This is a genomic window from Streptomyces sp. NBC_00203 (genome assembly GCF_045206325.1).
Lineage (GTDB): Bacteria > Actinomycetota > Actinomycetes > Streptomycetales > Streptomycetaceae > Streptomyces > Streptomyces lutosisoli.
In genome coordinates, this window is the sequence record NZ_CP108126.1 from 4525961 (window position 1) to 4583631 (window position 57671).

24 protein-coding genes and 1 pseudogene (2 of these 25 running past the window's edge) are annotated in these 57671 nt (G+C 72.3%); 4 read left to right on the plus strand and 21 right to left on the minus strand.

Going from position 1 to position 57671, the window contains the following annotated elements; all coding sequences use genetic code 11:
* Positions 1 to 278: the 5' portion of a TetR/AcrR family transcriptional regulator gene (locus OG975_RS20325; protein ID WP_406330710.1), read on the minus strand. It extends 367 nt beyond the left edge of the window; the window shows 278 of its 645 coding nt (coding positions 1-278); its start codon is at positions 276 to 278; its stop codon lies off the left edge, out of view.
* A 345-nt stretch (positions 279 to 623) separates the two neighbouring features.
* On the opposite strand from OG975_RS20325, the gene OG975_RS20330 reads away from it, so the two are divergent.
* Complete coding sequence (locus tag OG975_RS20330) at positions 624 to 1907, plus strand: M6 family metalloprotease domain-containing protein (protein WP_406330711.1); 1284 nt, start codon at positions 624 to 626, stop codon at positions 1905 to 1907.
* An 83-nt stretch (positions 1908 to 1990) separates the two neighbouring features.
* A complete protein-coding gene (locus tag OG975_RS20335; protein ID WP_406330712.1) occupies positions 1991 to 3691 on the plus strand; it encodes an IclR family transcriptional regulator C-terminal domain-containing protein in 1701 nt (566 codons plus the stop codon).
* A 197-nt stretch (positions 3692 to 3888) separates the two neighbouring features.
* Here the strand turns inward: OG975_RS20335 and OG975_RS20340 are convergent, their stop codons facing one another.
* Positions 3889 to 4962: a ScbA/BarX family gamma-butyrolactone biosynthesis protein gene (locus OG975_RS20340; protein ID WP_406330713.1), complete on the minus strand. Its 1074-nt coding sequence runs from the start codon at positions 4960 to 4962 to the stop codon at positions 3889 to 3891.
* A gap of 286 nt (positions 4963 to 5248) precedes the next feature.
* On the opposite strand from OG975_RS20340, the pseudogene OG975_RS20345 reads away from it, so the two are divergent.
* Positions 5249 to 5878 (plus strand): annotated as a pseudogene (locus tag OG975_RS20345) (ScbR family autoregulator-binding transcription factor); the annotation flags it as partial.
* 808 nt (positions 5879 to 6686) lie between these two features.
* On the plus strand, positions 6687 to 7304 hold the full coding sequence (locus OG975_RS20350; RefSeq protein WP_406330714.1) for a ScbR family autoregulator-binding transcription factor: 618 nt from the start codon (positions 6687 to 6689) through the stop codon (positions 7302 to 7304).
* Between the two features lie 28 nt (positions 7305 to 7332).
* Here OG975_RS20350 and OG975_RS20355 read toward each other — a convergent pair whose 3' ends face one another.
* The 19 genes from OG975_RS20355 to OG975_RS20445 form a co-directional block, all read right to left on the minus strand.
* Complete coding sequence (locus OG975_RS20355; RefSeq protein WP_406330715.1) at positions 7333 to 8736, minus strand: YcaO-like family protein; 1404 nt, start codon at positions 8734 to 8736, stop codon at positions 7333 to 7335.
* Positions 8736 to 8948, minus strand: a complete 213-nt coding sequence (locus OG975_RS20360) for a hypothetical protein (RefSeq protein WP_406330716.1) — start codon at positions 8946 to 8948, stop codon at positions 8736 to 8738. The genes OG975_RS20355 and OG975_RS20360 overlap by 1 nt, the downstream gene beginning before the upstream one ends.
* Positions 8945 to 10348: an MFS transporter gene (locus OG975_RS20365; RefSeq protein ID WP_406330717.1), complete on the minus strand. Its 1404-nt coding sequence runs from the start codon at positions 10346 to 10348 to the stop codon at positions 8945 to 8947. Before OG975_RS20365 ends, OG975_RS20360 begins: the two co-directional genes overlap by 4 nt.
* A 213-nt stretch (positions 10349 to 10561) precedes the next feature.
* Complete coding sequence (locus OG975_RS20370) at positions 10562 to 12010, minus strand: DHA2 family efflux MFS transporter permease subunit (protein WP_406330718.1); 1449 nt, start codon at positions 12008 to 12010, stop codon at positions 10562 to 10564.
* 50 nt (positions 12011 to 12060) lie between these two features.
* A complete protein-coding gene (locus tag OG975_RS20375) occupies positions 12061 to 12840 on the minus strand; it encodes a thioesterase II family protein (protein ID WP_406330719.1) in 780 nt (259 codons plus the stop codon).
* Positions 12837 to 12998, minus strand: a complete 162-nt coding sequence (locus OG975_RS20380) for a hypothetical protein (protein ID WP_406330720.1) — start codon at positions 12996 to 12998, stop codon at positions 12837 to 12839. Before OG975_RS20380 ends, OG975_RS20375 begins: the two co-directional genes overlap by 4 nt.
* Positions 12995 to 19111 carry an acyltransferase domain-containing protein gene (locus tag OG975_RS20385; protein WP_406330721.1) on the minus strand — a complete coding sequence of 2039 codons (6117 nt, stop codon included), beginning with the start codon at positions 19109 to 19111 and terminating at the stop codon, positions 12995 to 12997. The genes OG975_RS20380 and OG975_RS20385 overlap by 4 nt, the downstream gene beginning before the upstream one ends.
* A gap of 156 nt (positions 19112 to 19267) precedes the next feature.
* On the minus strand, positions 19268 to 27958 hold the full coding sequence (locus OG975_RS20390; protein WP_406330722.1) for a type I polyketide synthase: 8691 nt from the start codon (positions 27956 to 27958) through the stop codon (positions 19268 to 19270).
* Positions 27959 to 28003: 45 nt separating this feature from the next.
* Positions 28004 to 33664, minus strand: coding sequence for an SDR family NAD(P)-dependent oxidoreductase (locus OG975_RS20395; RefSeq protein WP_406336371.1), 5661 nt, complete (start codon positions 33662 to 33664; stop codon positions 28004 to 28006).
* A gap of 56 nt (positions 33665 to 33720) precedes the next feature.
* A complete protein-coding gene (locus tag OG975_RS20400; RefSeq protein WP_406330723.1) occupies positions 33721 to 46857 on the minus strand; it encodes a type I polyketide synthase in 13137 nt (4378 codons plus the stop codon).
* Between the two features lie 217 nt (positions 46858 to 47074).
* Entirely contained in the window at positions 47075 to 48913 is a 1839-nt protein-coding gene (locus OG975_RS20405; RefSeq protein ID WP_406330725.1) for an acyl-CoA dehydrogenase, read from the minus strand.
* 242 nt (positions 48914 to 49155) lie between these two features.
* A complete protein-coding gene (gene lpdA / locus OG975_RS20410; RefSeq protein ID WP_406330726.1) occupies positions 49156 to 50559 on the minus strand; it encodes a dihydrolipoyl dehydrogenase in 1404 nt (467 codons plus the stop codon).
* A 149-nt stretch (positions 50560 to 50708) separates the two neighbouring features.
* Positions 50709 to 51686, minus strand: a complete 978-nt coding sequence (locus OG975_RS20415; protein WP_406330727.1) for a Gfo/Idh/MocA family protein — start codon at positions 51684 to 51686, stop codon at positions 50709 to 50711.
* Positions 51686 to 53077 carry an NDP-hexose 2,3-dehydratase family protein gene (locus OG975_RS20420; protein ID WP_406330728.1) on the minus strand — a complete coding sequence of 464 codons (1392 nt, stop codon included), beginning with the start codon at positions 53075 to 53077 and terminating at the stop codon, positions 51686 to 51688. The genes OG975_RS20415 and OG975_RS20420 overlap by 1 nt, the downstream gene beginning before the upstream one ends.
* Positions 53074 to 54378: a lipopolysaccharide biosynthesis protein RfbH gene (gene rfbH / locus OG975_RS20425; RefSeq protein WP_406330730.1), complete on the minus strand. Its 1305-nt coding sequence runs from the start codon at positions 54376 to 54378 to the stop codon at positions 53074 to 53076. The genes OG975_RS20420 and rfbH overlap by 4 nt, the downstream gene beginning before the upstream one ends.
* Before the next feature lie 49 nt (positions 54379 to 54427).
* Positions 54428 to 55357, minus strand: coding sequence for an NAD-dependent epimerase/dehydratase family protein (locus OG975_RS20430; protein WP_406330731.1), 930 nt, complete (start codon positions 55355 to 55357; stop codon positions 54428 to 54430).
* Entirely contained in the window at positions 55354 to 56343 is a 990-nt protein-coding gene (gene rfbB / locus OG975_RS20435) for a dTDP-glucose 4,6-dehydratase (protein ID WP_327429430.1), read from the minus strand. The genes OG975_RS20430 and rfbB overlap by 4 nt, the downstream gene beginning before the upstream one ends.
* Entirely contained in the window at positions 56340 to 57407 is a 1068-nt protein-coding gene (locus OG975_RS20440; RefSeq protein WP_406330732.1) for a glucose-1-phosphate thymidylyltransferase, read from the minus strand. Before OG975_RS20440 ends, rfbB begins: the two co-directional genes overlap by 4 nt.
* Positions 57408 to 57571: 164 nt before the next feature.
* Positions 57572 to 57671 carry the 3' portion of a hypothetical protein gene (locus tag OG975_RS20445; protein WP_406330733.1) on the minus strand. The gene runs 44 nt beyond the window's last position, so the window shows 100 of its 144 coding nt (coding positions 45-144); its start codon lies beyond the right edge, outside the window; the stop codon is at positions 57572 to 57574.

A 57671-nucleotide genomic window follows, 5' to 3' on the forward strand; every position in this document is an offset into this window, starting at 1 on the left:
AAGGCGTCGCCGCCCTCGACGAGCGCCGTCTCGACCCACTCCGAGGTGCGGTCCATCACCGAGCAGACGACCTCCCGTGCCAGGGCGTCGCGGTCGGCGAAGTTGCGGTACACCGTGGCGTTGCCGACCCCGGCCCGGCGGGCGATCTCGTCGAACGGCACCTCGGGGCCGAACTCGACGAACATCTCGCGGGCCGCGGCGACGATCCGCTCCCTGTTGCGCAGGGCATCGGCGCGCGGCCGGACCACTCGGCGCTGTACGGGGGTGGCGGTCTCCACGGTGGACTCCTCGGAAGAGAAGGGGATCGCGATCCGGGGATTCGCTCCCCGTTTCGCTCGGACACAGGGCTAAACGGGGAAACGGTCCCCGGTTATTTCCCGACCCCGACAAGATTCCATGTGACCTGCGCCACATCCTCGCCGCACTCACTCCGCACCTGCATCGCACTCGCTCCGCACCCACTCCGCACCCGCGCCACATACCCATCCGGACGCCTCAGAGGCCCCCGGGCGAGAAACCCACGATCGGGCTCCTCCAGCGCGCGCCCGCCGCGCCGTCGACACAGGGTGATCGAAAGGGTGCAGCCGGAGACCGGCGGCTGCCGTGGAGCGAAGGGTCCCCGCATGCCGCCTGAGCGACGCCTCCGCCACCGGATAGGCACGCGCCGCGTGGCCGCGCTCGCCGCGGTGACCCTTCTGACGCTGGCGGTCAGTACCTCCGCCGGTACGGGACACCTCACGGCGGGCTCCACGGCGGCGGGTTCCATCGCGCTGGCCCGCTCCACGGCGCTCGGCCCCTGCATGATCACCGGCCCGCTGGGCGTGCAGATGGGGGAAGGCGTCCCGACCTCGTCCGGCTACGCCCGCTCCACCGGCACCGTCCGGGCCCTCACCCTGATGGTCGACTTCTCCGACGCGCCCGGGAAGGGCAGCGCGCTCGACCGCTACCGCGAGTTCTTCCCGCAGACCCAGCGATGGTTCCGCACCGGCTCGTACGGCCGTCTCGACTACCGCCCCGAGACCCCCGTCCGGCACTGGCTGCGGATGCCCAAGCCCTTCAAGGCGTACGGCATAGAGCGCGGCGCGCCCTTCGACCCCGGGTACCGCGATCTGGTCCAGGACATCGTGACCGCGGCCGACCCGAACGTCGACTTCCGCTCGTACGACATCCTGAACGTCCTGGTGACGCCGAACGCCGGGCCCTCCGCGCTGGACACCGTGCTGTCCGTGACCTTCGCCGGCAACACGGAGGCGCCGGTCGCCGACGGTGTCCCGGTCGCCAACGCGTCCTTCGTCTACAGCCGCCAGGACGACGGCTCCGGCTCCTACTCCGACACCGGCTACCGGGTGCTCCCGCACGAGAACGGCCACACCTTCGGCCTGCCCGACCTCTACACCCAGGACGGCGGGGGCGCGGTCGGCCACTGGGACATCATGAGCGAGGACTGGGGGGCCGACAACGATCTGCTCGGCTGGCACAAGTGGAAGCTCGGCTGGCTCGACGACTCGCAGGTCAGCTGCGCGGCGGCGCCCGGTACCAAGGAGTACACGCTCACCCCGCTGGCCCGGCGCGGCGGCAACAAGCTCGTCTTCGTGCCCACCAGCTCCAAGACCGGTTTCGCCCTCGAACTGCGCACCCGCGGGGGCAACGACTCCGCGATCTGCCGCCCCGGCATCCTCATCTACAAGGTCGACGCGGGCGTGGACACCGGGAACGGGCCCATCACCGTGTACGACTCCACGCGCGACAGCGGCGGCTGCACCCGCTCCCCCAATGTGCACGCGGAACTCTCCGACGCGCCCTTCGCGCCCGGCGAGTCCTTCAAGGATCCCAAGACGGGCGTCACGGTGCAGGTCGCCGGGGCGGACCTCGCCGGGAACTACCGGGTGTACGTGACGCGCCGCTGAGGCCCCGAGGGCGCACCGCTGACCTGCTGGAGCGCCCCGGCAAGCACTACGGTGTCTCTTCTGTGAGCCGCAACGGAGAGCCCATGCCATCGAACGTCGTGCCCGCCGAGGCCGTCACCCCCCTCATCCGCGGTATCGCCGTACTGCGGCGGCTGACCGAGGCCGACGGGGTGTCCAGCCTGAGCGGTCTCGAACGGGCCACCGGGCTCGCACGTTCCACCGTCGACCGGATCATGGCGACCCTCGCGCGCATGGGATACGTACGCCTCGACGGCCGGGACGCCGTACTGGCCCCCCGTCTGATGGAACTCGGCAACACCTACCTCGCCGCCCTGCGGCTCCCCCGTCTCCTGGACGCGCACGCCGACGCGCTCGCCGACGAACTGGACGAGTCGGTGTCCCTGGCCGTCGGCGACCGGGACGGCATCCGTTTCATCCACCAGGCGACCCGCCGCCGCGCCATGTCCCTGAGCTTCCGCATCGGCGACCTGCTGCCCGCCGAACGCACAGCGCCCGGCTTCCTGTTCGCCACCGAGTGGGGGGAGGAGGAGTGGACGCGCTGGCGCGAGCGCCGGGCGGCCGATCCGGAGGACCGCAGGTTTCCCGCCGTACCGGCCCGCAGCCGGCCCTTCGTCGACGATTCCCGGCGCGGCGAGGAGGAACCGGGCTCCGCACCGGCCCCCGTATCCCCGCCTGCCGAACCCCCCACTGTCGGCGACGACTTCGAGCAGCGTACGGCCGAGGTCCTGGAGGCCGGGTGGGCGCTGGACGACCAGCTCATCGAGCCGGGCCTGGTCGCGATCGCCCTGCCCGTGCGGGAGGCGGGACGGATCGCGTGTGTGGTGAGCGTGGTGAGCCACACCAGCCGGCACACCGCGGCCGACCTGCGGGACACGCTGCTGCCACGGCTGCGGTCGGCCGTGGCCGCGATGGAGCGGGAGCTGCGGGAGGCGCCGCCCGCCGCACCGGGTGCCGCGTCCGGGCTCGCGACCTGGACCGGCGCCTCCAAGCAGGAACTGGGCCGGGAGTTCGTCGAGTCGCTGGCCCGCGGGCTGACCGTGATCACCGCCTTCGGCGAGGGCCGCGCCGAGCTGACCCTCACGGACGTCGCCCAGGCCACGGGGCTCGCCCGCGCGACCGCCCGGCGTGCCCTGATCACCCTGGAACACCTCGGATACGTCACCACGCACGACCGCGTCTTCCGGCTCACGCCGCGCGTCCTGGGCCTCGGCTTCCCGCCGCTGTCGCGGACCACGCTCGCCGCGATCGCGGACCCTCACCTCACCGAACTCTCCCACCGGCTGCACGACTCGGTGTCGCTCGCGGTCCTGGCCGGCGACGAGATCCAGTACACCGGCCGCGTCGCCACCAGCCGCGTCATGAGCGTCAACATCACCGTCGGCACCCGGCTGCCCGCGTACGCGACCTCGCTGGGCCGCGTGATACTGGCGGACCTGCCGGAGCCCCGGCTTCCCGACCTGCTCCCGCTGACCCCGCACACCCTCACCGACCCGGAGAAGCTCAGGGCCGAACTGGACCGCGTACGGGAAGCCGGATACGCCCTGGTCGACGAGGAGCTGGAGGAGGGGCTGCGGTCCATCGCCGTACCGGTGCGCGGCCGCGGCGGGCGGGTCGTGGCCGCGGTGAACGTCGCCATGCACAGCAGCCGCCGCACGATCGAGGAGTGCGTGCGCGAGGTACTGCCGGAACTGCATGCCACGGCGGGACGGATCGAGGCGGATCTGCGGGTGGCGGGCCGCTTCCGGCGCGTACCCCTCAGCTGAGCTGAACGCTGAGCTGAACCGCGGCGCCCTTCCGCCCGGAGCGACCACGGCCCGCCCGGGCCGGCAGCCAGGTGCGGCTGCCGGCCCAGGGCGCGCGTGGTGCCGGGTTCGCCGTCCTCACCGGCCGGGGTGCACGGTGCCGCCGGGCCGACGAACCCCGTACTGCCGAATCAGGACGCGACCGGTGTGACGGCCGGTCACACGGTGGCGAAGGCGGCCGGGGCCGAGGTCCCGTTCGCTCCGGAGTCCGCGGCGGAGTCCGCCTCGGCCGGGCGCACCATCAGCATCCCGCGCGCGGCCACCTCGTCGTCCTGGGTGAGGGTCACCCGGGTGGGGATACGGCCGTCCGGCAGCGGGCGGCGGCGTTCGGCGGTGATGTGGCAGGGGCGGTCGAGCTCGACGTAGCGGCAGAACTCCGCGTTCATGGAGGGCACGATGATGTGCTCGTACCCTGCCGCCAGCTGCGCGGCCTGCCGCATCGCCTCGATGGCGCCGCGGCCGGGCAGGTGGTCGCTCTGGCTGTCGAAGATGACGGGGTGGCTCCGGTCGGCCCGCAGCAGCCAGCTGCCCGGGGTGCCGGACGGGGCGACGAGCACGTCCTGGGCCCGGGTGCGCCCGACCAGCACCGGCGAGATGGGCGCGGGCAGCGGGGCCGGGTCGGCGGACTCGGGGCGGGCCGGGCGCAGCCTGCTGTACGCCGCCTGGCTCACGCAGCTCGCGGAGGCGGCGCCGTGGCCGACGCGTACGGCGCCCCGGTAGAGCTCCACCTCGAAGCGGAAGGACGACAGCCGCTTGCCCCGCATCTTCACGTCGTCGAACCGCACGACTGCGGTCGCCGGGGAGAGCGGCACACCGGCCCCGAGGATGTCCTCGGGCACTTCGTAGCGCAGGTCCCAGAGAAGGAAGTGCAGATCGGTCGGGGCGTCGTACGCCATGTGCGAGACGACGGCGCCCGCCTGACGGATCGTCTCCGCCATCAGCATCGGGTTCTCCCGGCTGCCCGCCACCGGGCTGAACAGGGCGTGGGCGCGGGGCCAGCGGGCCGCCATCCGGTACGAGCCGTCGGCGCAGGCCTGGAAGTGCGTGAGCAGGACGTCGGTGTCGTCGGCCCGGTGGACGAACTCCCGCGGTATCCGGGCGCCGTCGGCCGCTTCGGCGGCGTGCGACGGGCGGGTGAGCGTGGTGCGGCCGGTGGCTCCGACGGAGCTCATGGCAGCGGTGGCGGCCATGGAGTTGTCGGCCTTGATCGGGGTGGAAACGAGCACGGTCATCTGTGATCCCCCTACACGAGTAGCCCGTGTGGCTCTCGGGAGCGAGTGTGCCAAAAAAACAGGCTGGGCGGTTTCTTTTTACTCGGAATCCCGGACGCGTCCAGGTGATCTACGTCACCCGCTCCCCGGACAGGGCCCTACGGAATGCATCATTCCGCCCATCGCTCCTCCACTTGAGCTGGAGAAACAAACCGGTGGGTCGGGTAGAGTGGCGAAGACACGCTCTGTTAGACGGCGGTTCGGCGTGGCGCCGCCCGGCACGAACGCACGTCCCGGAGGGGAAGACATGGCCAAGCAGGCTCGCGCGGTGCAGACCCGGCGCTCGATCGTGGAAGCGGCGGCGCGCGTATTCGCCGACCACGGCTACGAGCGCGCGGCCATCTCGGAGATCCTCCGCAGGGCGAACGTCACCAAGGGCGCCCTGTACTTCCACTTCACCTCGAAGGAATCACTCGCCCAGGCGATCATGGACGAGCAGACCGGCCTGGTGAGCGTGTCGGACCTCGGCACACCCCTCCAGTCGGTCGTCGACATCACGCACCAGTTCGCCTACGCCCTGCGCCACGACCCGCTCGCCCGCGCCGGTACGCGGCTGTCCATCGAGGGCGTGTTCTTCAACGGCACGCATCCGTGGGGCGACTGGTTCGAACTCATCGCCCAGCTGCTGGCCGAGGGGAAGGAGCGGGGCGAGGTGCTCCCCCAGGTCGAGCCGCGGGAGACCGCCGAGTTCGTCGTGGCCTCCTTCACCGGCGTCCAGCTGGTGTCCGAGGCCATCACACAGCGGGCCGATCTGCGCGAGCGGGTCGCCGTGATGTGGCGTCACATCCTGCCGTCCATCGCCCACCCGGGCACGATCGCCCGCATCCGCCCCGAGGGAGTCATCGATCCGGCGGCGGCCCTGTCGGCGACCGCCGAGTCCCCGGCCGGGGTCGGGGTGGGCGGCAGCACCGACTGAGCGCTCCGCCGGACATGCGGTCGGACATGCGGTTCGTTCGCCGCGGGCCGGCACCCCTCGCGGGGCACGGTTCCGCATCCGACTTCACCGGGTGCGCGGGTCTCATGGCCACCGCCGGACCCTGATCCGCGACGGGCCTCGACCTCTACGGCGGGACAGTGCCCCTCTGGACAGCGGGATCCGGCGTGACGCGGCGAGGCCGACCCCGGAAGCGGCCCGCGGACTCGCCGAGCCTGCCGAGCCCGTCGAGCCCGTCGAACTTACCTAACTCACCGAACTCGCCAAGCCCGCAGGCCTCTTCGGCTTCTCCGGCCTCTCCGGCCGCTCCCCCCTTCGGCAGTCCCCACGCGGTGCCGTGCGCCGGCATGCCCGGCCGGAGCGGACCGCCGGGCGGCGCCGAACCCGTCCCGGTCGGCGGCGTGCGGTTGCCTCCGGTGGGCGCGCGACCGGCCGGTACGGCGAACGCGCGGGCGCCCACCCGCATCCCCGCCATCCGTGTCCCCGCCACCCGCGTGCTCCCCACCCTGGCGCTCAAAAACCGGACGAGCGGTTTCTTTTCACCATCGAATCAATGAAGAACAACCGCTTACCCTGGGTGGATCTTGGCCGGGATGTGCAGGTTGTCGCGGTGAAGTGGAGACAGTCTTCCCCCACTCCGCCCCATTGACAAACCGAGGGGTTGGTTTCTAGCGTCGTGGGCGTCGGCTGGCGACAGGATCTAGACAGGATCAAGAGGGCACGTGGCGATGAGCGTCTGGGTGGTTGCGACGTGGTGAAGCAGGAGCGGTCCGAGCGCACCAGGGGCAACCTGATACGAGCGGCCGCCACGGTGTTCGACCAGGTCGGATACGAACGCGCCACCCTCATGGTGATCAGCGACCTCGCCACCGTCACCAAGGGCGCACTGTCCTTCCACTTCGCGGCCAAGTCCGATCTCGCCCGCGCCGTCCAGGCCGAGGCCTGCGCCGCCTCCGGCGGTGTCCTCGCGGAGCTGGCCGAGCGCGAGGGCGCGGCCTTCGAGATCGTCGTCGAGATGGTCCAGGCGCTCGTGCGGCTCCTGGAGAACGACGTGGTCGTCCGCGCGGGGACCCGGCTCGCGGGGGAGCTCGAAACCCCGGACGACCCTTCTCTGCACTGCCAGTTGAACTGGCTGGGCGCGTTGTTCCGGACCCTGCGGCGGGCCAGGGTGGACGGGTCCCTGCTTCCCAGCGTCGAGGTCCGGGCCGCCGCCGCCGTGATGATGTCGCTCGTGGTCGGGGCCTCCGCGATGACGCGCACCCACTCCGAACTCGCCTTCGGTGATGGACCGTTCGGGAAGCGGGACAGTGCGCAGCAATGGCTGGGACGGATGCTTCGAGTGGTGCGGCCGGCGTTGTCCGGGCGGTGACCGGCGTGAGCGGCACCGCCCGGCACACTCAGGAATGCGGCATCGGGAAGGTGTTGAGCTCCTCCTCGCGCAGCGGTGTGCGCCGCCGGCCGAGCCGGACCGCGGTGTCCTGCATACGCCTGCGGCCGAGCGGCAGATAGGCGGCGGGGGCGACCCCGGCCGTCCCCGGGACGACGACCCGCAGCACCCGCATGCCCGCCGCGGCCGCCTCCGGGGTGGTGAGATCCACGGTCACGACGTCGTACCCGGCGGCGGCGACCCGGCCGACCAGCGCCGACGCGTCGTACCGCGGGCGGTGCGCCGACTCGGTCCAGTGGCCCTCGGGCAGGTCCCAGGCCCAGGGGGCCGCGCGGTCGGCGGCCCGGCGGTCCAGATACAGCTGTTGCTGGCAGATCTGCTCGACGGCGTCCGAGCCGTCGGCGCGGTAGTCGTCCAGGTAACGGCGGTCGCCGCGCCATGACTTGAGCGGTGAGGGCCGGCCCGGGGTGGCCAGACTCGTCGCCGGGTCGTCCAGGACCCGGCAGGTGATCTGCAGGGTGTGCGCCTCGGCGAGCGCCTTGGCCGCGGCCTCCTCCTCGTCCGCGCGGGCGGCACAACCGTAGGTGAGCCACCCCTCGGCGACGCTGCGCACCCCGGCGGCGATCACCGGAAGCCCGAACTCGTTGTCGATACGGACCAGCCGGGTCTCGAAGGCGTGCTCGGCGCCTTCTCCCAGGGCGCGCAGCCGGTCCGTCGGCGGGAGGGCGGGCAGTGGTGTGGCGTTGGCCCACCACACGGCGACGGCGTCACGTTCGATGACCTCTTCGAGGCCGGAGAGCAACGCGAAGTCCTCGGTGGGGCCGGCGGCGATGCCGCCGATCACGGGGAAGGCGTAGAAGGGTTCCGGGTGCGGGCGCGGCATCTGTGCCCACGCCGTGTAGACCATGAACGCGGGCACCAGGACCGGTTCGCCGTCGACGGCGCTGCGGCCCTCGACCCAGTGTGCGGGAGAGTCGCGCAGGAAGGGCTGGAACGGAAAGCCCGCGGTGGCGTACTGGCGGTCCGAGTGGAGCACCAGCGTCCGCGGGTCGAGGGCCCGCAGTCCGCGCCGGGTGAGCTGCTCGTAGGAGCCGTGGACCGTCCGGGCGGGAGGGCAGGTGCCGCAGAAGCGTTCGACGGCCTCGCCCTCGGCGGAGCGGACGGCCTGTTCCGGGTCCTCCCAGGAGGTGCCGAAGGACTGCCGTTCGGTCTGCCACGGCAGGCGTTCGGTGACGTCCCGCAGCTCGGACACGGCCAGGTGCAGCCGGGGCGGGGTGCCGCCGTAGCCGGTGAACACCTGTGTTCCGGTGACGACGGCGGACGTTCCGGTGGCGACTGCGGGCAATGGGCCGGAGCCCGGCTCCGGACGGTGGTTTCCGTCCGGAGCGGGCTTCGGGTGCTGAGTGGTCTGCATTACGCGGCGTACGCCGAGACACAGGTGTTGGGCGCGAACGCCGGGGCACAGGTGTTCGGGGCGAACGCCGACACACAGGTGTTGGGCGCGAAGGCCGCGACACAGGTGTTCGGGGCGAACGCCGGGGCACACGTGTTGGGCGTGAACGCCGAGACACAGGTGTTCGGGGCGAAGGCCGCGACGCAGGTGTTGGGGGTGATCCGCTCGCTCATGTGGAGCTCCTCTCGGTGGTGGTGTCCCGTCCGGGAAGGGACGGGGACGGCCGGCGCGACCCGTTGTCGCGTCGGCGCCTCCGCACAGCGGACGCCGTGCGGAAGTTCTCGGGGTGCGGGGCGCTGCCGCGCGCCGTGCGCAGGATCAGGGCACAGCCGACGCCGGCCGCGACGCCCGCCGCCGCGCACAGCGACCACAGGGCGCCCGGGCCCGCGTGGGCGAGCACCCAGGTACCGCCGGCAGGGCCGATGAACGCGGCGGCGGACCAGGCGGTCCCGTACGCGCCCTGGTAGCGGCCGCGCCGGTGGACCGGGGCCAGTTCGGCGGAGACGGCGCCCGCCAGCGGGGCGTAGAGCATTTCGCCGGCCGTCCAGACGACCACCGTGCCCACGAGCGGCAGCGTGCCCGCCGCCAGGCCGGTGAGCCCGAAGCCGACGCCCACGAGGACGCCTCCGGCGAGCAGTACCGCCGCCCGCGAACGGCCGGAGACCAGCCTGGTGATGGGCAGTTGCAGCAGGACGACGAGCAGCGCGTTCAGCGCCATCAGCAGGCTGAACGTGGCCGCGCTGTGGCCGTGCCCGGTGACGACGACGGGCAGGGCCGCGGCCTTCTGCTCGTAGACGGCGGCGAAGACCAGCGTGAGCAGGACGAACAGCAGGAACGGGGCGTCCTTGCGCAGCGGCACGTGGGTGTGGGCCTCCGCCTCCGCCTCCGCGGTGTCCCGCTGTGCTCGGTCCGCCGGGGCCGAGTCCGAGTCCGGAGCCGAGTCCGGAGCCGGGGCAGGGGCCGGGTGCTCAGGCCGGGTCTCGGGGACCTTCGCCAGGACGACCGCGCCGCACAGCAGGGTGGTCGCGGCGTCGGCGAGGAAGAGTTGGGTGTAGCCGTGCTCCACCATCAGACCGGCGAGGACGGCGGAGACCGCGGTGCCGGTGTTGACGGCCCAGTAGTTGTAGGCGAAGGCGCGCGGCCGGTCGGCGGACGGGACCAGGTCGGCGAGCGACGCCTGGGCGGCCGGCCGCACCGAGGCGGCCCCGAGTCCCGCGGCGAACGCCGCCGCGCTCACCGCCCCCTGGGCCGTGCTGAGCCCGAGCAGAACCATGCTCAGGGCGGTAAGACAGTGGCCGGCGAACATCGTCAGCCGGCGCCCGATCCGGTCGGCGAGGATTCCGCCGGCCGCCGAACCCGCAATTGCCCCGGCGCCGAGCAGCGAGACCACGAAACCCGCGTACGACACGGAATAGCCGCGGGCGTCGGTCAGCGAGAGGGCGAGAATCGGACCCGTGAATGCGCCCAGCCAGTTGACGAGAATGCTCGTCCAGATCCACCAGTACGCGCTGGGCAGGCCCAGCGGGCCGACGGGCGGGCGGCTGGACGCGGTCGGCTCCGTCGATTCGTCCATGCCGTCCTCCGTATTCGGTGTCGGTTTTATGGTTCGGGGCCGGAAAGGATCCTCTTTCCGGCCGCATTGATCCGTCAATGAATCCGATGACAGAAATTCGTCAATCAACTTCAAGGAATTGCGGTTAATTGCGGTCACGGAAAAGGAATTACAGGTGTGCGTCAGAATTTCCACAAGCCCGTGCGCCACGGCGGCGCACGGGCCGGGGAAGGTTCACTCCCCCACCAGGACCTCCGCCTTGGCGGACTGCTCGGCGGACTGCACGGCGGCGGGCGGCTGCGCGGGCGCCGTCTTCTTCGGGCGCGGGATACCGAGCGCCAGCAGGGCGCCGACGGCGAGTACGGCGACACCGACCCACAGCCCCGGCGTCATGCCCTCGGTGAACCGCTCCGGCGAGGTGTAGTCGCCGTTCGCGGCGAAGATGCTGGTGACCGCGGCGATGCCGAGGGCGCCGCCCAGTTCGCGCACGGTGGTGTTGGCGCCGGACGCCTTGCCGACCTGCTGCGGCGGCACGGAGCCCATCACCACGGTCGCCGTCGGTGCGAAGACCAGGCCCATGCCCGCGCCGGCGAGCACGAACGGAGCGACGAACTCCCAGTCCGAGGCGCTCACATCGGCGACCGCGGCGAACCACGCCAGACCGATGCCGGAGACGGCGAGGCCCGCCGCCATCAGCGGTCCGCCGCCCACCTTGGGCGCGAGCTTGCCCGCGAACGGGGCGATCAGCATCGGCATGACGGCCCACGGCAGCGTCCACAGACCGGCCACGAACGCCGAGTGGTCCCGGGCCACCTGGAGATACTGGGCGATCAGGAAGATCGGGCCGAACAGACCGAAGAAGACGGCGAGCGAGACCAGGTTGGCCAGCGAGAACGCCCTGATGCGGTAGAGGCCGAGCGGGAGCAGCGGAGCGTCCGTACGGCGCTCCCAGGCGAGGAACGCGAGCAGCAGGACGGCCGCGCCGGCGAAGGCGGCCAGGACACCGCCCGAAGTCCAGCCGTCCTCACCGGCGTTGACGATCGCCCACACCAGGGCGAGCACACCGCCGCCCGCGAGCACCAGGCCCGGCACGTCGAGCCGGGTGGCAACGCCCTGGCTCTCGCCGAGGACCTTGAGCGCCAGCGGGACGGCGACGAGGCCGACGGGGATGTTGAGAAGGAAGATGAAGTGCCAGTCGAGGCCGGTGGTGATCGCACCGCCGACCAGCGGGGCGAGGGCGACGGCCAGACTGCTGATGGCGCTCCACAGGCCGATGGCCAGGCCGCGCTTCTCCTGCGGCACGGCGACGGTGAGCAGGGTGAGCGACAGCGGCAGCACGGCGGAGGCGCTGATGCCCTGCAAAGCGCGGAAAAGGATGAGCAGTTCGGTCGAGTTCGACAGACCGCAGCCGACCGAGGCGAGCGTGAAGGCGACGGTGCCGGTGAGGAAGACCCGGCGGCGGCCGAACCGGTCACCGAGCCCGGCGGCGGTCAGCAGCAGCCCGGCGAAGCCGAGGACATAGGCGTTGGTGACCCACTGGAGATTCTCCAGGGAGCTGCCGAGGTCGCTGCGGATGGAGGCGAGGGCGTTGGTCACGACCAGGTTGTCCAGCGCCACCATGAACATCGGCAGCGACACGGCAAGGACGGTCAGCCCGAAGGACGGGCGTGCTCGGGTGGTCAACGAGGGCTCCTTACAAGGATGCGAGGGACGAAGGGGTTTGGTGAGAGAAGTCAGGAGGGGTCACGAGAGTCGGGGGCGAAGGCGTCGAGGTCCTCGGCCAGGGCTGCGGCGACCTGCTGACGCGCGGAGTCGACGAAGAAGTGGCCGCCCGCGAAGGTGCGCTGCCGGAAGGTCCCGGAGGTGAGGTCCGCCCAGCGCTCCGCGTCGAGGGCGCCGGCCTGCGGGTCGGCGTCGCCGACGTAGGCGCTGACGGGGCAGCGCAGCGGCAGGCCTGGCCGGTGCCGGTAGGTCTCCAGGGCGGTGTAGTCGGCGCGCAGCGCCGGCAGGATCATGGCCTGGATCTCGGGGTCGTCGAGGAGTTCGGCGCTGGTGCCGTCCAGCTGCCTGAGCTCGTCGATGATCCCGGCGTCGGAGCGCAGGCTGACGTCGCGCGGGCGGGGCTCCGCGGCGCTGCGGGCGCCCGAGACGACCAGCCCGAGCGGCCCGGCGCCGCCGTCCCGCTCCAGGCGGCGGGCCGTCTCGTACGCGACGAGGGCACCCATGCTGTGGCCGAACAGCACCACAGGTCCCGCGACTTGGCGGAGCAGGGTGGCGGCGATGTCGTCGGCCAGCGCGTCCACGCTGGTGTACGGCAGTTCCGTACGGCGGTCCTGGCGGCCCGGGTACTGCAGACTCAGCACTCCGGCGCGGCGGGACAGGGCGGTGGCGAGCGGCCGGTAGGCGCTGGCGCCGCCGCCGGCGTGCGGGAAGCAGACGAGGGTGAGGCCGTGGTCGGGCGCGGGACTGTACTCGCGCACCCACAGCCCGCGTTCGGCGGTGGTCGCCGTCATGCGGTCCTGCCTTTCGGGGACGGGTCGTCGGGACGGGTCGTCGGGACTGCTCGTTCGGGGATCGCCGGGCGCCGGGGCCCGGCGGCGGTCATGCCGGTGCCGGTGCGCGGCCGGTCGTCTGTCATGCCGGTGCCGGTGCGCGGTCGGTCGTCTGTCATGCCGAAGCCGGTGCTGTCGCGCGGTCTGTCGTCGGGCGGGTCTGCCCGAGCCAGGCCGTGACCGCCTCGGCAGTCGTGGCGGCGTGTGCGTCGAGCATCGAGAAGTGGTCGCCGGGCACTTCGATCCGATAGGTGGTGAACTCCCAGCCGGGCCGCCCCCCTTCGGGCGCCGAGGTGTCGGCAGGCACCCCGGGCACCGGGTCGGCGGCCCGCAGCAGCAGGCTCGGGGTGTCGTGGGCGGTGGGCCGCCAGTCGCTGTGGATGCCGATGTAGCGGCCCATCGCGGTCAGCCGCCGGTCGTCCAGGGGGACGAAGAGGTCGTCGGCGTTCACCAGCATCTGGGAGGTCATCAACGGCAGGCTGTAGCGGTCGGCGCTGCGCGAGTAGGTGTCGAGCAGGATCACCCCGGCCGCGGGCCGCCCCATCTCCTCCAGTTCCTGGGCCACTTGGTGGGCGATCCAGCCGCCGGAGGAACGGCCGAGCAGCACGACGGGCGCGCCGCCGGACTCTTCGAGCAGCGCCTCGGCCTGGGCACGGGCGAGCGCCTTGCGGTCGGCGGGCAGCTGCTCGCCGTCGAGGTAGCCGGGGTGCGGAAGGACCGTGACGTCGCAGACGCCCTGGAGGGCGGCCGCGAAGCGCAGGTACTCGTGCGGCCCGGAGATGGCGCTGAGCGAGGGGAAGCAGTAGACGGCCGGTCCCGAGGTGCCCCGCGCGAGCCGCACGGGGCTCGGCCGGCGGGAGATGCCCTCCGGCATCGCGAAGCCCGGTTCGAGACGGGCGGCGGCCGTCAGGAGCTGAACGGCCTCGGTGGGCCTGCCCAGTTCGCAGCCCTGCCGGAAGAGCCGTACGAGGGTGCCTTCGGTCGCCGCGCCCTGCGGTCCCGGCACCTGCCCGCCGTCGGCGAGGGACTCGGCCAGGTGCCGGGCGAGCAGGGTGGCCGTCGGGTGGTCGAAGACCAGGGTGACGGGCAGCGCGAGGGCGGTGGCCTCGTTGAGGCGCGTGCGCAGCTGGGTGGCGGTGATGGACTCGATGCCCAGCTCGACGAACGACCGGTCGGGGTCGACCGCGTCGGGCGAGGCGTGGCCGAGGACGGCCGCGGTGGTGGCCCGTACGAGAGGGAGGAGTTCGCTCTCCCGCTCGGCGGGGGTGAGACCGGCGAGCCGGGCGCGCAGGGCGTCGCTGCCACCGGGCGCGGTGTTGACGGCACGGCGCGCACCGGGCCTGACCAGGGAGCGCAGCAGGGCCGGTACGGCGGTGCCGGGCTCGCGCACGGCGGCCGGGTCGGGCCGTACGAAGGCGACGGTGCGTGCCGTGTCGGCGGTCGCGTCGAGGAGCCTGAGCGCCTCGGTGGGCGACGCGGGCCGCAGCCCGCCGAAGGCTTCGGCGGTGGGCGACCAGCCGAGCACCGCGGCCGGAAGTCCGGCGGCCCGGCGCCGGGCGGCGAGGGCGTCGAGGTGCGCGGCGAGTGCTGCGGTGTCCATGTCCTGGCCGGCACCGAGAAGGTCGCCCGCGCCCGGAATCAGCAGGAACACCGCGGTGTCGGTGGACCGGGCCGCCTCGTCCAGATGCCGGGCGGCGGCCAGTTCGGCGGCCAGATCGGGATGCGTCCCGCCGCCCGCCAGGTGCACCACCCCGGTCAGCGGGTGCCCCGCCGCCGGGGACGCGCACAGCTCGGTGGTGGCGCTGCGGTCGGTGAGATCCGCGGCGCACACCCGGGCGTCGGCGCCGAGACGGTCCAACTCGGCCTGGAGTTCCGCCACTTCGTGCCGAGGTACGGCGACGGTCAGATGACGTGCCCCTCGTACCGCCGTCAGGTGGTGGGCGAGAACGGCGGTGCGCGGGTCGCCCGCCGCCGCGGTGAGCAGGATCGTGCCGGCGGCCGTGAGGTCACCGGTGGACTCGGTGAACTCGGTGGCTTGCTGTCGTACCAGCCGGCGGACGCGCAGGTCTCCCGCCCGCAGGGCGAGGTCGGGCTCGCCGGTGGCGACGGCGGCGGCGAGAACGCCCCGCGGATCACCGCCGTACGGATCGCCGTCCGTGGCGCCGTCCCTGGCGCCGTCCCTGGCGCCGTCCGTGTCCAGGAGCGTGGCCCGGCCCGGGTGCGCCTGCTGCCACGCCCGGACCAGGCCGCGGACCGCCGCGACCGCCAGGTCCGGTACCTCGTCGCCCTCGACGACGCGTTCGCCGCCCCGGCTGACGAGGACCAGCGAGGAGTCACTGAGGCGCGCGTCGGAGCTCCAGGCGTCCAGGAGGGCGCGGACGCCGGTGACGGCCGTTGCCGTGTCCTCGCCGGGGGCCGGCAGGTCGACGCGTACGTACGACGGCACGGCGACGCCCGCGTGCAGGGCGTCGGAGAGCGCGGTGAGGTCGGGGTAGCGGCCACCGGACGGGAGGGACGGGAGACCGATGACCGCCCAGTCGCCGTCCCCCTCCTCCTTCACCGCCTCCGCCGACTCGATCTCGTGCCACTCGACGCCGAACAGGGCGTCGGGCAGCGGCAGTCGTGACACATAGGCCGTGGGGTCGACGGGTGCGAGGTGCACGGTGCCCGTGAGGACCGGGTGTCCGGCCGCGTCCACGGAGGTCACGGTCGCCGCGTGCGCGCCGGTGCGGGCGACCCTGGTGCGCAGCACCTTCGCCCCGGTGGCGTGCAGGGTCAGCGCGGTCCAGGCCGAGGGCAGCAGCAGGCCGTCGCTGTCCTCGGCGAGGTCTGCGAGGTCGGCGAGAAGCGGTTGCAGCGCCGCGTCGAGCAGCGCCGGATGCAGGGCGAAGCCGCCGTCCGCATCGTGCTGGCCATCCGGCAGTGTGGTCTGCGCGTACAGCTCGTCGCCGTGCCGCCACACCTCGTCGAGCAGTGTGAAAGCCGGGCCGTGCCCGAGGCCGCGTGCCGCGAGCAGGCCGTACACCGTCTCCGGGTCGACGGGTTCGGCGTCGCGCGGCGGCCATACGGCGGGCGGCGCCGGCTGCTCCGCCTCGGGCCGGGCGCCGGTGAGGGTGCCGGTGGCGTGCAGCGTCCAGTCCGTACCGTCCGGTGCGTCCTCGGCCCTGCTGTGCACGGTGAACCCACGGGCGCCGTCGCCGTCGCCGTCGCCCTCGCTCAGGACGAGGCGCAGCTGGGCGGCGCCCTGTCCGGGCACGAGCAGGGGTGCGTGCAGGGCCAGTTCGGCCAGGTGCGGTACGCCGCCGCGCTCTCCGACGCCGAGGGCGAGTTCGGCGAGTACGGCGTCGCCGGGTGCGGGCACGCCGTGCACCGTGCGGTCGGCGGCCCAGGGGTGGCTGCGCAGGGACAGGCGCCCGGTGAACAGCAGGTCCCCGCTGCCCGGCAGGCCGACCGCGGCCGCCGCGAGGGGATGCCCCACGGCACTGAGGCCGGCGGCGGCCACGTCACCGCTGCCGATGCCGGACTCCAGCCAGAAGTGCTGCCGCTGGAAGGCGTACGTGGGCAGCGGCACCCGGTGTGCCCCGTCGGTGGGGGCGGCCGCCATCCAGTCGACGGAGCCGCCGCGCACGTACAGCTCGGCGACGGAGGAGAGGAACTTCTCCGGGCCGCCATGGTGGCGGCGGAGCGTCTCCCCGGCGAAGGCGCCGTGCGTGCCGGCTGTCTCGATGGTCTCCTGGACGCCGGGCAGCAGGACCGGGTGGGGGCTGATCTCGACGAAGCGGCGATGGCCGTCGGCGAGCAGCTCACGCAGAGTCCGTTCGAACCGCACGGTGTTGCGCAGGTTGCGGTACCAGTAGCCGGCGTCGAAGGCGGGCCGGATCTCGCCGTCCACGCTCGTGTGGAACGGGACGCTCGGGGTGAGCGGCCGTACAGGGGCGAGGAGTTCGGCGAGGCGCTCCTCGATCGCCTCGACATGCGGGGAGTGCGAGGCGTAGTCGACGGGGACGCGGCGGGCGCGTACACCGTCGGCCTCGTACGCGGCCAGCAGCTCGTCCAGCGCGAGCGCACCGCCCGCGATCACCGTGGACCGCGGCCCGTTGACCGCGGCCACCGACACATCCGCGTACCCCGCGATGCGCTCCTCGACCTCGGCCACCGGCTGCGGCACCGACATCATCCCGCCGTGTCCGGCGATCTCCCGGATCGCCTGACTCCGCAACGCGACAACGAGCGCCGCGTCTTCGAGGGACAACGCACCGGCCACACACGCGGCCGCGATCTCACCCTGCGAGTGCCCCACCACCGCGGCAGGCTCCACACCGTACGAACGCCACAGCGCCGCCAGCGACACCATCACCGCGAACAGCACCGGCTGCACCACATCCACCCGGTCGAACCCGGGAGCACCCGGCTCACCCCGCAGCACCGCACCCAGCGACCAGTCCACATGCACGGACAAGGCCCGCTCACACTCCGCCATCCGCGCACCGAACACCGGGTCCGCGTCCAGCAGTTCGACCGCCATCCCCTGCCACTGCGACCCCTGCCCAGGGAACACGAACACCGGTCCGGACCGGTCCCCGGTCACGACGTTCCGGACGACTCCCGGAGCGGGTTCGCCGAGGGCGAGTTCCTTGAGCCGCAGCGCGAACTCCTCGCGGTCGGCGGCGATCAGGACCGCACGGTGTTCCAGATGGGCCCGGCCGGCCGCCAGGGAGCGGGCGACGGCGGCGGGCTCGGCGTCCGGGTGCCGGTCCAGGTGGGCGAGGAGACGCTCGGCCTGGCCGCGCAGGGCGGCGTCGGTGCGGGCGGACAGCGTCCAGGGGACGAGGGTTCCCGCGGGCCGCTCCGCCGGGGTGTCCTCGGCGGCCGGCTCCTCGGCAGGGGCCTGTTCCAGGACGACATGGGCGTTGGTGCCGCTCATGCCGAAAGAGGAGACACCGGCACGGCGCGGGCGCCCGGTCTCCGGCCAGGCACGAGCCTCGGTGAGCAGCTCGACGGAGCCGGCCGTCCAGTCGATGTGCGGCGAAGGCGCGTCGATGTGCAGGGACTTCGGCAGGACGCCGTACCGGAGCGCCTGAACCATCTTGATGATCCCGCCGGCCCCGGCGGCGGCCATGGTGTGCCCGATGTTCGACTTCAACGAGCCGAGGTACAAGGGCACTTCACGGTCCTGGCCGTACGTGGCCAGCAGCGCCTGCGCCTCGATCGGATCCCCGAGCCGGGTCCCCGTACCGTGCGCCTCCACCGCGTCCACGTCCTGGGGCCGCAGCCGGGCGTCGGCGAGCGCGGCCCGGATGACGCGCTGCTGCGCCTTGCCGCTGGGGGCGGTCAGTCCGTTGGTGGTGCCGTCCTGGTTGACCGCCGTACCGCGGATCACCGCGAGGACCTGGTGGCCGCGTTTGCGCGCGTCGGACAGCTTCTCGATGAGCAGGGTGGTGACGCCCTCGCCCCAGCCCGTGCCGTCGGCGGCCGCCGCGAACGACTTGGAGCGGCCGTCGCCGGAGAGTGCCCCCTGCTTGCTGAACTCCACGAAGGCGCCCGGCGTCGACATGACGGTCACGCCGCCCGCCAAGGCCATGGTGCAGTCGCCGCGCCGCAGCGCCTGCACGGCCAGGTGCACGGCGACCAGGGACGACGAGCAGGCCGTGTCGAGGGTGACGGCGGGGCCTTCGAGCCCCATGAAGTAGGCGACGCGGCCGGAGGCCACACTGCCGGAGACTCCGGTGGAGAGGTAGCCGCCGACGCCTTCGGGCAGCTCGCCCACGTCGGAGGCGTAGCCGTGCTGGTTCACACCGGTGAAGACCCCCACGGGGGTGGCGCGTACGGACGTCGGGTCGATGCCGGCGTGCTCGAACGCCTCCCAGGCGGTCTCCAGCAGCATCCGCTGCTGGGAGTCCATGGCAAGCGCCTCGCGCGGCGAGATGCCGAAGAAGTCGGCGTCGAACTCCGGTGCGTCGTAGAGGAATCCGCCCTGAAGCGTGGCGGTGTCCAGCTCGTCGGTGTGCCAGCCGCGGTTGGCGGGGAACCCGGAGATCGCGTCGCGTTCGTCGGCGGTGAGCTGCCACAGGTCGTCGGGGCTCTTCACCTCACCGGGCAGTCGGCAGCTCATGCCGACGACGGCGATGGGCTCGTGTTCCTTCTCCTCGGCCTCGCGCAGCCTGCGCTTGGTGTCGCGCAGATCGGCGGTGGCGCGTTTCAGGTAGTCGAGCAGCTTCTCATCGTCGGACATAAGGCTCCCCCTGCCTCAGCGGGTCAACACGGCTGTTCGTGGACGTCTTGTGGTGGTGGTTCATGGGTGGCTTGTGGCGGTGGTTCATGGGTGTCTCGTGAGGGCGACTCACGGGTGTCTCGTGGTGCTGGTTCACGGGTGTCTCGTGGTGCTGGTTCACGGCGTCTCCAGCTCGGCGTCGAGGAGGTCGAAGAGCTCCTGTGCCGAGGCCGACCCGAGATCGGTGCCGTCGTCCTCGTCGAGCGGGCCGGCCGCGTGGTCGTCCCAGGCCGCGAGGAGCGTGCGGAGCCGCTCGGCTATCTCGCCGGGCTCCTCCACCGCCGTGCCGGCGGCCCCGCCGAGCAGGCTCTCGAGCCGGTCGAGCGCGGCGTGCACCGAGGTCGGCCCGCCCGCCGCAGCGACGGCGTCCACCTCTTCCCGCAGCCGTGACACCAGGTCGAGCGGCGTCGGGCAGTCGAAGAGCAGGGTGGGCGGCAGCCGCAGCCCGGTGACCGCGACGATCCGGTCCCGCAGTTCGACCGCGGTGAGCGAGTCGATGCCGAGCACCTTGAAGCTCTGGGCCAGGTCGACGTCGTCCGGGGACTCATGGCCGAAGACGGTCGCGACCGTCGTGCGCACGTACTCGCGCAGTTCCCGCTCACGCTCGGACGGCGCGAGCGCCACCAGGTGCACGGGGTCCGCGACGGGCTGCGGCTCGAAGTCCGTGGTGTCCTCGGGCAGTTCGAGTACGACACCGGACTCGTCGTCGTCCGTACGGGCCGCCCGCGGGGCCTCCAGCCAGTAACGCCGGTTCTGGAAGGCGTAGGTGGGCAGCTCGACCCTGCGTCCGCCCTCCAGGGGGATGCCACCCGTGAGCAGCCCGGAGACAGCGGCGGTGAGCGTCCTGGCTTCGGGACGACCGCGGCGCAGGGCGGGCAGGAAGGCCGTGTCGTCGCCGGTGGTGCAGGACTTGCCCATCGCGGTGCAGATGGCGTCCGGTCCCAGCTCCAGGAAGGTGGTGACGCCGTCGTCTTCGAGGGCGCGGATGGCGTCGAGGAAGCGGACCGGGCGTCGGACGTGGTCCACCCAGTACGCCGGGTCGGCCCAGTCGCCGCTCGCATCGCCGGTGACTGTCGAGACGACCGGGATCTTCGGCTGGGAGAACTCCAACTCGCAGACCAGTGAAGCGAATTCATCGAGGATGGGAGTCATCAGCGGGGAGTGGAAGGCGTGACTGACCGTGAGCTGCTTGCTCTTGATCCCACGGTCCTTCAGTACGGCCGTGATCTCGGCGACCGCTTCCCCGGCACCGGAGATGACGACGGACGTCGGCCCGTTGACGGCACCGATACCGACACGGTCCTCGAACCCCTCCAGCAGCGGCAGGACGTCGGCCTCGGAGGCCATCACCGCCACCATCACCCCACCGGACGGCAGGGCCTGCATCAACCGGCCCCTGGCTGCGACGAGACGGCACGCATCCGTCAGGTTCAGCACCCCGGCCACATGCGCGGCAGCGATCTCACCGATCGAATGCCCGGCCAGCACATCCGGACGTACGCCCCACGACTCCACCAGCCGGAACAACGCCACCTCGACCGCGAACACGGCAGGCTGCGTAAAGCCGGTCTCATCCAGACCGTCCCCGGAAGCGATCACCTCCGCCAACGGGCGCTCCAGCAGCGGATCCAGCTCCGCCGCCACCCTGTCGAACGCCTCCGCAAACACCGGGAACGACTCGTACAGCTCCCGGCCCATACCGGCCCGCTGCGACCCCTGCCCGGTGAACACGAACGCCGTACGGCCGCCGTGTTCGGGAGCGGGCGCGGGAGCCGTCTCCCCCGCCGCGAAGGCGGCGACGCTGGTCAGGAAGTCGTCGCGGTTCCTGCCGAGCAGAACGGTCCTGTGCTCGAAGGCCGAGCGGGTCGTGAGCAGGGAGTGGGCGATGTCGACCACGTCGAGCTCGGGGTGGTCGCGCAGGTGGCTCAGCAGTTTCTCGGCCTGGCCGCGCAGGGCGGCTCGCGACTTCGCCGAGAGGGTCCACGGCACGAGCCGGCCGTCGGTGTCATCCGAGGGCCGCTGCGGCTCCGGTCCGTCGGCCTCTGCGGGGGCCTGTTCGATGACGACATGGGCGTTGGTGCCGCTGATCCCGAAGGAGGAGACACCGGCCCGGCGCGGACGCCCGGTCTCCGGCCACTCCCGCCGCTCGCTCAGCAGCTCCACCGCACCCGCCGACCAGTCCACATGCGAGGACGGCTCTTCCAGATGCAGCGTCTTCGGCAGAACGCCGTGCCGGATCGCCTGGACCATCTTGATGATCCCGCCGACCCCGGCCGCAGCCTGCGTATGCCCGATGTTCGACTTCAACGAACCCAGGTAGAGCGGCTGTTCACGGTCCTGCCCGTACGTGGCCAGCAGCGCCTGCGCCTCGATCGGATCCCCGAGCCGCGTACCGGTGCCGTGCGCCTCGACGGCGTCCACCTCGGCCGCGGTCAGTCCCGCGTCCGCCAGCGCGGCCCGGATCACTCGCTGCTGTGACGGCCCGTTCGGCGCCGTCAGACCGTTCGAGGCACCGTCCTGGTTCACCGCCGAACCACGGATCACCGCGAGCACCTCGTGCCCGTTGCGCCGCGCGTCCGACAGCTTCTCCAGTACGAGGATGCCCACGCCCTCGCCCCAGCCGGTGCCGTCCGCGGTGTCGGAGAAGGACTTGCAGCGGCCGTCGGGCGCGAGTCCGCGCTGCCGGCTGAAGTCGATCAGGGCCGTCGGGGACGCCATCACCGTGGCGCCGCCCGCGAGGGCGAGGGTGCACTCTCCGCGCCGTAGCGCCTGTGCCGCCAGATGCACCGTGACCAGCGACGACGAGCACGCCGTGTCCACGGTCATGGCCGGGCCTTCGAGGCCGAGGGTGTACGAGACGCGGCCGGAGGCCACGCTGCCGGAGGCGCCGGTGCCGCGGAAGCCTTCGAGTTCCTCGGGGATGGCGGGCAGCCGGCTGAGGTAGTCGCGGTACATCAGGCCGGTGAAGACGCCGGTGCGGGAGCCGCGGACGGACAGCGGGTCGATGCCGGAGCGTTCCAGTGCCTCCCAGGAGGTCTGGAGGAGCAGCCGCTGCTGCGGGTCCATGGCGAGGGCCTCGCGCGGCGAGATCCCGAAGAACCCGGCGTCGAAGTCGCCCGCCTCGTGCAGGAATCCGCCTTCACGGGCGTACGAGGTGCCCCGGTGGTCCGGGTCCGGGTGGTAGAGGCTCTCGGTGTGCCAGCCCCGGTCCTCGGGGAACGGGGTGATGCCGTCGGCGCCGTCGAGCACCAGCCGCCACAGGTCCTCGGGTGTCTCTACGCCGCCGGGGTAGCGGCAGCTCATGCCGATCACGGCGATCGGGTCGTCGTCTGGCGCGTCGGACGCTTCGGACGTCCTGGAGCCGGTGGCAGGGCGGGAGGTCTCCTCGGTGTCCCCGCCGAGCAGTTCGGTGAGCAAGTGGTCGGCGAGGGCACGCGGATTGGGGTGGTCGAAGACCAGGGTCGCGGGCAGCCGCAGCCCGGTGGCCGAGGCGAGCGTGTTGCGCAGCTCGGTGGAGCTGAGCGAGTCGAAGCCGAGCTCTCGGAAGGCCTGGCCCACGTCGGTGGTGCGCGGGTCCGGGTGGCCGAGGGCGGCCGCGATCCGGGTGCGGACGAGGTCGAGCACCCGGTCGGCGCGCGCGTCGGCGGGCAGGGCGAGGAGTTCGTCGCGCAGGCCGGGGGCGCCGGAGCTCCGGCCCGCAGTGCCTGCCGCGGCCTGCCGGGTGTTCCTCCCGCGCACCGGGGTGCGGACCAGGCCGCGCAGCAGGTGCGGCAGGTTCGTACGGGCGGCGAGTACGGCGGGGTCGACGGGGACGGGCACGAGCACGGGGGTGTCGGCGGCGAGGGCGGCGTCGAAGAGGTCGAGCCCCTGCTCGCTGCTGAGGGGCAGGAAGCCCGAGCGGGCGATCCTGTCCCGGTCGGCGTCGGTGAGCCCGCCGCCCATGCCGCTGCCGCTACCGCTGCCGTCGGAGGTGTCGTCCCACAGCCCCCAGGCCAGGGACAGACCCGGCAGACCGGAAGCCTGCCGCATCCGCGCCAACGCGTCCAAGAAGCTGTTCGCGGCGGCATAGTTGGCCTGCCCGGCGCTGCCGAACACCCCGGCCGCCGAAGAGAACAGCACGAACGCCGACAGATCCAACTCCCCCGTCAGCTCATGCAGATACCAGGCCGCGTCCGCCTTCGCCCGCAGTACGCGCTCCACCCGCTCCGGAGTGAGCGACGTCAACAGCCCGTCGTCGAGCACACCGGCCGTGTGCACCACCGCACTCAAGTCACCGATGGACGACAGCAGTTCACCCACCTGCTCGCGCTCCGCCAGATCACCGGAGACAATCCGCGTCTCGGCGCCCAGCCCGCGCAGATCGGCGGCCAGACCTTCCGCGCCGGGCGCATCCGGCCCCCGCCGCGAGACAAGCACCAGCTTCCGCACCCCGTACGACGTGACGAGATGCCGGGCCACCAGCGCACCCAGCGTCCCGGTACCCCCGGTCACCAGGACCGTCCCCGTGCCGAAGTCGGCCGGCCCGGCAGCGGTGCCGACCGCGGCCCGGGTCAGCCGGGCCGCACCGGCGGCACCGTCGCGCACCACCAGCTGCGGTTCGTCGCCGCCGAGGTGGGCCGCGAGCTGGTCGAGGGCCGCGTTGCCGTCGATGTCCGCCAGAACCAGCCGGCCGGGGTGCTCGCTCTGCGCGGAGCGCACCAGGCCCCACAGCGCGGCACCCGCAGGATCCGTCACCGCCTCACCGGCCGCACCCCGGGTCAGGAACACCAGCCGCGACCCGGCGAACCGCTCGTCCGCCAGCCACTCCCGCAACACCTCAAGACCCCGGCACACCACCGCATGCACCGCACCGACACCGGACCCCGCATCACCGGGCGAGTCGAGGAAGGGGTCGAGGAAGGGAACGACAACCACGTCGGGAACGGTGGTCAGATCCGCGAGCCGTCCGACCGTGGCGCAGCCGAGGGCGTCGGCCACCTCCGCACCAGCCGCACCGCCCTCACCAGCCACACCGGCCACGTCGGCAAGCACGGCGAGTGTCGTGGGCCGCGCGGCGGGCGTGGGCGCCGACACCCACTCCTCCTGGAAGAGCGCGTCCCGGTGGGCGGCGCCCGCGAGGTGGCCCGCGGTGACGGGGCGCAGGGCGAGGGCGTCGACCGTGGCGACGGGGGAGCCCTCAGGGTCGGCCAGGGTCAGCGTCATCGCGTCGCGGCCCCGCACCGGCGCGAGCCGGACGCGCAGGGCGGTGGCGCCGGAGGCGTGCAGGGTGACGTCGGACCAGACGAAGGGAAGCCGCGCTCCGGACCCGCCGCCTTCCTTGTCTCCGTTGTCCTGGGCGAGCCACAGCGCGTGCAGCGCCGCGTCGAGCAGCGCCGGGTGCAGCCCGAACCGGTCCGCGTCGGCCGCCTCCCGGTCCGCGAGCTCCACCTCGGCGAAGATCTCCGCGCCACGGCGCCAAGCGGCCCGTACGCCCTGGAAGGCTGGGCCATAGGCGAGTCCGGCAGCGGCCAACTCCTCGTACAGCGCGGCGGTTTCGACCCGTACGGCACCCTGGGGCGGCCACTCGGTGAGACCGGCTCCGACAGCGGCTTCCCCGGCGGACAGCACACCGCTCGCGTGCCGTGTCCACGGCCCGTCCTCGTCGGTGCGCGCGTGCAGGGTCACCGGGACACAGCCGTCGGCGTCCGCCGTGTCGAGCCTCAACTGAATCTGTACGGAGCCGTGTTCGGGCAGGACCAGCGGGGCTTCCAGGGTGAGCTCGTCGAGCGTGGTGACGCCGGCCTGCTCCCCCGCGCGCAGGACGAGGCCGACGAGCGCGGCGCCCGGCACGAGGACGGTGCCGTGCACGGCGTGGTCGGCGAGCCACGGGTGGCTGCTCAGGGAGAGCCGGCCGGTGAACAGGTGGCTCTCGCCGTCGGCGAGGGCGATCCCGGCGCCGAGCAGCGGATGCCCCACGGGGCTCAGGCCGAGCGAGGCCACGTCGCCCGGGGCGGCGTCGGCGGGCAGCCACAGGTGCTGCCGGTCGAAGGCGTAGGTGGGCAGCGCGGTGGCGGCGGTGCCGAGGGGGGCGAAGAACACGGACCAGTCGACGGCGATGCCACGCGTGTGCAGCCGGGCCAGCGCGGTGACCAGGCTGGGCACCTCGGGCAGGCCGCGGCGCAGCGAGGGGACCAGCGCGGCGGCGTCCGTGTGCTCGACGCAGTCGAGGCCCATGCGGGTCTGCATGTCGACGGGGCCGACTTCGAGGTACGTCGCCACGCCCTGGCTCTCCAGGGTGCGCACGCTGTCGTGGAAGCGAGCGCCGTCCCGTATGTGCCGCACCCAGTAGTCGGATCCGGGTATCTCGCCGTCGGCGAAGAGGCGGCCGGTGAGGCCGTCGACCATGGGGACGCGCGGGGCGCGGTAGTCCAGCTGCCGCGCCACCTCGCCGAAGGGGGCGAGCACTGGCTCCATGTGCGCGGAGTGGAAGGCGTGGCTGACGTCGACGTGACGGGTCCTGCGACCCTGGCCGCTCCAGTGCTCGCCGACGGCGCGGACGGCGTCCTCGTCGCCGGAGACGACCACGGCACGCGGCCCGTTGACGAGGGCGAGCGAGGCACGGCCCGTGGCGGCGAGCTCGTCGAGGCTGTCCCTGACCTCGGCCTCGGACGCCTCGACGGCGATCATGGCGCCGCCTTCGGGGAGCGCCTCGATGAGCCGGCTGCGGGTGGTCAGCAGCCGTGCGGTCTCCTCCAGGGTGAGGACGCCCGCCGTGTGCAGAGCGGCATAGTCGCCGAGGGAGCCGCCGGAGACGAGGTCGGGGCGGACACCCCAGTGTTCGAGGAGGCGGTACAGGGCGACTTCGAGGGCGAAGATCGCGGGGGCGGACCAGCCCGTGCGGTGGACGAGGCCGGCTTCCTCGGTGCCTTCGGCGGCCAGGACGACGTCCTTCAACGGCCGTGAGAGGTACGGGTCCAGGGCCGCGCAGACCTGATCGAAGGCCTCGGCGTAGGCGGGGAAGGCCGCGTACAGCTCCCGGCCCATGCCGGGGCGCTGGCTGCCCTGGAAGGTGAACAGGAAGGCCAGCGGGCCCTCTTGGGGGCCGCCCTGCACGAGCTGGTCGTGCGGTTCGCCTCGGGTCAGGGCGGTGAGGGCGGCGACGAGGCCGCCGTGGTCGTGGGCGACGACGGCGGCGCGGTGCCGCAGCCGGGCGGCGCGCGTGACGGCCAGGGAGCGGGCGAGGGCACCGAGGTCCGTTTCGGGACGGTCGCTCAGATGCCGCAGCAGTCGCTCCGCCTGGCCCCGCAGGGCGGTCTCCGTGGCGGCCGAGAGGAGAAAGGGGAAGACGGTGAGGGCGGGCAGGGCAGGAAGAACCGGAAGGGAGTCGCCCGCTGCGAGGTCCTCGGTCTCGGCGTCCTCGGTGGGGGCCTGCTCGATCGGGGCCTGCTCGGTGGGGGCCTGTTCGATGACGACGTGGGCGTTGGTGCCGCTGATCCCGAAGGAGGAGACACCGGCCCGGCGCGGACGCCCGGTCTCCGGCCACTCCCGCCGCTCGGCCAACAGCTCCACCGCACCCGCCGACCAGTCCACATGCGAGGACGGCTCTCCCAGGTGCAGGGTCTTCGGCAGGACGCCGTGCCGGATCGCCTGGACCATCTTGATGATCCCGCCGACCCCGGCCGCAGCCTGCGTATGCCCGATGTTCGACTTCAACGAACCGAGATAGAGCGGCTGTTCACGATCCTGGCCGTACGTCGCCAGCAGCGCCTGCGCCTCGATCGGATCCCCGAGCCGGGTCCCCGTACCGTGCGCCTCCACCGCGTCCACATCCCGGGCGTCGAGGCACGCGTCGGTCAGGGCCTGCTCGATGACGCGCTGCTGCGACGGCCCGTTGGGCGCCGTCAGACCGTTCGAGGCACCGTCCTGGTTCACCGCCGAACCACGGATCACCGCAAGTACCTGGTGCCCGTTGCGCCGCGCGTCCGACAGCTTCTCCAGGACCAGGACACCCACGCCCTCGCCCCAGCCGGTGCCGTCCGCAGTGTCCGAGAAGGACTTGCAGCGGCCATCCGCCGCGAGTCCCCGCTGTCGGCTGAAGTCGACGAACGTGCTCGGCGTCGACATGACGGTCACGCCACCCGCCAGCGCCATGGTGCACTCACCACGCCGCAGCGCCTGCACCGCAAGATGCACGGTGACCAGCGACGACGAACAGGCCGTGTCCACCGTGACCGCCGGCCCCTCCAGACCGAAGGTGTAGGCGATGCGGCCCGAGGCGATGCTGCCCGCGGTGCCGCTGCCCAGATAGCCCTCCAGATCCTCGGGCGGGGACGTCGTCCGTGACGCGTAGTCGTGGTACATCAGGCCGGCGTAGACGCCGGTGCGGGAGCCGCGGACCGACTGCGGGTCGATACCCGCCCGCTCGAACGCCTCCCACGAGGTCTGCAACAGCAGCCGCTGCTGCGGATCCATCGCAAGGGCCTCACGCGGCGAGATCCCGAACAGCGCCGGATCGAACTCCCCCGCACCGTGCAGGAACCCACCCTCCCGGGCATACGACGTACCCCGGTGATCCGGGTCATCGTGGAACAACCGCTCCAGATCCCAGCCACGGTCCACCGGAAAACCCGAGACCCCGTCGGCACCGGACTCCACCAGCCGCCACAGATCCTCCGGCGACTCCACGCCACCCGGGAAACGGCAGCTCATCCCCACCACCGCGACCGGCTCGTGGGCAGCCTCCTCCATCGCGTTCAGGCGCAGATGGGCCTGCCGCAGATCCTTGGTGACCCGCTTGAGGTACTCGACAAGCTTCGTTTCGTCCGCCACCGGCGGCCTTCCTCTCCAGATGGGACGGGGTTGTCCGTCGGCCGGTCAGAGCGAGCTGAACTCGGCGTCGATAAGTTCGAGAAGTTCGTCCGCGGTGGCGGACTCGATCGCGCCGGCCGCGTCGTCGCGCGGCGTCGGCATGGCTGTGGCGCTCAGGTCCGCCAGCAGGGTGCGCAGCCTGACCTCGGCCTTGGCCCGCAGGGTGTCCTCGCCGGGTCCGATCGCGGCGATCGTGGTGGCCAGTTCGTCGATCTGGCCGAGCACCAGGAACCCGGGCTCCTCCTCGGGGAGCAGCCGGGAGAGCAGGTACTCGCTCAGGACGACGACGTCCGGGTAGTCGAAGACGAGCGTCGCGGGCAGCCCGAGGCCGGTGAGGGCGCCCAGGGCGTTCCGCAGTTCGAAGGTGCTCAGGGAGTCGAAGCCGAGCGCCTGGAAGGAGCGGTCGACCGGCACCGCCTGCGGTCCCGAGAAGCCGAGGACCTTGGCGACCTGCGCGCGCACCACATCCCGTACGACCTGCGTACGTTCGTCGGCGGGCAGCGCGAGCAGCCGGTCCCGCAGCGGTACGCCGCTGGCCTGGCCGGTGACCGCCGGGCGGGCGGGGGCGGGCACGAGTTCGCGGAACAGCGACGGTGCCGCGTCGGTGCGGCGGAGCGCCTTCAGGTCCAGCAAGGCGGGTACGAGGGCGGCGGCTCCGGACGCGACGGCGGTGTCGAAGAGGGCGAGCCCCTGTTCGGCGGAGATCGGCACGATGCCGGACCGGGCGATCCTGCGCCGGTCGGCGTCGCTGAGCCCGCTTCCCATGCCGTTGCTGCTGCTGCTGCCGCTGCCGCTGCCGCTGCCGTCGGAGGTGTCGTCCCACAGCCCCCAGGCCAGGGACAGACCCGGCAGACCGGCAGCCTGCCGCATCCGCGCCAGCGCATCCAAGAAGGTATTGGCGGCGGCATAGTTGGCCTGCCCGGCGCTGCCGAACACCCCGGCCGCCGAGGAGAACAGCACGAACGCCGACAGATCCAACTCCCCCGTCAGCTCATGCAGATACCAGGCCGCGTCCGCCTTCGCCCGCAGTACGCGCTCCACCCGCTCCGGAGTGAGCGACGTCAGCAACCCGTCGTCGAGCACACCGGCCGTGTGCACCACCGCGCTCAAGTCGCCGATGGAGGACAGCAGTTCACGCACCTGCTCGCGCTCCGCCAGGTCACCGGAGACAATCCGCACCTCGGCCCCCAGCCCGCGCAGATCGGCGGCCAGACCCTCCGCGCCGGGCGCGTCCGGCCCCCGCCGCGACACAAGCACCAGCTTCCGCACCCCATACGACGTGACGAGATGCCGGGCCACCAGCGCACCCAGCGTCCCGGTACCCCCGGTCACCAGAACCGTCCCGGAACCGAACTCCACGGCGGGGCCAGGCTGCCCCGCCGCACGGACGAGCCTGCGGGCCAGGACCGCTCCACCGCGCACCGCGACCTCCGGTTCGTCCGCGGCGAGCGCGGCGGGGAGCAGAGCGAGGGTGGTCGGGTCGTCGTCCAGGTCCACGAGGACGATCCGGCCGGGGTGCTCGGCCTGCGCGGAGCGCACCAGGCCCCACAGCGCGGCACCCGCAGGATCCGTCACCGCCTCACCGGCCGCACCCCGGGTCAGAAACACCAGCCGCGACCCGGCGAACCGTTCCTCCGCCACCCACTCCCGCAACACCTCAAGACCCCGGCACACCACCGCATGCACCGCACCGACACCGGACCCCGCATCACCGGGGAATGCGCCGAGGAAATTGGGGAAGCCGGGGAAGCCGAGGAAGGGAACGACGACGACCGGCGGCACCTCGGTGAGCGCGTCGAGGCCGGGGAACTCGTCGTAGTCCAGGCCCAGGGCGAGCGCCGGGACCATCCGCGCGGCGCACGGGCCGACCACCGCGATCCGGCCGGGGTCGGCCGGAAGGTCCGCGGCGGGCAGTTCGATCCACTGCTCGCGGAAGAGGCCGTCGCGGACGCCCGCCCGGCCGAGCTGCGCGGCCGACACGGGCCGCAGCGCGAGGGAACCCACCGAGGCGACCGGCGCCCCCGTGCCATCGCTCAGCCGCACACTGACCGCGGAGGCTCCGGCCGGGGCGATCCGCACCCGCAGCGAGGACGCACCGGAGGCGTGCAGGGTCACATCGGACCAGACGAAGGGAAGCCGCGCTCCGGATCCGCCGCCTTCCTTGCCCTGGCCTTCTCCGTCCCGGCCTTCGCCGTCGTGACGTTCGTCGTCCTGGCCGAGCCACAGCGCGTGCAGCGCGGCGTCCAGCAACGCCGGGTGCAAGCCGAACTGACCGGCCTGCGCGGCCTGTTCGCCCAGCTCCACCTCGGCGAAGATCTCCTCACCACGGCGCCAGGCGGCCCGTACGCCCTGGAACGCGGGGCCGTAGGCGAGGCCGGCCGCAGCCAACTCCTCGTACAGCGCGGCGGTTTCGACCCGTAGGGCACCCTGGGGCGGCCACTCGGTGAGACCGGCATCGACAGCCGCTTCCCCGGCGGACAGCACACCGCTCGCATGCCGCGTCCACGACCCCTCCTCGTCGGCGCGCGCGTGCAGAGCAAGGGCGCTCCGGCCCGACTCGTCCGGCTCCGCGAGCCGCAGCTGTACGTGCAGTCCGCCCTCGTCCGGCAGCATCAGCGGGGCTTCGAGGGTGAGCTCTTCGAGCCGCTCGGCACCGGTCACCATGCCTGCCTGCAAGGCGAGTTCGAGAACGGCCGCACCCGGCAGCACGACGGTGCCGTGCACGGTGTGGTCGGCAAGCCAGGGATGGGTACGCAGCGACAGCCGGGCGGTGAGGGTGACAGCCCCCGAGTCGGGCGCGGGGAGAACACCGCCGAGCAGCGGGTGGGCGACCGGGGTGAGACCGAAGGCGGTGGCGTCGCCGCCGGTCGCGCCGGAAGGGGCGGTCAGCCAGTAGTGCTCGTTCTGGAAGGCGTAGGTGGGCAGATCGACACGACGGGCACCAGTACCGGCGAAGAACGCCTCCCAGTCCACCGACCCGCCCCGGGAGAACAGCCCACCCAGCGCGGACACCAGAGTCCGCACCTCGCCACGCTTACGACGCAGGGCGGGCAGGAAGACCGTGTCGTCGCCGGTGGTGCCGGACTTGCCCATCGCGGTGCAGATCGCGTCCGGACCCAGCTCCAGGAACGTGGTGACACCGTCCGCTTCCAGACCGCGGATCGCGTCGAGGAAGCGGACCGGGCGACGGACATGCTCGACCCAGTACGTCGGATCCGTCAGGTCGACGGCGGCCTGACCGGTGACCGTCGACACGATCGGAATACGCGGCTGGGAGAACTTCAACTCGCCTACGACTGAAGCGAATTCGTCGAGAACCGGAGTCATCAGCGGGGAGTGGAACGCGTGGCTGACCGTGAGCTGCTTGCTCTTGATCCCACGGTCCCTGAGTACGGCCGTGATCTCGCCGACCGCCTCCTCCGCGCCGGAGATGACCACGGACGTCGGCCCGTTGACCGCACCGATACCGACACGGTCCTCGAACCCCTCCAGCAGCGGCAGAACATCAGCCTCGGAGGCCATCACCGCCACCATCACCCCACCGGACGGCAGGGCCTGCATCAACCGGCCCCTCGCCGCGACCAGACGGCATGCATCCGCGAGGTTCAGCACCCCGGCCACATGCGCGGCAGCGATCTCACCGATCGAATGCCCGGCCACCACATCCGGCCGCACACCCCACGACTCCACCAGCCGGAACAACGCCACCTCGACCGCGAACACGGCAGGCTGCGTAAAGCCGGTCTCATCCAGACCGTCCCCGGAAGCGATCACCTCCGCCAACGGACGCCCCAGCAGCGGATCCAGCTCCCCCGCCACCAGGTCGAACGCCTCCGCGAACACCGGGAACGACTCATACAACTCCCGGCCCATACCGGCCCGCTGCGACCCCTGCCCCGTGAACACGAACGCCGTACGGCCGCGGCGTGCCGTTCCGTGCGCCGCATCGCCTGTGGTCTCGCCTTGGGCGACCGCCTGCAGAGCGTTCACCGCGTCGTGGCGGCCGTCCGCGACGACGACTGCCCGGTGCTCCAGGGCGGCGCGGGTCGTCGCCAGTGAGTAGGCGACCGAAGCGGGGGTGGCAGTGGGCTCCAGGTCGGGCGTCCAGAACGCCGCGAGACGCCGGGCCTGGTCGCGCAGGGCCTCGTCCGAGTGGGCCGAGAGCAGGAAGGGCAGGGCGGGAAGGGCGTGGCCCGGCGCGGGGGCCTCGGTCTCGGCGTCCTCGGCGGGGGCGTGCTCGGTGGGGGCCTGCTCGATGACGACGTGGGCGTTGGTGCCGCTGACGCCGAAGGAGGAGACGCCGGCCCGGCGCGGACGCCCGGTCCCGGGCCACTCCCGCTGCTCGGTGAGCAGTTCTACCGCACCTGCCGACCAGTCGACCCGGGTCGTGGGGGTCTCGGTGTGCAGGGTCTTCGGCAGGATGCCGTGCCGGATCGCCTGGACCATCTTGATGATCCCGCCGACCCCGGCCGCAGCCTGCGTATGCCCGATGTTCGACTTCAACGAGCCGAGGTAGAGGGGCTGTTCGCGGTCCTGGCCATAGGCGGCGATCACCGCCTGCGCCTCGATGGGATCCCCGAGCCGCGTACCGGTGCCGTGCGCCTCGACGGCGTCCACCTCGGCCGCGGTCAGTCCCGCGTCGGTCAGGGCCTGCTCGATGACGCGCTGCTGCGACGGCCCGTTGGGCGCCGTCAGACCGTTCGAGGCACCGTCCTGGTTCACCGCCGAACCACGGATCACCGCGAGCACCTCGTGCCCGTTGCGCCGCGCGTCCGACAGCTTCTCCAGGACCAGGACACCCACGCCCTCGCCCCAGCCGGTGCCGTCCGCAGTGTCCGAGAAGGACTTGCAGCGGCCATCCGCCGCGAGCCCGCGCTGTCGGCTGAAGTCGACGAACGTGTTCGGCGTCGACATCACGGTCACGCCGCCCGCCAGGGCCAAGCCGCACTCACCGCGCCGCAGCGCCTGCACCGCAAGATGCACGGTGACCAGCGACGACGAGCACGCCGTGTCCACCGTGACCGCCGGCCCCTCCAGACCGAGTACGTACGCCACCCGGCCCGAGGCGACACTGCCGACGTCCGCGGTGCCCCGGAAGCCCTCGACCTCTCCCGGCAACTCGGGCAGGCGCGTCAGGTAGTCGTGGTACATGAAGCCCGTGTAGACGCCGGTGCGGGAGCCGCGGACGGACAGCGGGTCGATGCCGGAGCGTTCCAGCGCCTCCCACGAGGTCTGCAACAGCAGCCGCTGCTGCGGATCCATCGCAAGGGCCTCACGCGGCGAGATCCCGAACAGCGCCGGATCGAACTCCCCCGCACCGTGCAGGAACCCACCCTCCCGGGCATACGACGTACCCCGGTGATCCGGGTCATCGTGGAACAACCGCTCCAGATCCCAGCCACGGTCCACCGGAAAACCCGAGACCCCGTCGGCACCGGACTCCACCAGCCGCCACAGATCCTCCGGCGACTCCACGCCACCCGGGAAACGGCAGCTCATCCCCACCACCGCGACCGGCTCGTGGGCAGCCTCCTCCATCGCGTTCAGGCGACGGCGGGTGTCCTGCAGATCCGTCGTGACCCGCTTGAGGTAGGTCCGCAGCTTGTCCTCGGTGTTCTGGGTGTCGTTCACAGGGATCGCCTCGCGATGTCGTACCGGGAAGGGGATTTCGGGGGCGTGGCCCGCGGCCGGGGTGTGGCCCGCGGCCGGGCCGTGGGTGCCGTTCACAGCTCGCCGTCGATGAGGGCGAAGAGCTCCTCGTCGGTGGCGGCCTCGACCTGCGTGGCGAGCGTGTCGTCCGACGGTGCCGCGACCGGCCGGCCGCCGAACTTGTCGAGGAGCTCGCCGAGGCGCCGTACCAAGGCCGTGCGCTGCGCGTCGTCCGGTGCGCGCCGGCCGAGCAGTTCCTCCAGGGCCGTCAGATCGACCGGCATCCGCTCCGCGGCGGACCGGTGCTCGCGCAGCAGGTCGGTTTCGAGGTGCGCGGCGAGCGCCTGGGGTGTGGGGTGGTCGAAGACGAGCGTCGCCGACAACCGCAGGCCGGTCGCCTTGGTGACGCGATTCCGGAGCTCGACCGAGCTGAGCGAGTCGAAGCCGAGGTCCTTGAAGGCCTGCCCGGGGTCGATCAGCGTCCCCGACGCATGGCCGAGGACCGCTGCCGCCTCCGCGCACACCAGGTCGACGAGGACCGTCGTCCGCTCCTTCTCGGAGAGGTCCGCCAGCCGCTCGGCGAGCGGAGCCGGAGTCTGTGCCTGAGCCGTGTCCGCGGCGGCTCCGGCGGGCGAGGCACCGCCCCCTGCCAGTCCGGCGAACGAAGCCCCGTCCGGCCCCGCCGTACGTTGCCGTGCGGCGGGCACCACCGAGCCGAGGAGGGGCGGGAGCTGTCCGGCCGCCGCCTGCTCGCGCAGGGCGCGCCGGTCGAGGCGGAGCGTCAGGAGCGCGCTCTCGTCCGCGTCACGGGCCGCGTCGAACAGGGCGAGGCCCTGCTCGGCCGTGAGGCCGGCGAAGCCCGCCCGGGCGAGCCGGTGCAGCGCGGTGGCGTCCAAGTGGCCGGTCATGCCGCTGCGTTCGGACCACAGGCCCCAGGCCATGGACGTGGCGGGCAGGCCCTCGGCCCGGCGCCGCTGGGCGAGCGCGTCGAGGAAGACGTTGGCCGCCGCGTAGTGCGCCTGGCCCGCGCCGCCGAAGATCCCGGCCGCACCGGAGAAGAGCACGAAGGCGGCGAGGTCCCGGTCGCGGGTCAGCTCGTGCAGATGCAGGGCCGCGTCCGCCTTGGGCCGGAACACGGAGTCGAGCCGCTCACGGGTGAGCGAGGTGACGACTCCGTCGTCGACGATTCCCGCGGTGTGCACCACAGCCGTCAAGTCCGGTATAGAGCTGAGCAGTTCTTCCAGCTGGGCGCGATCGCCGACGTCGCAGACGGCGACCTGTGCGTCCGCTCCGAGCGCCCGCAGCTCAGCGACGAGCCCGGACGCGTCGGGCGCGTCCGGCCCGCGCCGGGAGGCGAGCACCAGGGTGCGCACCCCGTGGACGGCGACCAAGTGCCGGGCCACCAGCGCGCCCAGCGTTCCGGTGCCACCGGTGACCAGCACGGTCCCCGTGCCGAAGCCGCCGCCCGCGCCAGGTGTCGTCCGCGTACGGGCCAGGCGTGCCGCCCGGACGACGCCGTCGCGCACCACGAGCTGCGGCTCGTCCTCGAACGGCGCGGAGCCGAGGAGCCCGGCCGCACCGGGACCGTCGAGGTCCACGAGGCCGAGGCGTCCCGGGTTCTCCGTCTGGGCCGACCTCACCAGGCCCCAGACCGGGGCGTGTTCCAGGTCTCGTACGTCCTCGTCGTGACCGGCCGCGACGGCGCGCGTCGTGACCAGGACCAGCCGCGACCGCTCCAGCCGCTCGTCGCCGAGCCACTCCTGTACGAGGGCGAGGGCCCGCGCCGTCGCCGCACGCACCGCGTCGGCCGTCGGCTGCGCGGCGGGGCCGGTGCCAGTGCCGGTGCCGGTGCCGATGTCGGCACCGAGGGGGCACAGCACCACGTCGGGTGCGGACGCGCCCGCCGCCACGGCCCCCCGCAGCGCGGACAGATCCGCGAACCCTCCCTCGGCACCGAGGACTTCGAGGTGCCGAGCAGAAGCGGAAGCGGAAGCGGACAGCCGCTCCACGGGCACCCAGTCGAGCCGGTACAAGGGGTCCGCGTCCGCGGTGCCGAGGTCGCCGGCCGGGCGGAGCACGAGCGCGTCCACAGCGGCGACCGGCTTCCCGGCCAGGTCGAAGACGGCGACCGCGACGGCTCCGCCCGGTCCGGTCGGCGTCAGCCTGGTGCGCAGTGCGGTGGCCCCGGCCGCGTACCGGCGTGCTCCGGACCAGGAGAACGGGAGTCTGCGCTCGCCGCCGCCCTGGAGGAAGGTGCCGTGCAGCGCCGCGTCGAACAGGGCGGGATGCAGCCCGAATCCAGTCAGGTCACCGTCCTGCTCCTGGGGCGGCCGTACCTCGGTGAAGACCTCGTCACCACGCCGCCAGGCCGCGGTCAGACCACGGAAGGCGGGGCCGTACGTGAATCCGGCCGCGTCGAACGAGTCGTACAGCGCGTCGAGGTCGACGGGCTCGGCACCCGCCGGGGGCCACTCGGCCTCCGGCCGGGGCGCGTCGGCACCGGAGTCCGGCTCCAGCGTGCCGCTGGCGTGCGAGGTCCACTCCTCGGCCCCGACCACCCCATCGGCCCGGGCCTGCACCCGCACGGCCCGCCGCCCGGCCTCGTCGGCCGCGCCCACACTCACCCGCACCTGGACACCACCCTGCTCGGGCAGAACCAGCGGTGCTTCGAGGGTGAGCTCTTCAAGCCGCTCGACACCGGTCAACGCGCCCGCGTGCAGCGCGAGTTCGACCAGTCCTGTACCGGGGAGCAGCACCGTGCCCGCGACCGCGTGATCGGCGAGCCAGGGATGCGTACGCAACGACAGCCGACCGCTGAGCAGCACACCACCGTCCGGCAGCTCCGCCGCGGCGGCGAGCAGCGGGTGCCCCGCCGGGTCGAGGCCCAGGTCGGCCGCGCGTACGGATCCGCCGCGCGGCAGGTTCAGCCAGTAGTGCTGGTTCTGGAAGGGGTAGGTGGGCAGGTCGACGCGGCTGGCACCAGTACCGGTGAAGAACGCCTCCCAGTCCACCGACCCGCCCCGGGAGAACACCTCACCCAGCGCGGACACCAGAGTCCGCACTTCCCCACGCTTGCGGCGCAGGGCGGGCAGGAAGACCGTGTCCTCACCGGTGGCGCAGGACTTGCCCATCGCGGTGCAGATCGCGTCCGGACCCAGTTCGAAGAACGTGGTGACACCGTCGTCCTCCAGACCGCGAATCGCGTCGAGGAAACGGACCGGGCGGCGGACGTGCTCCACCCAGTACGCCGGATCGGCCCAATCGCCGCTCGCATCACCGGTGACCGTGGAGACGACCGGGATCTTCGGCTGGGAGAACTCCAACTCACCTATTAGTGAAGCGAATTCGTCGAGGACGGGACTCATGAGCGGGGAGTGGAAGGCGTGACTGACCGCGAGCTGCTTGCTCTTGATCCCACGGTCCTTCAGTACGGCCGTGATCTCGGCGACTGCTTCCCCCTCGCCGGAGATGACCACGGACGTCGGCCCGTTGACGGCACCGATACCGACACGGTCCTCGAACCCCTCCAGCAGCGGCTGGACATCGGCCTCGGAGGCCATCACCGCCACCATCACCCCACCAGAAGGCAGGGCCTGCATCAACCGGCCCCTGGCGGCGACCAGTCGGCAGGCATCGCCCAGGCTCAACACGCCAGCCACATGCGCGGCAGCGATCTCACCGATCGAATGCCCGGCCACCACGTCAGGACGTACGCCCCACGACTCCACCAGCCGGAACAACGCCACCTCGACCGCGAACACCGCAGGCTGCGTAAACCCGGTCTCATCCAGACCGCCCCCGGAGACGATCACTTCCGCCAACGGGCGTTCCAGCAGCGGATCCAACTCGGCCGCCACCCGGTCGAACGCCTCCGCGAACACCGGGAACGACTCATACAACTCCCGGCCCATACCGGCCCGCTGCGACCCCTGCCCCGTGAACACGAACGCCGTACGGCCCTCCGACACAGCCGCCCCACACACCGCCCCCGAAGCCAACGCCTCCAGCCCCGACACCAACTCCTCACCACCGGAACCGACCACAACAGCCCGCCGGTCCAAAGCAGCCCGGGTAGTGGCCAGGGAGTAAGCAACGTCCAGCAGTTCCGGCGCGGACTCGCCACGCAACCGCTCCAGCAGGAGCACCGCCTGAGCCTTGAGCGCCGCATCCGTCTTCGCCGTCACCACCAGGGGCAGCGCAGACAGCACCGTCCCGATCGGCGCCGACGCGGCATCGGCCGCTTCCGTGGCGGGCGCCTGCTCCAGGACCACGTGGGCGTTGGTGCCGCTCACGCCGAACGCGGACACGCCGGCGCGGCGCGGGCGCCCGGTACCGGGCCACTCCCGCTGCTCGGTGAGCAGTTCCACCGCACCCACCGACCAGTCCACGTGCGGCGACGGGACGTCGGCGTGCAGGGTCTTCGGCAGGATGCCGTGCCGGATCGCCTGGACCATCTTGATGATCCCGCCGACCCCGGCCGCAGCCTGCGTATGCCCGATGTTCGACTTCAACGAACCAAGATACAAAGGCAGTTCACGGTCGTCCTGGCCATAGGCGGCGATCACCGCCTGCGCCTCGATCGGATCCCCGAGCCGGGTCCCCGTACCGTGCGCCTCCACGGCGTCCACATCCTGCGGCGCGAGTCCCGCGTCCGTCAGCGCGGCCCGGATCACTCGCTGCTGCGAGGGCCCGTTGGGGGCGGTCAGACCGTTCGAGGCACCGTCCTGGTTCACCGCCGAACCACGAATCACCGCGAGCACCTCGTGACCGTTGCGCCGCGCGTCCGACAACCGTTCCAGGACCAGGACACCCGCGCCCTCGCCCCAGCTGGTGCCGTCCGCCTCGGCGGAGAATGCCTTGGAGCGGCCGTCGGGTGCGAGTCCGCGCTGTCGGCTGAACTCGATGAACAGGCCCGGGGTCGCCATCACCATGGCGCCGCCCGCGAGGGCGAGCGTGCACTCGCCGTCGCGCAGGGCCCGTACCGCGAGATGCACCGCGACCAGGGAGGACGAGCAGGCCGTGTCCACGGTCATGGCCGGGCCTTCGAGCCCGAGGGCGTACGCGATACGGCCGGACGCCACGCTGGACGATTTGCCGGTGAGCAGGTAGCCCTCCAGTTCCTCGGGGGCCTCGTGCAGCAGGGCGCCGTAGTCCTGGTGGATCACTCCGGCGTAGACGCCTGTGGGTGTGGAGCGCAGGCTGTCCGGGGCGATGCCCGCCCGTTCCAGTGCCTCCCAGGAGGCCTGGAGGAGCAGCCGCTGCTGCGGGTCCATGGCGAGGGCCTCGCGCGGCGAGATGCTGAAGAGGGCGGCGTCGAAGTCGCCTGCCTCGTAGAGGAATCCGCCTTCGCGGGCGTAGCTCCTGCCGCGGGCGTCGGGGTCCGGGTCGTAGAGCTCGGCGGTGTCCCAGCCGCGGTTCTCCGGCAGCCGGCCGACCACGTCGAGGCCTCGGGCGACGGTGTCCCAGAGCGCCTCGGGCGAGTGGGCGCCGCCGGGGAAGCGGCAGCCCATGCCGACGATGACGATCGGGTCGTCCTCATCGGCGGCCCGGGAGCGCCGGGACTCCTGTCCGGTGCCGGACGATTCCTGTCCGCCGGCGGACGAACCCTGTCCGGTGGCGGCCTGGTCGTCCGCTGCCACCAGGAGGGTGAGCAGGTGCGCGGCCAGGGCGGCCGGTGTGGGGTGGTCGAAGGTCAGCGTGGCGGGGAGGGTCAGCGCGGTGGCGGCGGCGAGCCGGTTGCGCAGTTCCACGGAGGTGAGCGAGTCGAAGCCGGACTCGCGGAACGCGCGGGTGGCGGCGGGCGCGTCGGCGACGGCACGGCCGAGCACGGCGGCGGCCTGGGCGCGTACGAGGTCGAGGACCGTACGTTCCCGCTCGGCCGGAGTCAGGGCCCGCAGGGTGTCGGTGAGCAGGTGGTCCGCGCCGGCGCCGCGTGTTTCGGCCAGCGCCCGGCGTGCCTCGGGGAGTTCGCCGATGAGCGGGCTCGGCCGGGTCGCCGTGAAGCGGGGGGCGAACCGCTGCCAGTCCAGGTCGGCGACGACGAGGACGGGCTCCGGCTGTGCGGCCGCGTACCGGAGGTGTCCGATGGCCTGCTCCGGGTCCATCGCGGGCACCCCGCGCTCGCGCATCCGTTCCTCGACGGTGTCGCCGACCATGCCGCCGCCGCCCCAGATGCCCCAGCCGATGGCGACCGCGGGCAGTCCCTCGGCGCGGCGCTGCTGGGCGAGGGCGTCGAGGCCGGCGTTGGCGGCGGCGTAGGCGGCCTGGCCGCCGTTGCCGAGGACGCCCATGACGGAGGAGAACAGGACGAACGCGTCCAGGTCCAGGTCCAGTTCGCGGGTCAGCTCGTGCAGATGAAGGGCCGCGTCGGTCTTGGGGCGCAGCACACGCTCCAGCTGCCCGGGGGTGAGCGCCTCGATGACGGCGTCGTCGAGGACACCGGCGGCGTGCACCACGGCGGTCAGGTCCGGCGCGGTGGACAGGAGCCCGGCTAGTTGTGCGCGGTCGGCGACGTCGCAGGCCGCGAGGGTGACGCGGACGCCCTGTGCTGTGAGTTCGTCGCGCAGTTCGGGGGCGCCGGGTGTATCGGCGCCGCGCCGGCCCACGAGGAGCAGGTGTTCGGCGCCGGCCTCGGCGAGGTCGCGGGCGACGCGGGCACCGAGCCCGCCGGTGCCGCCGGTGACGAGGACGGTGCCGTGCGGCCGCCAGCCGTCGCCGGACGGCGCGGTGTGCGGGGCCCGGACCAGGCGGCGGGCGAGGATGCCCCCGTCCCGTACGGCCAGCTGGTCCTCGCCGTCGGACCGTTCGAGGATGCCGCACAGTCGGCGCAGCGCCCGGTCGTCCGGTGCGGCGGGCAGGTCGATCAACCCGCCCCAGCGGTCGGGGTGTTCGAGGGCGGCGACCAGGCCGAGGCCCCAGGTCTGTGCCTGTACAGGGTCGCAGCCGGCGTCGTCCGCCGAGGTCCGCACGGCCTGCCGCGTCAGGCACCACAGCGGGGCGGTGACGCTCAGATCGCCGAGCGCCTGGACGAGGGCGAGGGTCGCGGCGGGCCCGCTGCCGTCGAGGGCGAGCAGGGAGAGCACTCCGGCGGGTGCCGTCCCGCAGTCGTGTACGGCGGCTTCGATGCGGCGTGCGCTCTCGGCACGGTCCGCGGTCGTCTCGACCTGGACGACCCGGGCGCCGCGCGTGGTCAGTTCCGCGGTGACCGCCGTGGTCCAGTCGTCGCCGGTCCCGCCTTCGGGCAGTGCAATCAACCAGCTGCCGCCGAGCTGCGGCATCGGAGTGTCGCCGAGGGGCTGCCAGGTGACGCGGTAGCGCCACTGCTCGGCCTCGGTGCGGGCGCGGGCCTCCTCGCGCCAGGCGGTCAGCAGCGGAAGGGCGTCGCGCAGGGGGCCGGGGTCGGCCACGCCGAGGGCGCGTCCGAGCCCGGGCAGGTCCTGGGCGTCGACGGCCTCCCAGAAGCGGTCCTCGCGCTCGTCACGGACAGCCTCCCGAGGGGCCGTGCCGCTGTCGGGGTCCAGCCAGTGACGTGCGCGCTGGAAGGCGTACGTCGGCAGGGCGGGAGCCGGCTCCGCCCCGGGACGCGGCCGCCGGTCGACGGGCACGCCCCGGACCTGGGCCTCGGCGAGCGAGGTGTGGAAGCGTACGGGGCCACCCTCGCCGCGGCGCAGCGAGGCGAGCACCGCGATGTCACCGGCGCCGGCCGCCTCCACCGTCTCCTGGACGCCGATGGCGAGGACGGGATGCGGGCTCATCTCCACGAAGGCGTCGAAGCCGTGGTCGATGAGCGTGCGGGTGGTGCGCTCGAACTCCACGGTGACGCGCAGATTGCGGTACCAGTAGCCGGCGTCGAGGTGTTCGCCGTCGAGCGGTTCGCCCGTCACGGTCGAGTAGAAGGGCACGGCGGAGGGACGGGGCGTGACGGGAGCGAGGAGTTCGGCGAGCCGCTCCTCGATCGCCTCGACATGCCGGGAGTGCGAGGCGTAGTCGACCGGCACCCGACGGGCCCGTACCCCCTCCGCCTCGAACGCGGCCAGCAACTCGTCCAGTTGCACCGCCGACCCGGACACCACCGTCGAGCGCGGCCCGTTCACGGTGGCCACGGACAGATCGTCGTAAGCGGCCAGCCGCTCGGACACCTCGGCCACCGGCTGCGGCACCGACATCATCCCGCCGTGTCCGGCGATCTCCCGGATCGCCTGACTCCGCAACGCGACAACGAGCGCCGCGTCTTCGAGAGACAGCGCACCGGCCACACACGCGGCCGCGATCTCACCCTGCGAGTGCCCCACCACCGCGGCAGGCTCCACACCGTACGAACGCCACAGCGCCGCCAGCGACACCATCACCGCGAACAGCACCGGCTGCACCACATCCACCCGGTCGAACCCAGGAGCACCCGGCTCACCCCGCAGCACACCGGTCAACGACCAGTCCACGTACGCCGACAAGGCCCGCTCACACTCCGCCATCCGCGCACCGAACACCGGCTCCGCATCCAGCAGTTCGACCGCCATCCCCTGCCACTGCGACCCCTGCCCAGGGAACAAGAACACCGTCTGGCGGCCTCCGGTGGCGGTACCCGTCACCAGCTGGGCCGCCGCCTCGCCCGCGGCCAGCGCGTCGAGCCCGGCGAGGAAGCCGGCCTCGCCGTCGAGGGCGTCCGCGACGACGACGGCACGTTCCTGGAGCGCGGCGCGCGTGGTGACCAGAGCGTGCGCGACGGCGCCGGGATCGGTGTCCGGCGCGTCGGCCAGTACGGCACGCAGCCGGGCGGCCTGGGCGCGCAGCGCCGGACCGGTGGCGGCGGACAGCGGCCACGCCCGGACGCCGTGCCGGGTCTCGTCGACCATGGCCACGGCACCCACCTCCGGGTGCTGCTCGGCCTGTTCGCCAGTCTCCGGCTCCGGTTCCGGGGCCTGCTCCAGAACCGCGTGCGCGTTGGTGCCGCCCACGCCGAAGGAGGAGACGGCGGCGCGGCGCGGGCGCCCGGTCTCGGGCCACTCCCGCTGCTCGGTGAGCAGTTCCACCGCACCCGCCGACCAGTCCACGTGCGGCGACGGGGCATCGATGTGCAGCGACTTCGGCAGGGTTCCGTGCCGCATCGCCAGCACCATCTTGATCACACCGGCCACCCCGGCCGCGGCCTGGGTGTGCCCGATGTTCGACTTCAACGAGCCGAGGTAGAGGGGCTGTTCACGGTCCTGGCCGTAGGTCGCGAGCACGGCCTGCGCCTCGATCGGATCCCCGAGCCGGGTCCCCGTACCGTGCGCCTCCACCGCGTCCACGTCTCGCGGGGTGAGCCCCGCGTCCGTCAGGGCCTGCTCGATGACGCGCTGCTGCGACGGCCCATTCGGCGCGGTCAGACCGTTCGACGCGCCGTCCTGGTTCACGGCCGTACCGCGGATCACCGCGAGCACCTCGTGCCCGTTGCGCCGCGCGTCCGACAACCGCTCCAGTACGAGGACACCCACGCCCTCGCCCCATCCGGTGCCGTCCGCGTCGGCGGAGAACGCCTTGCAGCGGCCGTCGGGCGAGAGCCCCCGCTGCTGGCTGAACTCCACGAACATGCCGGGCCCCGACATCACCATCGCCCCGCCCGCCAGCGCGAGGCGGCTCTCACCCGTGCGCAGCGAGCGCACCGCGAGGTGCAGGGCGACGAGCGAGGACGAGCACGCCGTGTCCACCGTCACCGCCGGGCCCTCCAGGCCGAAGGTGTAGGCGATCCGGCCCGAGGCCACGGCGGGCGTCGTACCCGTCAGCACATAGCCCTCGGCACCGCCGCCCGCCTCGTACAGCCGGGGCCCGTACTCCTGCGCGGTGAGTCCGACGAACACACCGGTACGGCTGGCCCGCAGGGCGTCCGGCGCGATACCCGCCCGCTCCAGCGCCTCCCAGGACGTCTCCAGGAGCAGCCGCTGCTGCGGGTCCATCGCCGCCGCCTCGCGCGGCGAGATCCCGAACGGGTCGGGGTCGAACTGCGCGGCGTCGTAGAGGAATCCGCCGGACCGCGTGTACGTCCGTCCGGGCACCCCCGGCTCCGCGTCGTACAGCGCGTCCAGGTCCCAGCCGCGGTCGGCGGGGAACCCCGCGACGGCGTCCCCGCCCGAGGCGAGCAGCTCCCACAGCTCGTCGGGCGAGGACACCCCGCCGGGCAGCCGGCAGCCCATCGCGACGATGGCGATCGGCTCGTCGGTACCGCCCGCGTCCGCGCCGCGGGACTCACGGACGGCCACGGTCCCCGCGCCGTCGCCCAGCTGGGCGCGCAGGTGCCGGGCGAGCGCACTGGGGGTCGGGTGGTCGAAGGGAAGCGTGGCCGACAGCTTCAGCCCGGTGGCCGCGCTCAGCTGGCCGCACAGCTCCACGGCACTCAACGAGTCGCAGCCCAGCTCCTTGAACGTGCGCCCCGGGTCGATCTCCTGCGGGCCCGCGTATTCGAGTACGACGGCGGTGCGCTCGCGGACCAGGTTCAGAAGGGACTGTGCATCGACCTTCGACGGCTCCGAAACCACCTCTGCGACCACCGCCGCAACGGGCTCCAGCGCGACCGGAGAGGTGCCGATCCAGTAGGGCCGACGCTGGAAGGGGTAGGTGGGCAGGTCGACATGGCGGGCACCAGTACCGGCGTAGAAGGCCTCCCAGTCCACCGATCCGCCCCGGGAGAACAGCCCACCGAGCGCGGACACCAGGGTCCGTGCCTCCCCACGCTTGCGGCGCAGGGCGGGCAGGAAGACCGTGTCGTCGCCGGTGGCGCAGGACTTGCCCATCGCCGTGCAGATCGCGTCCGGACCCAGCTCCATGAACGTGGTGACACCGTCGTCTTCGAGGGCACGGATGGCGTCGAGGAAGCGAACCGGGCGACGGACGTGCTCCACCCAGTACCCCGGGTCGGCCCAGTCGCCGCTCGCATCACCAGTGACCGTGGAGACGACCGGGATCTTCGGCTGGGAGAACTCCAACTCGCCGACGAGCGAAGCGAATTCATCCAGAACCGGAGTCATCAGCGGGGAGTGGAAGGCATGACTGACCGCGAGCTGCTTGCTCTTGATCCCACGGTCCTTCAGTACGGCCGTGATCTCAGCGACGGCTTCCCCGGCACCGGAGATGACCACGGACGTCGGCCCGTTGACCGCACCGATACCGACACGGTCCTCGAACCCCTCCAACAGCGGCAGAACATCAGCCTCGGAGGCCATCACCGCCACCATCACCCCACCAGAGGGCAGCGCCTGCATCAGCCGACCCCGGGCCGCGACCAGACGGCACGCGTCCACGAGGTTCAGCACCCCGGCCACATGCGCGGCAGCGATCTCACCGATCGAATGCCCGGCCAGCACATCCGGCCGCACACCCCACGACTCCACCAGCCGGAACAACGCCACCTCAACCGCAAACACGGCCGGCTGCGTGAAGCCCGTCTCATCCAGACCGTCCCCAGAGGCGATCACCTCCGCCAACGAACGCCCCAGCAGCGGATCCAACTCCCCCGCCACCCTGTCGAACGCCTCCGCAAACACCGGGAACGACTCATACAGCTCCCGGCCCATACCGGCCCGCTGCGACCCCTGCCCCGTGAACACAAACGCCGTACGGCCCTCCGACACAGCCGCCCCACGCACCGCCCCAGAAGCCACCGCCTCCAGCCCGGACACCAGCTCCTCACCACCCGAACCGACCACAACAGCCCGCCGGTCCAAAGCAGCCCGCGTAGTAGCCAGGGAGTAAGCAACATCCAGCAGTTCCGGCGCGGACTCACCACGCAACCGCTCCAGAAGAAGCACCGCCTGAGCCTTGAGCGCCGCATCCGTCTTCGCCGTCACCACCAGAGGCAGCGCAGGCAACACCGCCACAGCAGGCATGGACACGGCGTCGGCCGGTGCGGGGCTCTCGGCCAACACCAGATGGCAGTTGGTGCCGCCCATCCCGAACGAGGAGACCCCCGCCACCAGCGGCCGGTGCGGGCCTTCGCCCTTGCTGTCGGTGTCGCCGTCGGGGTCGGTGTCCGGCCAAGGCCCCGTCTCCGTCCGCACCTTCAGCCGCAGCTCGTCGAGCGGGATCGCGGGGTTGGGGATGCGGAAGTGCAGGCTCGCGGGCAGTTCGCGGTGCACGAGCGCGAGAATCACCTTGAGGAGGCCGGCGATACCGGCCGCGCCCTCCAGGTGGCCGATGTTGGTCTTCACGGAGCCCACGTGCAGCGGGCGTCCGGGTTCCCGGGCGGCACCGAGTACGGCGCCGAGGGCCTTGGCCTCGACCGGGTCACCGACCTTGGTGCCGGTGCCGTGCAGTTCGACGTAGCGCACCTCGGACGGATCAGTGGCCGTCCGCTCGTAGGCGCGGCGCAGTACGTCCTCCTGGCCCTGGGGCGAGGGTGCGGTCAGGCTCTGCCCGCCGCCGTCGTTGTTGACGGCGCCGCCGCGGATGACGGCGAGGATCCGGTCGCCGTCGGCGCGGGCTCGGGAGAGCGTCTTGAGGACGACGAGGCCGCCGCCCTCTCCGTGCACGAAGCCGTTGGCGTCGGCGTCGAAGGTGTGGCAGCGTCCGTCGGGAGAGAGCCCGCCGAACTTGGTGGCCGCGACGAACCCGTCGGGAACCAGGTCGAGATGGACACCGCCGGCCAGGGCGATCTCCACTTCGCCACTGCTCAGGCTCTCGCAGGCGCGGTGCACGGCGACCAGCGAGGACGACTGGCCGGTGTCCACGGTCATGCTCGGGCCGCGCAGGCCGAGGGAGTAGGAGACGCGGCCCGCGAGGACGCCGCGCTGGAGGCCCGTCATGCTGTGCTGGGTGATCGCTTCCAGGCCCTGGCGGGCGGCGAGCGTGGCGTAGCCGTCGGCCATGGCGCCCACGAAGACGCCCGTGCGGCTGCCGTGCAGCGTGGCCGGAACGATCCGGGCGAACTCCAGTGCTTCCCAGGCGAGTTCGAGGACGAGGCGCTGCTGCGGGTCCATGACCGTGGCTTCGCGCGGCGAGATGCCGAAGAAGGCGGGGTCGAAGCCGCTGACGTCGTCGAGGAAGCCGCCCCGCGTGCTGGTGCTCCGGCCGGGAGCGCCGGGGTCGGCAGCGTGGTGGGCCGCGGCGTCCCAGCGGTCGGCGGGCACTTCGGTGACGGCGTCGGTGCCGTCGCGCAGCAGCGTCCAGAAGGCGTCGGGACCGGGGGCCTGCGGCAGTCGGCAGGCGAGGCCGATGACGGCGATCGGTTCCGGCGTGGGCATGTCCGTTCCTCTCCCCCCGTGCCCATGGGCACGGGCATGCGTGTGGTGTGTGTCGTGCGGGCGACCGGTGGGCCGCGACCAGCGAGCCGCAGGCAGTGAGCCGCGGGCAGTTCAGCCGCGGGCGGTCAGCTGCGGGCGGTCAGCTGCGGGCGGTCAGCTGCGGGCACTAAGTCGCTCAGTGGGTCGCGCTCAGTGCGTCGCAGGCAGTAAGTCGCGGTCAGTGAGTCGCGGGATGCGGCGCGAAGGGCTCCATGTCGCCCGCGATGGCCTGGACGTAGTCGTCCGTGGCGATGGGGGCGCCGACGACGTCGTACGGAACGCCGAGCGCTTCGGCGAGTTCCAGGGCGTGCGGGGCGAGCCGTGCGCAGATGTCGTTGGCCAGCTGTCGCAGGCCGCGTACCTGGGTGACGGTGAGCAGGCCCTCGGCGAGGTACCAGCCGTCGTGGACGCCGGTCTCCTCCAGGACGTGCAGGGCCAGCAGGTCGGTGAGGACGGCCCTGGCGGCGGGCTCGGCCACCGCGTCGAGGGCCTCGCGGACGAGGGCGGTCAGCTGTGACTGGGCGTGTGCCCAGGCGAGTTCCCGGCCCAGGTCGCCGTGTTCGTTCCACGCTTCGAAGGGGGTGAGTCCGGCCTCGGCCGCCTTGCGCAGCCCGTCGGTGAGCTCCTGGTGCAGCCGGCTCTCCCGGGCGTGGGCGAGCCGGGTCCAGGTGGCGGGGTCGAGTAGGTCCTGGCCCGCGTCCGAGTCGGCGTCGGCCAGGGGGGTGGCCGTCGGCGGTGTGTAGTCGATGCCGGCGGCGAGGGTCTGCGCGGAGTCGGTGAGCATGATCTCGTTGTCCGCGGCGGCGGCGTTGAAGGAGTGGGCGAGACCCTGGTAGTCGAGGAACCTGTTGTCGGCGAAGAAGCCGAGGGCGCCGCTCGCGGTCCGGCAGCGCGAGGTGACCCGCTCGGCGTACCGGTCGACGGCGACCTTGAGGAGCGAGAAGCTGCGCACGGTGGCCGCGGTGAGCCGCGGCTGCTCCTCGGTGGCCACGGACCGTGCGGCGAAGGCCGTCACATAGGCGGTGGCGAGGGCGCCGAACAGGGCGCGCTGCTGGTTGCGGTAGGCGATGACGGGCTGGTCGGCGGCGAGCCGGCCGAAGGTGGAGCGCCGGTGCGCGTGCCGTACGGCCACGGCGGCCGAGGCCCGGGACACGGCGGCGAGTCCGACGGTGGCCGCCTCCCAGGCGTGCCGGATGACGCCGAGCAGGCGCCGGGTGCGGACCAGCCGGTCGCCGGCGGGGTCGGTGAACGAGCCGTCGGCGCCGAGGGTGGCGCCGTCGCGCAGCCAGTTCCGGAAGGGGATGCGGACCCCGTCGAAGGCCACCAGCGAGCAGTCCAGGGGCAGCAGGGCGGTGGGCCGCTGCGGGACGACGCGCACACCGTGGCAGGGCCCGTCGGCGTCCTGGATCGGTACGACGAAGAAGAACAGCCCCTGGTCGGTGCCGTCGGCGACGAGCCGGGCGCTGACCACGGCGAGCCGCGGCACTCCGGGGGACGCCACTCCGGGCGGGAACTTCACGGCGGCGGCGTCCGGGGTGCGCAGGACGAATTCCTGTGCGGCGGCGTCGTAGACGGCTTCGGTGCGAATGGCCGCGTTGCTGTTTCCGCGTCCCAGCTCGGTCATCATGAGGGAGCCGACGGACTCCATGGAGGTCAGCGACTCGACGATGTCGTTGAGGTCCTCGCGGCCTTCTCCGAAATCGCGGACGGCGCCCATGGTCGTGCCGTGGTGCAGGAACGTGGCGTAGAACAGGGACGGGTCGGCCAGGGCTGACCACTCGAAGAGGGTGAAGAGCAGCGGGCGGTTGCCGAGCAGCGGTTCCCGCACGTCGAGGCGGTCGTTGAGGTGACGGAGCCGGCGGTAGGTGAGGGCGCAGCGGTCCTCGTCGCTCAGCCCGAGGGGCCGCTCGAACAGCTCGTCCCGGAAGGCCGCGTGGACCTGGTCGCGGTATTCCTCGTGGCCCACTCCCTGGATGAGCGGCGCCAGCGATTCCGTCAGTCCGAATTTCCCGCCCACTTTTTTGACCCCCCGGTTGAGTAACTCTTCACGAACAGTCTTCCGATTCGCATTTAAGGGATCAAGACACTTGTTTCAGGCCTGCGTGAAGTTACTTCAGGGAACCGTCAATGACAGATCCGTGCAAAGAAATACAGATCCGTGAAAACAAAAAAGGAGGGGCGCAGGCCTGTGGCCGCGCCCCTCCGGGGTCCCTCGGGATCAGAACTGGACCCCCGGGATCAGAAGTTGATCCCTCAGGATCAGAAGTTGATCATGTGCCCGGCCAGTCCGTGCACCGCCTCCTTCACCGCCTCGCCCAGCGTCGGGTGGGCGTGGACGTTGCGGGCGACCTCGTGGACCGTCAGGTCCCACTGCTGGGCCAGGGTCAGCTCCGGCAGGAGTTCGGTGACGTCGGGGCCGATCATGTGGGCGCCGAGGAGTTCGCCGTACTTCGCGTCGCTGATGACCTTCACGAAGCCGGTGGCGTCGCCGAGGCCGTGCGCCTTGCCGTTGGCGGTGAAGGGGAACTTGGCGACCTTGACGTCGAAGCCCTTCTCGCGGGCCTGCGCCTCGGTCCAGCCGAAGCTCGCGACCTGCGGCTGGCAGTACGTGGCGCGCGGGACCATCACGTAGTCCAGCTCCATGGTCTCCGCGTCGGCGAGCGTCTCGGCGGCGACCACTCCCATGGCCTCGGCGGTGTGGGCGAGCATCAGCTTCGCCGTCACGTCACCGATGGCGTAGATGTGCGGGACGCTCGTGCGGCAGCGGGCGTCGACGTCGATGGCGCCGCGCTCGGTGAGACGTACGCCCGTGTTCTCCAGGCCGTAGCCGGTGACGTTGGGCGCGAAGCCGATGGCCTGGAGGACCTTGTCCGCTTCGAGCACCTGCTGGTTGCCGTCCTTGCCGGTGACGGTGACGCGCACCTGCGGGCCGGACTCGTCGATCGACTCGACGCGGGTGGAGGTGAGCACGTCGATGCCCAGCTTGCGGTACTGCTTGGCGAGTTCGGCGGAGATCTCCGCGTCCTCCAGGGGCACGACCCGGTCGAGGAACTCGACGATGGTGACCTTCACGCCGTAGTTGTGCAGGACGTAGGCGAACTCGATGCCGATCGCGCCCGCGCCGGCGATGACGACGGAGCGCGGCAGGTCCTCGGAGAGGATCTGCTCCTCGTACGTCACCACGCGGTCGCTGCGCCGGGTCCCCGGGAGCAGCCTGGGCGTGGCGCCGGTGGCCACGATGCAGTTGTCGAAGCCGATGGTGCGGGTCGTCCCGTCGGCCTGGGCTATCCGCAGGGTGTTGGCGTCCAGGAAGGTGCCCCGGCCGTCGAACTCGGTGATCTTGTTCTTCTTCATCAGGTAGTGGACGCCCTTGACCCGGCCGTCGGCCACGCGGCGGCTGCGCCGGAAGGCCTCGCCGTAGTCGAAGGTCACCTCGCCCTCGGCCTTGATGCCGAAGGTCTTGGCCTCGCGGGTGAAGATATGGGCGAGCTCCGCGTTGCGCAGCAGGGCCTTGGTCGGGATGCAGCCGACGTTCAGGCAGACCCCGCCCCAGTACTTCTCCTCCACCACCGCGACCCGCTTGCCCAGCTGGGCGGCGCGGATGGCGGCGACGTAGCCACCGGGGCCTGCTCCGAGGACGACGACGTCGAAGCGGTCTTCCATGGGGGTTCTGCCTTTCCTGGTGCTGGGTGGTGCCGAGTTGTCCCCGGGCGGGGACGGGCACGGCTGATGTCAGCCGACGACCGTCCAAGTGTCGCCGCCGGCCACAAACGCGGTGAGGCCGCCCTCGCCGTTACCCTCCGGCCGCGTCTTCACGACACCGTGGACAACGTGTTACGGGCCGACCGCTGGATGTCCGCGACGAGTTCGGCCTGGCGCAGGACATGCCCGTCGGGCCGGGTGCCGGACGTGACGGCGGCCGCGAACGCCTCGACCGCGGCCAGGACCTGGTCGGCGGGTTCCAGTTCCCGCTGCTCGGTGCCGGACCGCCGCTCCAGGCGGATCACCGGGCGGTGGTCGGCGGGGGGTGTGAAGGCCCGGTCGACCGTGAGACGGCCCTCGCTGCCCCACACCTCGTAGCGGGAGCCGTAGGCGTGGTCGATCCCGAACGTGAGCTGGACGCCGACCCCGCCGGGGGTGCTCAGCAGTGCCGCGCCCGCGATGTCCACGGACCGGCCGGGCGCGGTGTGGAGCACGGCGTTCAGGACGCGCAGTTCGTCGCCGAGGAAGTGCAGCGCGGCCCGGACCGGGTACACCCCGGTGTCCAGCAGGGCGCCGCCGCCGAGTTCCGCGCTGTGCCGGATGTCCTGGTCGGGCAGCCGGGGGATCGCGAACTCGGCGCGGAACGCGCGGACTTCGCCGATCAGACCGTCGGCGATCCAGCCGCGCACCGTCTCGTGCTGCGGATGGTGGACGAACATGACGTTCTCCATCAGGACCAGGCCGAACGCCCGGGCCAGTGCCAGCAGCTCGGCGGTGGTCGCCGGATCGGTGGTGAGCGGCTTCTCCGCGAGCACATGCTTGCCCGCGCGCAGCGCGGCCTCCGTCCACCGCGCGTGCAGCGCGGCGGGCAGCGGCACGTACACCGCGTCGACGTCGTCCCGCTCCAGCAGTGCGGCGTAGCCGTGCACGGCCCGGGCCCCGTACCGCTGGGCGAGCCTGCGGGCCCGGTCCGTGTCGCGGCTCGCGATCGCGGCGATCTCGACGCCCTCCGCGGCCGCCATGGCGGGCAGCATGCGGCGGCGGGCGATGTCCGCACAGCCCAGCACGCCGATCCGAACGGGTGCCATCAGGTGTGTGTCCTCATCGCGTTCAGGCAGGCCAGCAGGGTGCGTCCCTGCACGTTGACGTAGTGGCCGTGCCGGACGAGCGTGGTCAGCTGAGCCGGGGTGACCCAGCGGTAGCCGGGCGGCGGGTCGAGCGGCGCCTCGTCCTCGTCGGCCTCGACGATCAGATAGCGGCTCTCGGCGTTGAGGAACCGGCCGCCCTCCTCCGCGTGCACGGCCTCGTAGCGGATACGGTCCGCACTCGCGCCCAGCACCAGGTCGAGGAAGGGGGGCCGGCCCGCCTCGCCCAAATGGGCGTGGTTGCCGGGCGTGTACTGGACGGTGGGGCCCAGCTCGACCGTGTCGAGGAAGCCGCCCTCGACCCGGGCGTGCGCCAGGACGTGCGGCACCCCGTCGATGTCGCGGGTCAGGAAGGCGGTGACGCCGCGGCCGACCGGCTCGAACAGCGGCTGGCTCCAGCCGGTGACCTCGCGGCTGCCCGCCTGCACCCGGACCGCCACGACGTCGAAGTAGCGGCCCTCCTCGTGGCTGATGGTCTTCTCGCCGCGCCGCCAGCCGGGCAGACCTTCCAGCGGTACGCGTACGGCGCTCACGTCGTGGCGGGAGCGTTCGGCGGTGAACCAGGACAGCAGCTCCGTGTCGGAGTGCAGGGCGCCGTTCGTCTCGTCCGGGAAGGGCGCGCAGGACAGGACGGTGCGCGAGTCCATGTTGATGACGTTGTCCCGGTGCAGGAGCTCGCCGATCTGACCGAGGGTGAGCCAGCAGAAGTCGTCGTGCAGGGGGACGTCGCCCACCGCCTCGACGATCATGTTGCGGTTGCTCTTGTGGAGGAACCAGGAGCCGTGCTCGGACTGGAGCACGTCGGCGTGGACCCGGCCTCGCCGCGGGTCGGTGAAGTACTCGATGTACTTCACGTCGGCGCCCTTGTGCACCTTGGTGTAGTTGCTGCGGGTCGCCTGCACGGTCGGCGAGAGCTGGAGCAGATTGGGGTTGCCGGGCTCCATCTTGGCCTGCATCAGGAAGTGCAGGACGCCGTCGAACTCCTTGACGAGGATGCCGAGGATGCCGACCTCGGGCTGGCTGATGACGGGCTGGTGCCAGTCGCGTACGGCGCCGTCGCCGGTGGTGACGTGCAGCCCCTGTACGGAGAAGAAGCGCCCGCTGTGGTGCACCAGGTCGCCGGTGTCCTGCTGGAAGAACCAGCCGTCGAGCTCCGCGAACGGGATCCGGTCGACCTCGAAGCGGTGGGCCTGACGGCGCTGTTCGAGCCAGTCCGCGAAGTTCTCGGTGCGCAGCCAGGCACCCGTGGTGGCCGCCGCGGAGCGCGCGATGCGGGACGGCAGCTCCGTGTCCTCGCGGGGCTTGAGAGCAAGCCCCAGGGTGAGGGTGCTCATGAGTTGGCCCCCACGAACTCCTTGACCGAGGAGATGACGTAGTCGAGCATCTCGTCGGTCAGCCCCGGGTAGACGCCGACCCAGAAGGTCTGCTCGGTGACGACGTCGCTGTTGGCGAGGTCGCCGACGACGCGGTGCGGCTGGCCTATGTAGGCGGGGTGCCGGGTCAGGTTGCCGGCGAACAGGCGCCGGGTGCCGATCTTGCGGTCCTCCAGGAAGTCGACCAGCGCGGCCCGGGAGAACGGCGCGTCCGGCTGGACCGTGAGGACGAAACCGAACCAGCTGGGGTCGCTGTTCGGGGTCGCCTCGGGCAGCAGCAGATGCGGGGTGCCGTCCAGGCCCTCGCGCAGCCGCCGCCAGTTGCGCTTGCGGGCGTCGATGAAGTCGTCGAGCTTGGCGAGCTGGGTGAGGCCGAGCGCCGCCTGGAGGTCGGTCGCCTTCAGGTTGTAACCGACGTGCGAGAAAATGTACTTGTGGTCGTACCCGGCCGGCAGGGTGCCCATCTGGTAGTTGAACCGCTTGAGGCACTTGTTGCTCTCGCCCGGCTCGCACCAGCAGTCCCGGCCCCAGTCGCGCAGCGACTCGACGATGCGGGCCAGCGCCAGGTTCGAGGTGAGGACGACGCCGCCCTCGCCCATCGTCAGGTGGTGGGCCGGGTAGAAGCTGACCGTGGTGAAGTCGCCGAAGGTACCGGTGAGCTGTCCGCCGTAGGTGGCGCCGACCGCGTCGCAGTTGTCCTCGATGAGGAACAGGTTGTGGTCCTCGGCGAGCTGGGCGATCTCGGCGACCTCGAAGGGGTTGCCGAGCGCGTGCGCGATGATGATCGCGCGGGTCTTCGGGCCGATGGCCGCGGCGACCCGGTCCGCCGTGGTGTTGTAGGTGCCGAGCTCGATGTCGACGAAGACCGGGACGAGACCGTTCTGCAGGATCGGGTTGACGGTGGTGGGGAAGCCGGCCGCGACCGTGATCACCTCGTCGCCGGGGCGCAGCCTGGTGTCCTCCAGCAGGTGCGAGGTGAGCGCGGTGGTCGCGAGCAGGTTGGCCGAGGAGCCGGAGTTGGTCAGATGGGCCTTGCGGCGCTTCATCCGGCGCGCGAACCGGGACTCGAACATGCGTGAGCTGCGCCCCGCCGCGATCCGCAGGTCCAGCGCGGCCTCGACCAGCGCCACCCGGTCCTCCTCGTCCAGCACGGCGCCGGACGGCCAGATCTCGGTGGTGCCGGGGATGAATCCGTCGTCTGCGAGGGTGTCGCGGTGGTACTTGCGGACCTCGTCCAGAACCAGTTCTTTGTGGACGCTCATCGTCGCCTTTCCTGCCTCTTGTCGCTGAGAGCCTGTGTCTGATGGGGGTTCACACGGCTGCGAGCAGGTCTCGCAGCGATTCGTCCAGTTCGCGCCGGGGCCGCCAGCTCAGCAGGCGTCCGGCGAGTGCGATGTCGGTCTGCTGCCACTCAGGGGCGGCGCGCGTCCCGTCCGGGGCCTCCTGCTCCACGAGCCGCACCGGGAGTCCGCTGAGGGTGACCATCCGGTCCACCAGGCGGCGCACCGGAACGGCCTCGCCGCGGCCGACGTTGACGATCCGGCCGGCGGCCGCGCCTCGGTCGGCGCCGGCCGCCGCGACGACCGCGTCGGCCACGTCGCGTACGTCGACGAAGTCGCGCCGGGCCCGCAACGGGGACAGCCGCAGTTCGCCCGCGGGGTCCCTCCGGTCGGCCTGGCGGGCCAGTTCGACGGCCACCTTGCCGAGCAGGCTCTCGGGCGGCGCGCCGGGCCCGCACGCGTTGGCCACGCGGACGACGACCGCGTCCAGTCCCTCCTGTGCGGCGCCGAGCACCCACCGGGTGCCGCTCAGCTTGGTGCGGCCGTAGGTGCCGGTGGGGGCGGGCTCGCGGTCCTCGGTGAGCGGGACGCCGGCCGGGGCCGGGCCGTACTCGTGCACGCTGCCGAGCTGGACCAGCCGTACGGGCCAGGGCAGTTGGGGCAGGGCCGCGACGAGGCGGCGCACGAACGCGTCGTTGAGTTCGCGCATCCGCCGCTCGTCGGCCTGCCACACGGTGCCCGCGGCGTTCACCACCACGTCGGGCCGGTGCGCCGCGAGAAAGGCGGCCAGCTCGGCCGTCGTGGCGGCGGCGAGGTCGATCGCGGCCCGGCGCCCCGGGGCTCCCGGTGGCGCGCTCCGCGACACCCGCAGCACCCGGTCGCCCGCGGCCTCGAAGGCGTCGGCGATATGACGCCCCAGGAAGCCGGTGGCGCCGAGCACCACGACGTCGCGGCCCCTCACGCCTGCCCCGCCCGGTCCTTGCCGGCCTTCCACCACTGCGGGTTGTCGCGGTACCAGGTGACGGTGTCGGCCAGGCCCCGCTCGAAGGGGATGCGCGGCGCGTAGCCGAGCTCGGTGCGGATCTTGGTCTCGTCGAGCGAGTAGCGCCGGTCGTGGCCCAGCCGGTCGGCGACCGGGCGGACCGCCGACCAGTCGGCCCCGCACAGGTCCAGCAGCCGCTCGGTGATGTCGCGGTTGGTCTGCTCGTTGCCGCCGCCCACGTTGTAGATCTCGCCGGCCCGGCCCCGGGTCAGCACCAGCTGGATGGCCCGGCAGTGGTCGTCCACGTGCAGCCACTCCCGCACATTGGCGCCGTCGCCGTACAGCGGCAGCGGACGGCCCTCCAGGAGGTTGGTGACGAACAGCGGGATGAGTTTCTCGGGGTGCTGGTGGGGCCCGTAGTTGTTGGAGCAGCGGGTGATCGACAGGTCGACGCCGTGGGTGCGCCAGTAGGAGCGGGCGATCAGGTCGGAGGCCGCCTTGGAGGCCGCGTACGGGGAGTTGGGCAGCAGCGGCCACTCCTCGGTCCACGAGCCCTCGTCGATCGTCCCGTACACCTCGTCGGTGGAGACGTGCACGACCCGCGGCACACCGGTGCGCAGGCAGGCCTCCAGCAGTGCCTGGGTGCCGCCCACGTTGGTGCGGACGAAGTCGGCGGCGAACTCCAGGGACCGGTCCACGTGCGACTCGGCCGCGAAGTGCACCACGGCGTCGTGCCCGGGCAGCAGGTCCAGCAGCAGGGGCAGGTCGCAGACGCTGCCCTCGACGAAGTCCAGCCGCGGGTGGTGGAGCGGGAGGTTGTCGCGGTTGCCCGCGTAGCTCAGTTTGTCCAGGACGGTGACGCGGGCGTCCGCGAACCCCTCGTACTCGTCGTATCCGCCGTCCAGCAGGGTGCGCGCGTAGTGCGAGCCGATGAAACCGGCGCCGCCGGTGACCAGGATCCTCATGCCGCGACCTCGATCGTGGTGTGGTCGCCGACGACCAGCCGGTGGTGCGGGGTGCGCCCGTCGGCGGGGCCGATGATGGCCATGCGGCCGATGAGCGAGCCGTGCAGGCCGCGCACATCGGTGACCGTCGCGCCTTCGAGGGCGATGGAGAAGTCGAGGTGGGTGCGGCGCAGCACGCAGTCGCGGCCGATGGAGGTGTCCGGGCCGATGTGGCTGTGCTCGACCAGGGTGCCGGCGCCGATGATGGCCGGTCCCACGATGTGCGAGCCGATCACCCGGGCGCCCTCCTCGACGACGACCGGCCCGATCAGGACGCTGGCCTCGTCGACCTGGCCGCGCACGGAGTGCGTCAGCCCGTCCAGGAGCTTGCGGTTGCAGTCCAGGACGTCGTCGGCGCGGCCGGTGTCCTTCCAGTAGCCGTCGTACGTGCTGGCGGTGACCTGGTCGCCGCGGGTGACCAGCCACTGGATGGCGTCGGTGATCTCCAGCTCGCCGCGGGCGCTGGGGCTGATCGCGGCCACCGCCTCGTGGATGGCGGGCGTGAAGAAGTACACGCCTACGAGGGCGAGGTCGCTGCGCGGGTGTTCCGGCTTTTCCACGAGCTGTTCGACGCGGCCGTCCTGGCCGAGTTCCGCGACACCGAAGGCGCGCGGATCGGCCACCTTGTGCACCACGATCTGGGCCGCGGGACGCTGCTCGGCGAATTCCCGTGCGATGGCCTCGACGCCGTCCGGCAGCATGTTGTCGCCGAGGTACATGACGAAGTCGTCGTCGCCCAGGAATTCCTGGGCCAGCGAGACACAGTGGGCCAGGCCCAGCGGTTCCTCCTGCTGAATGTACGTGATGCTCAGCCCGAGCCGGGCGCCGTCGCCGATGACCGCGCTGATCTGCGCCGCACGGTCGCCGACGATGATCCCGACCTCGGTGACGCCAAGGTTCCGCACATTCTCCAGAACGTGCTCGAGAACCGGCTTGTTGGCTATCGGGATGAGCTGCTTCGGCATGGAATAGCTGAAGGGCCGCAGACGGGTCCCCGACCCGCCCGACAACACCAGAGCTTTCATGGCAGATTCTTCCTCTCGCCCCGATTCCGGGGACGTTGCCGAAAATTCTTCTTCGATGGGCGGACGCGGGGGAAGGCGGATCCCTACAGATTCCGGTGAGTTTTCGTCTCGCCTCCGCGCTCCGTGACAAGTGGTTCAAAGAAGCGTCAGAAAACGGAAAGTTCTCAGTCGGTGCCGCGGAAGATGTGCCGGTCGGGGACGTCGCGTTCCTCGCCCGCGAGCAGCGCCGGCCGCTCGGTGCCGGGCTCGGCCGACACGTGCCCG

Excerpts from the sequence above, each read along its gene's own strand:
- OG975_RS20330 (WP_406330711.1), top strand. The coding sequence starts at position 624 with ATGCCGCCTGAGCGACGCCTCCGCCACCGGATAGGCACGCGCCGCGTG.
- OG975_RS20335 (WP_406330712.1), top strand. The coding sequence starts at position 1,991 with ATGCCATCGAACGTCGTGCCCGCCGAGGCCGTCACCCCCCTCATCCGC.
- OG975_RS20340 (WP_406330713.1), bottom strand. The coding sequence starts at position 4,962 with ATGACCGTGCTCGTTTCCACCCCGATCAAGGCCGACAACTCCATGGCC.
- OG975_RS20355 (WP_406330715.1), bottom strand. The coding sequence starts at position 8,736 with ATGCAGACCACTCAGCACCCGAAGCCCGCTCCGGACGGAAACCACCGT.
- OG975_RS20360 (WP_406330716.1), bottom strand. The coding sequence starts at position 8,948 with ATGAGCGAGCGGATCACCCCCAACACCTGCGTCGCGGCCTTCGCCCCG.
- OG975_RS20365 (WP_406330717.1), bottom strand. The coding sequence starts at position 10,348 with ATGGACGAATCGACGGAGCCGACCGCGTCCAGCCGCCCGCCCGTCGGC.
- OG975_RS20375 (WP_406330719.1), bottom strand. The coding sequence starts at position 12,840 with ATGACGGCGACCACCGCCGAACGCGGGCTGTGGGTGCGCGAGTACAGT.
- OG975_RS20380 (WP_406330720.1), bottom strand. The coding sequence starts at position 12,998 with ATGACAGACGACCGACCGCGCACCGGCACCGGCATGACAGACGACCGG.
- OG975_RS20385 (WP_406330721.1), bottom strand. The coding sequence starts at position 19,111 with ATGTCCGACGATGAGAAGCTGCTCGACTACCTGAAACGCGCCACCGCC.
- OG975_RS20400 (WP_406330723.1), bottom strand. The coding sequence starts at position 46,857 with ATGCCCACGCCGGAACCGATCGCCGTCATCGGCCTCGCCTGCCGACTG.
- lpdA (WP_406330726.1), bottom strand. The coding sequence starts at position 50,559 with ATGGAAGACCGCTTCGACGTCGTCGTCCTCGGAGCAGGCCCCGGTGGC.
- OG975_RS20415 (WP_406330727.1), bottom strand. The coding sequence starts at position 51,686 with ATGGCACCCGTTCGGATCGGCGTGCTGGGCTGTGCGGACATCGCCCGC.
- OG975_RS20420 (WP_406330728.1), bottom strand. The coding sequence starts at position 53,077 with ATGAGCACCCTCACCCTGGGGCTTGCTCTCAAGCCCCGCGAGGACACG.
- rfbH (WP_406330730.1), bottom strand. The coding sequence starts at position 54,378 with ATGAGCGTCCACAAAGAACTGGTTCTGGACGAGGTCCGCAAGTACCAC.
- rfbB (WP_327429430.1), bottom strand. The coding sequence starts at position 56,343 with ATGAGGATCCTGGTCACCGGCGGCGCCGGTTTCATCGGCTCGCACTAC.
- OG975_RS20440 (WP_406330732.1), bottom strand. The coding sequence starts at position 57,407 with ATGAAAGCTCTGGTGTTGTCGGGCGGGTCGGGGACCCGTCTGCGGCCC.